The 57,464-nt window shown below is 59.3% G+C and carries 49 protein-coding genes and 2 tRNA genes (1 of these 51 running past the window's edge); 31 read left to right on the plus strand and 20 right to left on the minus strand.

Going from position 1 to position 57,464, the window contains the following annotated elements:
- Both HKK55_RS28380 and HKK55_RS28385 read left to right on the plus strand, forming a co-directional pair.
- Positions 1 to 613, plus strand: the end of a protein-coding gene (locus tag HKK55_RS28380) for an adenylosuccinate synthase (RefSeq protein ID WP_169357612.1). The gene continues 677 nt to the left of window position 1, outside the view; 613 of the gene's 1,290 nt are visible here — the last part of the coding sequence; its start codon lies off the left edge, out of view; its stop codon occupies positions 611 to 613.
- 139 nt (positions 614 to 752) lie between these two features.
- A complete protein-coding gene (locus HKK55_RS28385; RefSeq protein ID WP_169357613.1) occupies positions 753 to 2,687 on the plus strand; it encodes a methyl-accepting chemotaxis protein in 1,935 nt (644 codons plus the stop codon).
- Positions 2,688 to 2,730: 43 nt separating this feature from the next.
- Here the strand turns inward: HKK55_RS28385 and HKK55_RS28390 are convergent, their stop codons facing one another.
- The 4 genes from HKK55_RS28390 to HKK55_RS28405 all read right to left on the minus strand — a co-directional run bounded on the left by HKK55_RS28390 (position 2,731) and on the right by HKK55_RS28405 (position 5,843).
- A complete protein-coding gene (locus HKK55_RS28390) occupies positions 2,731 to 4,296 on the minus strand; it encodes an iron ABC transporter permease (protein ID WP_169357614.1) in 1,566 nt (521 codons plus the stop codon).
- Positions 4,296 to 5,321 carry an extracellular solute-binding protein gene (locus HKK55_RS28395; protein ID WP_169357615.1) on the minus strand — a complete coding sequence of 342 codons (1,026 nt, stop codon included), beginning with the start codon at positions 5,319 to 5,321 and terminating at the stop codon, positions 4,296 to 4,298. Before HKK55_RS28395 ends, HKK55_RS28390 begins: the two co-directional genes overlap by 1 nt.
- Positions 5,322 to 5,491: 170 nt before the next feature.
- Positions 5,492 to 5,578, minus strand: a tRNA-Leu gene (locus HKK55_RS28400).
- 178 nt (positions 5,579 to 5,756) lie between these two features.
- Positions 5,757 to 5,843, minus strand: a tRNA-Leu gene (locus HKK55_RS28405).
- Between the two features lie 224 nt (positions 5,844 to 6,067).
- Here HKK55_RS28405 and rnr point away from each other — a divergent pair.
- The 7 genes from rnr to dnaB all read left to right on the plus strand — a co-directional run bounded on the left by rnr (position 6,068) and on the right by dnaB (position 13,365).
- Positions 6,068 to 8,701 (plus strand): ribonuclease R, encoded by a 2,634-nt coding sequence (rnr, locus tag HKK55_RS28410; RefSeq protein WP_169357616.1) that lies wholly within the window; start codon positions 6,068 to 6,070, stop codon positions 8,699 to 8,701.
- Positions 8,698 to 9,453 carry a 23S rRNA (guanosine(2251)-2'-O)-methyltransferase RlmB gene (rlmB, locus tag HKK55_RS28415; protein WP_155582783.1) on the plus strand — a complete coding sequence of 252 codons (756 nt, stop codon included), beginning with the start codon at positions 8,698 to 8,700 and terminating at the stop codon, positions 9,451 to 9,453. The genes rnr and rlmB overlap by 4 nt, the downstream gene beginning before the upstream one ends.
- A 321-nt stretch (positions 9,454 to 9,774) precedes the next feature.
- Positions 9,775 to 10,197, plus strand: coding sequence for a 30S ribosomal protein S6 (gene rpsF, locus HKK55_RS28420; protein ID WP_003217491.1), 423 nt, complete (start codon positions 9,775 to 9,777; stop codon positions 10,195 to 10,197).
- Between the two features lie 28 nt (positions 10,198 to 10,225).
- Positions 10,226 to 10,456: a 30S ribosomal protein S18 gene (rpsR, locus tag HKK55_RS28425; protein ID WP_002551829.1), complete on the plus strand. Its 231-nt coding sequence runs from the start codon at positions 10,226 to 10,228 to the stop codon at positions 10,454 to 10,456.
- A gap of 36 nt (positions 10,457 to 10,492) precedes the next feature.
- Positions 10,493 to 11,386 carry a hypothetical protein gene (locus tag HKK55_RS28430; protein WP_169357617.1) on the plus strand — a complete coding sequence of 298 codons (894 nt, stop codon included), beginning with the start codon at positions 10,493 to 10,495 and terminating at the stop codon, positions 11,384 to 11,386.
- Between the two features lie 18 nt (positions 11,387 to 11,404).
- Positions 11,405 to 11,851 (plus strand): 50S ribosomal protein L9, encoded by a 447-nt coding sequence (gene rplI, locus HKK55_RS28435; RefSeq protein ID WP_003171376.1) that lies wholly within the window; start codon positions 11,405 to 11,407, stop codon positions 11,849 to 11,851.
- Between the two features lie 119 nt (positions 11,852 to 11,970).
- Complete coding sequence (dnaB, locus tag HKK55_RS28440; protein ID WP_154742427.1) at positions 11,971 to 13,365, plus strand: replicative DNA helicase; 1,395 nt, start codon at positions 11,971 to 11,973, stop codon at positions 13,363 to 13,365.
- A gap of 20 nt (positions 13,366 to 13,385) precedes the next feature.
- On the opposite strand, the gene HKK55_RS29385 is transcribed toward dnaB, so the two are convergent.
- Both HKK55_RS29385 and HKK55_RS28445 read right to left on the minus strand, forming a co-directional pair.
- A complete protein-coding gene (locus tag HKK55_RS29385; protein WP_237151301.1) occupies positions 13,386 to 14,432 on the minus strand; it encodes a hypothetical protein in 1,047 nt (348 codons plus the stop codon).
- Positions 14,433 to 14,466: 34 nt separating this feature from the next.
- Positions 14,467 to 17,424, minus strand: a complete 2,958-nt coding sequence (locus HKK55_RS28445) for a DUF6543 domain-containing protein (RefSeq protein ID WP_237151302.1) — start codon at positions 17,422 to 17,424, stop codon at positions 14,467 to 14,469.
- 218 nt (positions 17,425 to 17,642) lie between these two features.
- Between HKK55_RS28445 and HKK55_RS28450 the strand changes: the two genes are divergently transcribed.
- The 8 genes from HKK55_RS28450 (at position 17,643) to HKK55_RS28485 (ending at position 29,670) form a co-directional block, all read left to right on the plus strand.
- Positions 17,643 to 19,946 carry a YgiQ family radical SAM protein gene (locus HKK55_RS28450; RefSeq protein WP_169357618.1) on the plus strand — a complete coding sequence of 768 codons (2,304 nt, stop codon included), beginning with the start codon at positions 17,643 to 17,645 and terminating at the stop codon, positions 19,944 to 19,946.
- A 298-nt stretch (positions 19,947 to 20,244) separates the two neighbouring features.
- A complete protein-coding gene (locus HKK55_RS28455) occupies positions 20,245 to 20,697 on the plus strand; it encodes a hypothetical protein (protein WP_169357619.1) in 453 nt (150 codons plus the stop codon).
- 100 nt (positions 20,698 to 20,797) lie between these two features.
- Positions 20,798 to 21,715, plus strand: coding sequence for an NAD synthetase (locus tag HKK55_RS28460; RefSeq protein WP_169357620.1), 918 nt, complete (start codon positions 20,798 to 20,800; stop codon positions 21,713 to 21,715).
- The gene (locus tag HKK55_RS28465; RefSeq protein ID WP_169357621.1) at positions 21,715 to 22,161 is read left to right on the plus strand and encodes a hypothetical protein; all 447 of its coding nucleotides are present in this window, start codon (positions 21,715 to 21,717) and stop codon (positions 22,159 to 22,161) included. The genes HKK55_RS28460 and HKK55_RS28465 overlap by 1 nt, the downstream gene beginning before the upstream one ends.
- 6 nt (positions 22,162 to 22,167) lie before the next feature.
- Positions 22,168 to 22,617: a hypothetical protein gene (locus HKK55_RS28470; protein WP_169357622.1), complete on the plus strand. Its 450-nt coding sequence runs from the start codon at positions 22,168 to 22,170 to the stop codon at positions 22,615 to 22,617.
- 196 nt (positions 22,618 to 22,813) lie between these two features.
- Positions 22,814 to 26,107, plus strand: a complete 3,294-nt coding sequence (locus HKK55_RS28475) for a DUF2126 domain-containing protein (protein ID WP_169357623.1) — start codon at positions 22,814 to 22,816, stop codon at positions 26,105 to 26,107.
- A gap of 186 nt (positions 26,108 to 26,293) precedes the next feature.
- A complete protein-coding gene (locus tag HKK55_RS28480) occupies positions 26,294 to 28,780 on the plus strand; it encodes a circularly permuted type 2 ATP-grasp protein (RefSeq protein WP_169357624.1) in 2,487 nt (828 codons plus the stop codon).
- Positions 28,780 to 29,670, plus strand: coding sequence for a transglutaminase family protein (locus HKK55_RS28485; RefSeq protein ID WP_169357625.1), 891 nt, complete (start codon positions 28,780 to 28,782; stop codon positions 29,668 to 29,670). Before HKK55_RS28480 ends, HKK55_RS28485 begins: the two co-directional genes overlap by 1 nt.
- 164 nt (positions 29,671 to 29,834) lie before the next feature.
- Here the strand turns inward: HKK55_RS28485 and HKK55_RS28490 are convergent, their stop codons facing one another.
- Positions 29,835 to 30,023 carry a hypothetical protein gene (locus HKK55_RS28490; protein ID WP_169357626.1) on the minus strand — a complete coding sequence of 63 codons (189 nt, stop codon included), beginning with the start codon at positions 30,021 to 30,023 and terminating at the stop codon, positions 29,835 to 29,837.
- 68 nt (positions 30,024 to 30,091) lie between these two features.
- Entirely contained in the window at positions 30,092 to 30,679 is a 588-nt protein-coding gene (locus HKK55_RS28495; protein WP_169357627.1) for a TIGR00730 family Rossman fold protein, read from the minus strand.
- Between the two features lie 341 nt (positions 30,680 to 31,020).
- Between HKK55_RS28495 and azu the strand changes: the two genes are divergently transcribed.
- Positions 31,021 to 31,485, plus strand: a complete 465-nt coding sequence (azu, locus tag HKK55_RS28500) for an azurin (RefSeq protein ID WP_169357628.1) — start codon at positions 31,021 to 31,023, stop codon at positions 31,483 to 31,485.
- A gap of 215 nt (positions 31,486 to 31,700) precedes the next feature.
- On the opposite strand, the gene nadE is transcribed toward azu, so the two are convergent.
- The 3 genes from nadE to HKK55_RS28515 form a co-directional block, all read right to left on the minus strand.
- Positions 31,701 to 32,528, minus strand: a complete 828-nt coding sequence (nadE, locus tag HKK55_RS28505) for an ammonia-dependent NAD(+) synthetase (protein ID WP_169357629.1) — start codon at positions 32,526 to 32,528, stop codon at positions 31,701 to 31,703.
- 3 nt (positions 32,529 to 32,531) lie between these two features.
- Positions 32,532 to 33,746, minus strand: coding sequence for a nicotinate phosphoribosyltransferase (gene pncB, locus HKK55_RS28510; RefSeq protein WP_169357630.1), 1,215 nt, complete (start codon positions 33,744 to 33,746; stop codon positions 32,532 to 32,534).
- A 239-nt stretch (positions 33,747 to 33,985) separates the two neighbouring features.
- Positions 33,986 to 34,882: a LysR family transcriptional regulator gene (locus HKK55_RS28515; RefSeq protein WP_169357631.1), complete on the minus strand. Its 897-nt coding sequence runs from the start codon at positions 34,880 to 34,882 to the stop codon at positions 33,986 to 33,988.
- 154 nt (positions 34,883 to 35,036) lie between these two features.
- Here HKK55_RS28515 and HKK55_RS28520 point away from each other — a divergent pair, with 154 nt between their 5' ends.
- The 9 genes from HKK55_RS28520 (at position 35,037) to HKK55_RS28560 (ending at position 46,098) form a co-directional block, all read left to right on the plus strand.
- Complete coding sequence (locus HKK55_RS28520) at positions 35,037 to 36,527, plus strand: aldehyde dehydrogenase family protein (protein ID WP_169357632.1); 1,491 nt, start codon at positions 35,037 to 35,039, stop codon at positions 36,525 to 36,527.
- Between the two features lie 109 nt (positions 36,528 to 36,636).
- Positions 36,637 to 37,920 carry an FAD-binding oxidoreductase gene (locus tag HKK55_RS28525; RefSeq protein WP_169357633.1) on the plus strand — a complete coding sequence of 428 codons (1,284 nt, stop codon included), beginning with the start codon at positions 36,637 to 36,639 and terminating at the stop codon, positions 37,918 to 37,920.
- A gap of 376 nt (positions 37,921 to 38,296) precedes the next feature.
- Entirely contained in the window at positions 38,297 to 39,433 is a 1,137-nt protein-coding gene (locus HKK55_RS28530) for an ABC transporter substrate-binding protein (RefSeq protein WP_169357634.1), read from the plus strand.
- 202 nt (positions 39,434 to 39,635) lie between these two features.
- Entirely contained in the window at positions 39,636 to 40,550 is a 915-nt protein-coding gene (locus HKK55_RS28535) for a branched-chain amino acid ABC transporter permease (protein WP_003217447.1), read from the plus strand.
- 2 nt (positions 40,551 to 40,552) lie between these two features.
- The gene (livM, locus tag HKK55_RS28540; RefSeq protein WP_169357635.1) at positions 40,553 to 41,830 is read left to right on the plus strand and encodes a high-affinity branched-chain amino acid ABC transporter permease LivM; all 1,278 of its coding nucleotides are present in this window, start codon (positions 40,553 to 40,555) and stop codon (positions 41,828 to 41,830) included.
- Positions 41,827 to 42,702: an ABC transporter ATP-binding protein gene (locus HKK55_RS28545; RefSeq protein WP_169357636.1), complete on the plus strand. Its 876-nt coding sequence runs from the start codon at positions 41,827 to 41,829 to the stop codon at positions 42,700 to 42,702. Before livM ends, HKK55_RS28545 begins: the two co-directional genes overlap by 4 nt.
- Positions 42,699 to 43,415 (plus strand): ABC transporter ATP-binding protein, encoded by a 717-nt coding sequence (locus tag HKK55_RS28550; protein ID WP_155584933.1) that lies wholly within the window; start codon positions 42,699 to 42,701, stop codon positions 43,413 to 43,415. The genes HKK55_RS28545 and HKK55_RS28550 overlap by 4 nt, the downstream gene beginning before the upstream one ends.
- 831 nt (positions 43,416 to 44,246) lie before the next feature.
- Positions 44,247 to 45,014 carry an SDR family oxidoreductase gene (locus HKK55_RS28555; protein ID WP_155584932.1) on the plus strand — a complete coding sequence of 256 codons (768 nt, stop codon included), beginning with the start codon at positions 44,247 to 44,249 and terminating at the stop codon, positions 45,012 to 45,014.
- A 178-nt stretch (positions 45,015 to 45,192) separates the two neighbouring features.
- Positions 45,193 to 46,098, plus strand: coding sequence for a cation diffusion facilitator family transporter (locus HKK55_RS28560; RefSeq protein WP_169357637.1), 906 nt, complete (start codon positions 45,193 to 45,195; stop codon positions 46,096 to 46,098).
- Between the two features lie 146 nt (positions 46,099 to 46,244).
- On the opposite strand, the gene HKK55_RS28565 is transcribed toward HKK55_RS28560, so the two are convergent.
- From HKK55_RS28565 to ureE, 5 genes are all read right to left on the minus strand, one after another.
- Positions 46,245 to 47,366, minus strand: a complete 1,122-nt coding sequence (locus HKK55_RS28565) for an AGE family epimerase/isomerase (protein ID WP_169357638.1) — start codon at positions 47,364 to 47,366, stop codon at positions 46,245 to 46,247.
- A 183-nt stretch (positions 47,367 to 47,549) separates the two neighbouring features.
- Entirely contained in the window at positions 47,550 to 48,122 is a 573-nt protein-coding gene (locus HKK55_RS28570) for a HupE/UreJ family protein (protein ID WP_169357639.1), read from the minus strand.
- A gap of 22 nt (positions 48,123 to 48,144) precedes the next feature.
- Positions 48,145 to 48,759, minus strand: coding sequence for an urease accessory protein UreG (gene ureG / locus HKK55_RS28575; protein ID WP_003217431.1), 615 nt, complete (start codon positions 48,757 to 48,759; stop codon positions 48,145 to 48,147).
- A 24-nt stretch (positions 48,760 to 48,783) separates the two neighbouring features.
- A complete protein-coding gene (locus tag HKK55_RS28580) occupies positions 48,784 to 49,458 on the minus strand; it encodes an urease accessory protein UreF (RefSeq protein ID WP_169357640.1) in 675 nt (224 codons plus the stop codon).
- The gene (gene ureE, locus HKK55_RS28585) at positions 49,455 to 49,955 is read right to left on the minus strand and encodes an urease accessory protein UreE (RefSeq protein WP_169357641.1); all 501 of its coding nucleotides are present in this window, start codon (positions 49,953 to 49,955) and stop codon (positions 49,455 to 49,457) included. The genes HKK55_RS28580 and ureE overlap by 4 nt, the downstream gene beginning before the upstream one ends.
- 337 nt (positions 49,956 to 50,292) lie before the next feature.
- Between ureE and HKK55_RS28590 the strand changes: the two genes are divergently transcribed.
- Complete coding sequence (locus HKK55_RS28590; protein WP_169357642.1) at positions 50,293 to 50,805, plus strand: C40 family peptidase; 513 nt, start codon at positions 50,293 to 50,295, stop codon at positions 50,803 to 50,805.
- 5 nt (positions 50,806 to 50,810) lie between these two features.
- Here the strand turns inward: HKK55_RS28590 and HKK55_RS28595 are convergent, their stop codons facing one another.
- Both HKK55_RS28595 and HKK55_RS28600 read right to left on the minus strand, forming a co-directional pair.
- On the minus strand, positions 50,811 to 51,443 hold the full coding sequence (locus tag HKK55_RS28595; protein ID WP_169357643.1) for a TetR family transcriptional regulator: 633 nt from the start codon (positions 51,441 to 51,443) through the stop codon (positions 50,811 to 50,813).
- A gap of 162 nt (positions 51,444 to 51,605) precedes the next feature.
- Complete coding sequence (locus tag HKK55_RS28600) at positions 51,606 to 52,067, minus strand: hypothetical protein (RefSeq protein ID WP_169357644.1); 462 nt, start codon at positions 52,065 to 52,067, stop codon at positions 51,606 to 51,608.
- A gap of 369 nt (positions 52,068 to 52,436) precedes the next feature.
- Between HKK55_RS28600 and HKK55_RS28605 the strand changes: the two genes are divergently transcribed.
- Positions 52,437 to 54,506, plus strand: coding sequence for an AsmA family protein (locus tag HKK55_RS28605; RefSeq protein ID WP_169357645.1), 2,070 nt, complete (start codon positions 52,437 to 52,439; stop codon positions 54,504 to 54,506).
- A gap of 141 nt (positions 54,507 to 54,647) precedes the next feature.
- On the opposite strand, the gene HKK55_RS28610 is transcribed toward HKK55_RS28605, so the two are convergent.
- On the minus strand, positions 54,648 to 55,178 hold the full coding sequence (locus tag HKK55_RS28610) for a bacterioferritin (protein WP_169357646.1): 531 nt from the start codon (positions 55,176 to 55,178) through the stop codon (positions 54,648 to 54,650).
- A 97-nt stretch (positions 55,179 to 55,275) separates the two neighbouring features.
- A complete protein-coding gene (locus HKK55_RS28615; protein ID WP_169357647.1) occupies positions 55,276 to 56,187 on the minus strand; it encodes a LysR substrate-binding domain-containing protein in 912 nt (303 codons plus the stop codon).
- Positions 56,188 to 56,312: 125 nt separating this feature from the next.
- On the opposite strand from HKK55_RS28615, the gene HKK55_RS28620 reads away from it, so the two are divergent.
- On the plus strand, positions 56,313 to 56,954 hold the full coding sequence (locus HKK55_RS28620) for an FMN-dependent NADH-azoreductase (protein WP_169357648.1): 642 nt from the start codon (positions 56,313 to 56,315) through the stop codon (positions 56,952 to 56,954).
- 1 nt (position 56,955) lies between these two features.
- Positions 56,956 to 57,261 (plus strand): multidrug efflux SMR transporter, encoded by a 306-nt coding sequence (locus tag HKK55_RS28625; RefSeq protein WP_169357649.1) that lies wholly within the window; start codon positions 56,956 to 56,958, stop codon positions 57,259 to 57,261.
- The last annotated feature ends 203 nt before the right edge of the window (positions 57,262 to 57,464 follow it).

Consider the following 57,464-nt stretch of genomic DNA (forward strand, 5'->3'; position numbering starts at 1 on the left):
TTCGTTGCTGGACATCGACCACGGCACCTACCCGTACGTGACCAGTTCCAACACCACCGCTGGCGGCGTTGCTACCGGTTCGGGCGTTGGCCCTATGTTCCTGGACTACATCCTGGGCATCACCAAGGCTTACACCACGCGGGTCGGTTCGGGTCCATTCCCGACAGAACTGTTTGACGAAGTGGGTGCGCACCTGGCTAAACAAGGTCACGAGTTCGGCGCCACTACCGGCCGTGCTCGTCGTTGTGGCTGGTTCGACGCTGTTATCTTGCGTCGCGCTATCGATGTGAACAGCATCTCGGGCATCTGCCTGACCAAGCTGGACGTACTCGACGGTCTGGAAACCATCAATATCTGCGTCGGCTACAAAGATGCAGAAGGCAAGGACGTTGCCCCGACTGACGCTGACAGCTACGTGGGTCTGCAGCCTGTGTACGAAGAAGTGCCGGGCTGGACCGAGTCGACCGTGGGTGCCAAAACCCTGGAAGAACTGCCAGCTAACGCCCGTGCTTACATCAAGCGCGTTGAAGAGCTGATCGGTGCGCCGATCGACATCATTTCGACGGGCCCGGACCGCAACGAGACCATCGTTCTGCGTCATCCGTTCGCTTAATAAGCTGTTGATGTAAAAAGCAAAGGGTCCCTTCGGGGGCCCTTTGTTGTTTCTACCTTGTGTGCGGCACGACCCTTGCTATGTTTCTGTCTTTCGCGGTGCCATCAAATTAATGGCACTCTAGGTGGAGGGATTTCCAGTGTCTGCCGTTCTCTCACTGTTACAAAGCCGTCTGTTGCGGCCGGTGTTCGTTACCCTAGGTATCGCTCTTCTGGTGCAAGTGCTGGTGGCCGTCGCCCTGACGCGGAGCACAGTCACCGCCTTGGAAGCCGATTTGGGTAATCGCCTGGGTGTGGATAGCCAAAAGTTGTCGGGTGAATTGACGCAAGCTGGAAAGGAGGTCACCTCCAGCCTGGACAGCCTGTCCTCCAGTACGCGTCAGCGTCTGACGGCGGGGCTTTCCACTCGATTGCAGGAAGAGCAGAAGCAACTGCGTGCGACTCTGGAAAAAGACTTGAAGGACTCGGCCAATGACATGGCCCAGTTGCTGGCTTCAGTGGCGCCGCGTGCGATGTGGGACAGCGATGTACCGACACTCTCCGAATTTGCCCGGCGTGCCCAGCGCAATCCCAATGTGCTGTTTGTAGTGTATGACGATGCCACCGGTCAGCACCTGACCCGCTATTTGAATCGGGATAACCCGATCAATCAGGCGCTACTGGATAAGGGCAAAGGCGAGCGAGCGCTGGATAAGCTGCTGGATGCGGCTAAGAACGATCCATCGGTTTACTACCTTGAGTCCTCCATCAGCCCCAATGGTGTGGAGATCGGCAAGGTCGTTATGGGGGTTTCGACTGCCTCGGTGGACGCTGATCTGGCCGCCCTTGATAAGCGCTTTGCGGCGCTGATCGCCAGCAGCGATCAATTGGTGGGCGATAGCCTGAAAGGCGCGGCTGCAGACAGCGCAGCGGCTATGGGCGCGCGCTTGCAGTCGGCTCAAACCACCGCCACCCAGATGACCGCCAATACCAGCAGTGCCGTACAGGAAGCCGCCGGCACTTTGCGTTGGCGCATCGGTATGGGCCTGGCAGTCGTCGGTTTTGGCGTGTTGCTGCTGATTGCCGTGGTCCTTGGGCGCCGGGTGGTCAATCGCTTGAAGCTGCTGATCGCCGCCATGGATGACCTGGCGGCCGGTGAGGGTGACCTGACCAAGCGCGTGCAGATCAGCAGTCGGGATGAAATCGGTGAGATGGCTTCGGCGGTCAATCGCTTTGTGGATAAGTTGCAGCCGATCGTGCGTGAAGCGGGTGATGTGGCCCAGCGTACAGGTGTGGAAATCGGTGCCATGACCCTGCGCAACGCGGGTGCCGATGCGGCTGCCGGCTTGCAGCGCGATGAGGTCGCCGAAAGCCTGCGGGCGTTGTCGCAGATGGCCGATGAAGCTCAGGCGGAAAGCCATGCCATGCAGGCAGCGTTGCAGCAGGTGGTGGATATCCGCCAGGCCACTGATGAGAACTCGCGTACCTCCGCAGAGGTTGGCAGCCTGATCGAGGCGCTGGCCGGCCAAGTGGAGAATGGCGCCAAGGTGATCGAGCGCTTGGCCCAGCAAAGCGAGCAGATCGAAGTGGTGTTGACGGTGATCCACGGGATTGCCGAGCAGACCAACCTGTTGGCGCTCAATGCGGCCATCGAAGCGGCCCGTGCCGGTGAGACTGGGCGCGGTTTTGCGGTGGTGGCCGATGAGGTGCGGGCCCTGGCCAGCAAGACCCAAAGCTCGACGGGCGATATTCAGGCTCATATCGTTGCCTTGCAGCAGGGTGCTCGTGAGGCGGTGGCGACGATTGGCAAGGCGGGGCGTCAAGCCAGTGAAGGTTTGCTAGTGCTGCGCGACAGCGTGCGCTTGCAGCAATCGGTGCAGGCGTCGGTGGAGCAGGTGCATGCGGCGATTGGCTTGGCAACTCGGGCAGCAGAGCATCAGGCCAAAGGCGCCCATGCCGTGCGTGGGCGGGTGGAGATCATCCATGCCCAGGCTGAGCGCGCGGCCCAGGCGGTGGTGGAGACCACGGCGAGCAGCAAGGTGTTGGATGGTTTGGCGGCGCAGTTGAAGGCGAGTTTGGGGCAGTTCAGGGCTTAGTGTCGTCTGGTAGGGCCCTTTTGCGAGCAAGTCGAAGGCTATCTCAGCGGCTCAGATACATCCGCGTCGTCAGCAGATAAACCGGCAACCCCGACACCAGAATCAACAACGCCGCATAAGGCGCCGCCGCCGCAAATTCCACATTCGAGGTATGCGCCCAGACGGCCGTGGCTAGGGTATTGAGCCCGGTCGGGCTAAGCAGCAACGTCGCCGTCAGCTCCTTCATCGCATCCAGAAACACCAGTGCAAACGCCGCCCCCAACGCCGGGAATATAATCGGCAGCGTCACTCGGCAAAACGCACTGAATGAAGATGCCCCCAGCGTTCTCGCAGCCTCTTCCAGCTGCGGCGCCGCCTTGTTCAGTGCCGTACGAATCGGCGCCTGGGCCAGCGGCAAAAACAATAGCGCATAGGCGATCAGCAGCAATGCCGAGGTCTGATACAGCACCGGCACGTAATGCAGGGCGAAATACACCAGCGTCAACGCGATCACCAGGCCGGGCAGTGCATGCAACAGATACGGCAATCGCTCAGCCCACAGTGCCAACTGGCCCTTGTAGCGCACCACCAATAGGCCCACCGGCACTGCCAGTACCAAGCACAGCGCTGCACCGCCCAGGGACAGCGCCAATGATGAAAGCAGCGCCTCGCTGATCTCGGCCACCGGAAACGCCGCCGACGAGCCAACCGCCAGCCAATAACCGAGCATCCCCAATGGAATGCCGCTGCCAATGACCGCCAGCATCAAGCAATACATCTGCCCCAGTGGCGCCCATTTGCCGAGTCGAACTTGCTCGGCATGCCGCGCCGCGCCCTGGCCGGTACGCACGTGTCGGCCCTTGCCGCGTACGCGCAACTCCAGCCACAGCAAGGTCAGGCACATCACCAGCAACACCGCCGAGAGCATCGCCGCATTGGCGTTGCTGAATTCCAGTTCGAACTGCTGATAGATCGCGGTGGTAAAGGTCTGCAGGCCTATGATCGACAAGGCGCCGAACTCCACCAGCATATGCAGGGCGATCAGCAATGAGCCGGCCAACAGCGACGGCCACAACAGCGGCAAGGTAATGCGAAAGAATACGCCCCAGCGGTTCAGCCCCAGGGTGCGGGCCGATTCTTCCAGGGAAGGATCAAGGTTGCGCAGGGTGGCTGCCACCGGCAGAAACACCAGCGGATATTTGGAGAGCGTCATCACCAGAATCGCCCCGCCCAGCCCTTCAAAATTCGCGCTCAGGGAAACCCAAGTAAAGCTGCTGACAAATGCCGGGACCGCAAAGGGCAAGCACAGAATCACTCCCCAGATGCGTCGCCCCGCCAGATTGCTGCGTTCCAGCAACCAAGCCAGTGACAGCCCAATCACGCCGCAAGCTACGGTGACGCCGATCATCAGCGCCAAGGTGTTGCGCAGCAGGCCGAACACATAAGGCCGCCATAGCAAATGCACCGCTTCGTTCCAGCCGGCCTGCCAGGCCTTGAGGCCGACGTACGCCAGCGGTAGCAGGCTCAGGCCCACCAGCAGCAATACCGGTAACAGTAGCCAGATCGAAGGGCGTTTGCGTCTTGGAATAAAACCCCCGTGCGAGGCGGGGGCGGGTAGCGATGGGTTCATCAGTTCAAGCCAACGTCACGTTCCAGTTCCAGAGCTTCTTCGGCGTTACCCAAGTCGGCGGGAGTGACCTTCGGCGGCTGCAGCTCGCTGAAAGGCTTGAGGCCTCGGTTGGATTCCATGCCTTTGCGTAGCGGGTATTCAGCCGAGGTGTTGGTGATCACCCGCTGGCCTTCTTCGCTGGCCATGAAGGCCAGCAGTTGCTGGGCTTCTTTCGGATGTTTGCTGGACTTCAATGCTGCAGCGGCGGATACGGTAATCAAGCCGCCTGCATCACCGTCGGTGAAGTAGTGCAGTTGCGAATCCAGATTGGTTTTTTCTTTCTTCAGGGCGAACCAGTAGTAGTTGTTCACCAGAACGGTGGCGACTTCGCCGTTTTCCACGGCTTTCAGGGCGACCATGTTGTTGCTGTAGACCTTGCCGAATGCGCGCAGGCCGGTCAGCCATTCTTCGGCGGCTTCGCGGCCGTGCAGCTTGATGATCGCCACGGCCTGTTCCTGGAACGCGCCGCTGGTGGGTACGAAGCCCACCTTGCCTTGCCACTCGGGCCCGGCAAAATCCAGCACCGACTTGGGCAGGTCTTTCTCGGCAATCAGTTTGGGGTTGAAGGCGACGACCCGGGTGCGTGCGGTCACGCCCATCCAGGCGCCGTTGCCGGCCACGTATTCCTTGGGCAGTACGTCGAGGGTGCTGGCGTCGATGGTTGCCAGCAGGCCTTGTTCGCCGAGTTTGTTCAGTGGCGGCGACTCTTCGGTGTAGATCACGTCGGCGGGGGAGCGGTCGCCTTCTTCGACGACTTGGCTGGCCAGTTGGTTGCTGCTGCCCTTGCGTACATTGACGTGGATGCCGGTCTTGGCTTCGAAGGCCTTGGCGAGTTCATCGCCGACCTCCTTGTGTTGGCCGTTATACAAGGTCAGTGCAACCTTGTCGGCAGAATAAGCAGCGGGCGAGAGCAGGGTCAGGCCGAGCAGAGTGATGGTCAAGCCACGCAGAAGGGATGTCTTGAGACGGGTATCGCGGATCATCATTCGCAGGGTTCCTCACTTAAGTGCAACAAATCGTGAGCAGGATAAACGATAAAGTTTCTCAGGTGCGCCTTCGCAGCAGAATTGCGAGTGAGATTTTCAGCGGCCAGAAACGCAAAAACCCGCTTTCGCGGGTTTTTGTGAGACTCAAGACTTAACCTTGAGTTTGGAATTGGTGCCCAGAAGAAGACTCGAACTTCCACGACCTTGCGGTCACCAGCACCTGAAGCTGGCGTGTCTACCAATTTCACCATCTGGGCAGTATCAGCAACGTTGCCGCTGTTGATGGAGCGAACTATACGGAGCGGCTTTTGATCTGTAAACCCCTGATTTGAAATTATAAATCAAGTTTTTCGTTAAAAATCAAAGGCCTGTAATGCAAAAACCCGCTTTCGCGGGTTTTTGTGAAACTCAAGATTGAAACCTTGAGTTTGGAATTGGTGCCCAGAAGAAGACTCGAACTTCCACGACCTTGCGGTCACCAGCACCTGAAGCTGGCGTGTCTACCAATTTCACCATCTGGGCAGTATCGGCAACGTTGCCGTCGTCGATGGCGCGCACTATACGCAGCGCACTTTTGACTGTAAACCCCCGTCATCAAAAAAGCCTGGAAAATTTCGCAGGCGGTCGCGCAAGGTGCGTTCCGAGGGCTGCAAAGTGCTTTTACGGGCTTGTTGATACCTGAAATTTCCCGTTTCAATACGCGTATGCCAAACTAACCCGCATATAGACAAGGTGAAAACTCTCTAATGGCCGATTGGCAGTCCCTCGATCCCGAGGCCGCTCGTGAAGCGGAAAAATATGAAAACCCTATTCCTAGCCGCGAACTGATCCTGGCGCATCTCGCCGATCGGGGTTCGCCTGCTAGCCGCGAGCAGCTGGTCGAAGAGTTTGGTCTGACCACAGAGGACCAACTCGAAGCCCTGCGTCGCCGCCTGCGCGCCATGGAGCGCGACGCTCAATTGATCTACACCCGCCGCGGCACTTATGCTCCGGTGGACAAGCTTGACCTGATCCTGGGCCGCATCAGTGGCCACCGTGATGGTTTTGGCTTCCTGATCCCGGATGACGGCAGTGACGATCTGTTCATGAGCCCGGCGCAAATGCGCCTGGTGTTCGATGGCGACCGTGCGCTGGCCCGTGTGTCCGGCCTGGACCGTCGCGGTCGTCGCGAAGGCGTGATCGTCGAAGTGGTGTCCCGTGCCCACGAGTCCATCGTTGGCCGTTACTTCGAAGAAGGCGGCATCGGCTTTGTCGTGCCGGATAACCCGAAGGTCCAGCAGGAAGTGCTGATCACCCCAGGCCGCAATGGCGCCGCCAAGGTGGGCCAGTTCGTCGAGGTGAAAATCACCCACTGGCCAACTGCGCGCTTCCAGCCACAGGGCGATATCGTCGAAGTGGTCGGCAACTACATGGCGCCGGGCATGGAAATCGATGTTGCGCTGCGCACCTACGATATCCCTCACGTCTGGCCTGAGGCTGTGCTCAAAGAAGCCGCCAAGCTCAAGCCGGAAGTTGAAGAAAAAGACAAAGAGAAGCGCATCGACCTGCGCCATCTGCCGTTCGTCACCATTGACGGCGAAGATGCCCGCGACTTCGACGATGCGGTCTATTGCGAAGCCAAGCCCGGCAAGCTGCGCCTGTTCTCCGGCGGCTGGAAGTTGTTCGTCGCGATTGCCGACGTTTCCAGCTACGTGAAGATCGGTTCGGCTCTGGACAACGAAGCCCAGGTGCGCGGTAACTCGGTGTACTTCCCTGAGCGCGTGATCCCGATGCTGCCTGAGCAGCTATCCAACGGACTGTGCTCCTTGAACCCGAAAGTCGACCGTTTGGCCATGGTGTGCGAGATGACTATCTCGAAAACCGGCGAAATGACCGACTACCAGTTCTACGAAGCGGTGATCCACTCCCAGGCGCGTCTGACCTACAACAAGGTCAGCACCATCCTGGAGCAGCCGAAAACCAGCGAAGCCAAAGCGCTGCGTGGTGAGTACGGCCATGTCGTACCGCATCTGAAGCAGTTGTATGCGTTGTACAAGGTATTGCTGGGTGCGCGCCATGTTCGTGGCGCGATCGATTTTGAAACTCAGGAAACCCGAATTGTCTTCGGCTCCGAGCGCAAGATCGCCGCAATCACCCCGACCACGCGTAACGATGCACACAAGCTGATCGAGGAATGTATGCTGGCGGCCAACGTGGCCACTGCGGAATTCCTGAAAAAGCACGAGATTCCTGCGTTGTACCGGGTGCACGACGGCCCACCACCGGAGCGTCTGGAGAAGCTGCGCGCGTTCCTCGGTGAACTCGGCCTGTCCCTGCATAAAGGCAAGGACGGCCCGACGCCGAAGGACTACCAGGCGCTGCTGGCCAGTATCAAGGACCGTCCGGATTACCACGTGATTCAGACCGTGATGCTGCGTTCCCTGAGTCAGGCGGTGTACAGCGCTGATAACCAGGGCCACTTTGGTCTGAATTACGAGGCGTACACCCACTTCACCTCGCCGATTCGCCGTTACCCGGACTTGCTCACGCACCGCGCGATCCGCAGCGTGATCCACTCCAAGCAGAACACCCCGCACGTCCAGCGCGCCGGTGCCATGACCATTCCGAAGGCGCGGATCTATCCGTACGACGAAGCGGCCCTGGAGCAGTTGGGCGAGCAGTGCTCCATGAGCGAACGTCGTGCCGACGAAGCCACTCGTGACGTGGTGAACTGGCTCAAATGCGAGTTCATGAAAGATCGTGTGGGCGAGTCGTTCCCGGGCGTGATCACGGCCGTGACCGGTTTTGGTCTGTTTGTGGAACTGACCGACATCTACGTCGAGGGCTTGGTGCACGTCACCGCCTTGCCGGGTGACTACTACCACTTCGACCCTGTGCATCACCGCCTGGCAGGCGAGCGCACTGGTCGCAGCTTCCGTTTGGGCGATACCGTGGAAGTCCAGGTCATGCGTGTCGACCTCGACGAGCGCAAGATCGACTTCGGTATGCCTGACAAGCCTGCCGAACCGACTGGCCGTAAAAAACGTGGCAGCGAAACAGCAGCGCCGGCTGCCAAAGGCAAAGGGGCCCCTGCGAAAGCAGCGGTCGCCGAGCCTGTGCCAGCCAAGTCTGGTCGTCGTTCGTCTGCCAAGGACAAGGCCCCCGAAGCCTATCGTCCAAGCGACGCAGCAGCGAAAAACGCCGAGTTGCGCAAGAGCCGCGAGTTGAAGCAACAATTGCTCAGCGAAGCGAAAAGCGGTGGTAAAGCGGCGTCTGGGGGAAAGTCCCACGGGGCGGAAAAGCCGTCGAGCAAGCCAAGTAAACACCGTAAAGGCCCGCCCAAAGCGGGTTCGACCCCCGCGAAAAGTGGTGGGTCGCGCAAACCTAAGGCCAAACCATGAGTCTGGAAAAAATCTACGGCGTGCACGCCGTAGAAGCATTGCTGCGTCACCACCCCAAACGCGTCAAGCAGGTGTGGTTGGCGGAGGGTCGTAGTGAGCCGCGCGTACAGGCGCTGGTCGAGCTGGCCAACGAAAACCGCGTGGCGATAGGTCAAGCCGAGCGCCGGGAAATGGACGCTTGGGTTGAAGGCGTTCACCAGGGTGTAGTGGCGGATGTGAGTCCGAGCCAGGTCTGGGGCGAAGCGATGCTCGACGAGCTGCTCGACCGTACCGAGGGTGCTCCGCTGTTGCTGGTGCTGGATGGGGTGACCGATCCGCATAACCTGGGTGCCTGTCTGCGTTCGGCGGATGCTGCTGGTGCGCTGGCGGTGATTGTGCCTAAAGACAAATCGGCGACCTTGACGCCTGTGGTGCGTAAAGTCGCCTGCGGTGCTGCGGAAGTGATTCCGCTGGTGGCCGTGACCAACCTGGCGCGCACCCTGGAGAAACTCCAGCAGCGCGGCCTGTGGGTTGTGGGTACGGCGGGGGAGGCTGAGGTCAGCATTTATGACCAGGACCTCACCGGCCCGACCATCCTGATCATGGGTGCTGAGGGCAAGGGCATGCGTCGTCTGACGCGCGAGCATTGTGATTACCTGGTGAAACTGCCAATGGCCGGTAGCGTCAGCAGTCTCAATGTGTCCGTGGCGACCGGCGTTTGCCTGTTTGAAGCCCTGCGTCAGCGTGGCGCCAAGGCTAAAGCCAAGAAGTAAGGCTTAAGGGCGACGCAATATCCTGTGGGAGCTGGCTTGCCTGCGATAGCAGCACCTCGGTTTGACTGAAAAACCGAGTTGCTTGCATCGCGGGCAAGCCCGGCTCCCACACAAGCCCGCTCACACATTGGTTTTTGGTGTAGTTGAGGTTGTTCAAATAATCACCAATTGCCTTGCGCCTATCCTCCCCCTTCTCTACAATTGCGCCCCTTGCCTTCCTGGCGGGCACGCATGTGCCTCCCTTCGGCAAGATCCATAAGTGTCATTCACTCCTTGTCTGACCGTTTTTGAGCGGCAGGCTACAACCCGTAAGGAGCATTCATGCGTCATTACGAAATCATCTTTTTGGTCCACCCGGATCAAAGCGAGCAAGTCGGCGGCATGGTTGAGCGTTACACCAAGCTGATCGAAGAAGACGGCGGCAAAATCCACCGTCTGGAAGATTGGGGCCGTCGTCAACTGGCCTACGCAATCAACAATGTTCACAAGGCTCACTACGTGATGCTGAACGTTGAGTGCACTGGCAAGGCCCTGGCCGAGCTGGAAGACAACTTCCGCTACAACGATGCAGTGATCCGTAACCTGGTCATCCGTCGCGAAGAAGCCGTTACCGGCCAATCCGAGATGCTCAAGGCTGAAGAAAACCGCAGTGAGCGCCGTGAGCGTCGCGACCGTCCTGAGCACGAAGGCGCTGAAAGCGCTGATAGTGATGACAGCGACAACAGCGATAACGCTGACGAGTAATCCACGGACCTTTTAAGGAGCCTATCAAATGGCACGTTTCTTCCGTCGTCGTAAATTCTGCCGCTTCACCGCTGAAGACGTGAAGGAGATCGATTACAAAGATCTCAACACTCTGAAAGCCTACGTATCCGAGACCGGCAAAATCGTTCCAAGCCGCATCACCGGTACCAAAGCTCGTTATCAGCGTCAGCTGGCCACCGCTATCAAGCGCGCCCGCTTCCTGGCCCTGCTGGCCTACACCGACAGCCACGGCCGCTGAGACCGGGCAGTCGACAAGTAGTAAGGGATTGAATGCATGCGCGCCTTAGCTGAGTTCATCATGCGCGGTCGTGTGCAGGCCACTCTGGTAGTGGCTGGATGTGCAGCATTGCCGTTGTTGTATTGGTTGGGTGCTGCCGCAGGTTGCCTTGTGCTGCTGCGGCGCGGTTTGAAGGACGCCCTTGGTGTCCTTGCCCTGGGGTTGTTGCCGGCCTTGATCTGGTGGCTGCAATTCGACGATCCACGGGTACTTCTGGTACTGCTGGGGTCTTCGAGCCTTGCGTTGGTTTTACGCGCAAGTGAGTCCTGGAACCGTACGCTGCTGGTCAGCGTGGCATTGGGAGTGGTGTACGCAGTGGTGTTAGGCGCGGCTTTCCGCCCGCAAATCGAGGCGCTGGCGCAGGAGTTGGTAAAAATCCTGCCGCTGGCCCTCGGGGATCTCTACCAGAAGTTGTCGGTAGAGGAGCGAGCGCGCCTTGTAGCACTGATTGCACCGGTACTTACCGGCCTGATAGCGGCACTGTTGCAGATCGTCAGTGTGCTGAGCCTGATTCTTGGGCGCTACTGGCAGGCGTTGTTGTATAACCCGGGTGGTTTTGGTCGCGAGTTTCGCAGTATCAGAATCCCCGCAGGACCAGCGATGTTGCTGCTGGCGCTCATGCTTGTAGGGCCGAATTTCGGTCCACAAATGGCCATGTTGACGCCGTTGTGCAGTGTACCGCTGGTGTTTGCCGGACTAGCCCTGATGCACGGGCTGGTGGCGCGTAAGCGCCTGGCCAAGTTTTGGCTAGTGGGGATGTACGTGACGCTGTTGCTGTTTATGCAACTGATCTATCCGTTACTCGTGGTTTTGGCCATTGTCGACGGCCTGATTGATTTTCGCGGACGTTTGGCGTCGAAAGACGCTGACAATGCGAACGGTGAAGGTTAAAAGTTAGAGGATTTTCACATGCAACTGATCCTTCTGGAAAAAGTCGCCAACCTGGGCAACCTGGGCGACAAAGTGAACGTTAAGGCCGGTTACGGTCGTAACTACCTGCTGCCATACGGCAAAGCCACCGCTGCAACCGCTGCCAACCTGGCTGCGTTTGAAGAGCGTCGTGCTGAGCTGGAAAAAGCAGCAGCAGACAAAAAAGCTTCGGCCGAAACTCGCGCTGCCCAACTGGCTGAGCTGGAAGTGACTATCACTGCCACCGCCGGTGACGAAGGCAAGCTGTTCGGTTCGATCGGCACCCACGACATCGCTGATGCACTGACCGCCTCCGGCGTTGAAGTGCAGAAGAGCGAAGTTCGTCTGCCGAACGGCACCATCCGCAACGTTGGCGAATTCGATGTAGCTGTGCACCTGCACGCTGAAGTCGAAGCAACCGTACGCGTTGTTGTGGTAGCTGCTTAAGCTGCATTAACTGACTGGCACCTCGCGTGTCAGGCGGTTAACATCGGGCACGATCCTGTTTACAGGTCGTGCCTTTTGTTTTTCTGTAATCCCAGATTTTCCAACTATTCCAAGTGGCCATGAACGATATCTCCGCTCCTGAGCAATACGATCTGCAAACCGCTGCCCTGAAGGTGCCGCCGCATTCCATCGAGGCCGAACAGGCCGTGCTCGGTGGTCTGATGCTGGACAACAACGCCTGGGAACGTGTGCTGGATCAAGTCTCGGACGGTGACTTCTATCGCCATGACCACCGCCTGATCTTCCGTGCCATCGCCAAACTGGCCGATCTGAACTCCCCCATCGACGTCGTGACCCTTGCCGAGCAATTGGACAAGGAAGGTCAGACTTCGCAAGTGGGTGGTCTCGGTTACCTGGGCGAACTGGCGAAAAACACCCCATCGGTAGCCAACATCAAGGCCTATGCGCAGATCGTCCGCGCACGGGCGACCTTGCGGCAACTGATCGGTATCGCCACGGAAATCGCCGACAGTGCCTTCAACCCGGAAGGGCGCACGGCTGAAGAGATCCTCGACGAAGCTGAACGGCAGATCTTCCAGATCGCCGAAGCGCGGCCAAAAACCGGTGGCCCGGTGAGTGTCAATGACCTGTTGACCAAGGCCATCGACCGGATCGATACCTTGTTCAACACCGACAACGCCATCACTGGCCTGTCCACCGGTTACACCGACCTCGATGGCATGACCAGCGGCTTGCAGCCGTCCGACTTGATCATCGTCGCCGGCCGTCCGTCCATGGGTAAGACCACCTTTGCCATGAACCTGGTGGAGAATGCGGTGCTACGCAGCGAGAAGGCCGTACTGGTTTACTCCCTGGAGATGCCAGGTGAATCGTTGATCATGCGTATGCTCTCGTCGCTGGGCCGCATCGACCAGACCAAGGTCCGGGCGGGCCGCCTGGAAGACGACGACTGGCCGCGCCTGACCTCTGCCGTCAACCTGCTCAACGACCGCAAGCTGTTCATTGATGACACCGCCGGTATCAGCCCCTCGGAAATGCGCGCGCGCACCCGTCGTCTGGTGCGCGAGCACGGTGAAATTGGCCTGATCATGATCGACTACTTGCAACTGATGCAGATCCCCGGTTCCAGTGGTGACAGTCGGACCAACGAGATTTCCGAGATCTCCCGCTCGTTGAAAGCCCTGGCCAAGGAATTCAACTGTCCGGTGGTTGCGCTGTCGCAGCTCAACCGTTCCCTGGAGCAACGTCCGAACAAACGCCCTATCAACTCCGACTTGCGGGAATCCGGAGCGATCGAGCAGGATGCTGACGTGATCATGTTCGTTTACCGGGACGAGGTGTATCACCCGGAGACCGAGCATAAGGGCATCGCGGAAATCATTATTGGTAAACAGCGTAACGGTCCAATCGGCACCACGCGCTTGGCGTTTATCGGTAAATACACTCGTTTCGAGAACCTTGCTCCGGGCAGCTATAACTTCGACGACGAGTAAGCCGTATTACGTGTGCCTGATCATGGCGCTCCGGCGGCATTGAACAGATGCCTGATCGCCGCGGTGTCATAGCCGTAGTTCCAGCGCAGTTCGGTCCCCGCTGGAATGTCTTCACTGGCAACCAAGGTAGTCAGCCGCAGCCGCTCAGCCGGCTCATTGTCTTTGCGCGTATCAACGTCAAATTGCACCGCCTCCACGTTATACCCAGTGCGGGCTTGCCGAACCGGCTGCTGGCCCTCGTATTCGAAAACGGTGTTGATTCGCGAGAGTACGTTGTCACCTGACAGCAGCACGTCCCGTTTGATCAAGGTTGATGGGTCGTGTCCTGAGGTACTGGAGCTGGGCTGGTTCGGCGTAAAAATGCCCGCCAGATAAGGATCCTGCCGATAGGCGGCCGTGCTGGCAGGCACCAATTCTCCGCCATAGACACCCAGTACTTCATCCTTTTTCAGCCGACGCCTGGCCACCACCATGGCTTGCCCGATCAGGCTTACTTCCTGCGGGTACTTTTGATGGGCGCTGGTAAAGGGCTGCACCTCCAGCTTTTCGTCGTAGAGTCGTGCGGCCTTTTCATAGCCTTCCCACTGAATGTAAGGCAGGACCCGATTTTTGCTGAGCGTTCTGTCGGATGTCATGGACTTGCCGACGCTCTGTATGAATCTGATGCGCATGGGTTGCCCGTCCACGTCGCGCAGCGGGTATCGGCCATTGTTGGCTCGATCATAGATCCCTAGGTAGTTTCGGCTGTGCTGATAGCTGCCGTCGGATCGCATATGCCTCAGTTCCTGCGCCGTGTAAGGCACTGCCAGGTTGTCGTCATCTGCTGATAGGTAATCGTCGGAAGAGCGTGTGGACTCGGCTGATTCAAATGTCTCGGAGCTGGACTCAGTGCTCATGCGCGGTGTTATCGGAGGCGGCGGCATTCCGCCGAGCAGGGCGCCTCTGAGTTCGTCGATCTCCCAACCGCCGCCGGTTTTTTTGCGAATGTAGGGCCGGTATGCCCTGAAGCGGCTGCGGGCGTCGATCAGTTGCCATCCCAGGGCGTCGGATTTGACGTGGTAGTACAAGCCGTTGTCCATCACGTAATACGGGTAGCTCCCATCAGGAAGAGGCTCTGCGAGGTAGATGCCGTCCGCCCGTTGCGTCAGGCCCTGGATAGGTGCCGGTTCGGCGAAGAGAGGGTCTAGCGTGAGCCCGGGACCGCTCGGTAATGCCTCGCCGGAAGCGGTGGCCCGTAACGGCCAGCACGTTATTGGCCAGCAGTCGCAGGCTGGTTTTGCTTATTGCCAGCTTCAGTGTCGGGGCTGCCAAGGGGGTGAGCAGCGCATGGAGTTCGGTCGTGGAGAGCGCGTGTTCGACTGCCGTGGGCAGGTCGGTGGGCTCAAACACCGTATTGCCTTCGGCATCGCAGGCACTGAAGCGTGTGCCTTGCCGGATCAGCAGGCGACGCGTGCCGCTGTCGGCTCCGCAGCTGAGCAGCAAAGGCCCGTCGACGCTCTTGTCGTGCACCTCAAGGCGCAGGTTGGAAGGCCAGCCCGGGAGGCGTTCAAGGGTTTGGAATATCAAGGCTGCGCTTTCGGCGTTACCGGCTGCGTCCATATGAATGCCTGCACCCGCACGGCTGGCTTGGGCCTGGCTGGTGTAGCGGTTCGCTTCCCATTGTTGTAGCTCTGTCAGGCTTTTTTCCAGTAGAAGACGTTGTTCTGCCAATGGGCTGAGTACTGCGGTCATTTCTTCCAGGTGGCTTTTTGACAATTCGGGGGCGAGCCGTCGCAGCTCCTGCTCCAGGGGAGTGGTGGCCTGTTCACTGAGTCCGGTCAGCCAGGAAAAAACGCGCTCCTTGTGTTGCTGTGCTTCCTGGCTCAAGCGCATGGCCAGGTTTTCAATTTTCGAGAAGTGAAAGGTGGGTCTGGCCGGTAAAAGTGCGCCGAACTCCTTAGCAGTCATGGCGTCCTCCAGGCAGTGCAGCAGGTCCCCTTTACGCAAGCGCCATTCGGGCACCTTGATGACCTTGCTTGTGCTGCTTTCAGGCGGATGGCTGATCAGTCTACGCCCTTGGCCGTCGACAACCATGAGTGCCCGATTTTTTGGCCATTGGGGCAGCGAGCTGACCAAGTGAAACTGAATGAGGGGTGAAAGCGCCGTGATGCGCTTGCCTTCGGCGTAGTTCGCGTCGAAGTTATTGATTTCCTGCGCCAGGTTGAAGCGCTTGACCGTGTCACGCAGCAAAGGTGCGGGCCGTACGACGCTCTGATGCCCCTGGCGCAGGCTTGCAGCGTCCACACCGCTCAGGAGCAGGATGGGCTCGATGTGTTCCTGGGAAATGTTCGAGGCGTCGGGCCCCAGGCGCTTGATCAGCTTGAGGTCGTCCCAGTCCTTCGGTGACTCATGCTCCTGGCGCCAACCGCCGACACCGTTGCTTAACAGTGTTGGCGTGTAGGCCTGAGGGTCGCTGGGATGTTGCAGCTGCCACTGGCCATTCAAGGCGTCGCGCTGCACGGCGTAAACGTGATCGTCGAGCTTCACATAGTGTTGCTCTTCGTGAAGATGCAGGCCTTGGGCATCGGCTGGCAAACCGCCGGGTAACTCCGTGAGGCGACGGTAGGGCAGCAGGTCGGCTTTCCATAGGCGCCAGCCCTGGTTGCGTACATTGACTTTCAAAAGTTTGGCGGTGAAGTGGGTGCTCTTCATGACGCCGGCGCTGACGGCAGCCTCGGCGGCGCTGTCCACCGCATCCATTAGCTCGTTCAGGGCGAGATCGGTATCGCCCCGACTCCACGCGGCAAAGCCGTTATAGATTGAGTGGATGATCTCGCCGGCACTGACCACCAGCAGCACCTCGCCGACAATGGGAATGAATGAGGCGGCAAAGAACAGGAATGATTTGCCAAGGTCGGCATAACGTTGCAGGCGTTTCTGTCGGCTGATCGCGTCAGTGTCGGCGGTAGGCACAGCCAGGACCTTGGCATCACTTTTGATCTGCTCGATCCTTCTTTGAGTGATGGCCTGGAACAGATCGCCCTGGATCGGGGTCCGGGTGACGGGCTCTTCCAGGCTGGTCGGGATAATCCTGGGCGGTGAGCCGAGGGGGCGGGAGTCAACCCAGGCAGGCTTCACCGTAAACAGGCTGCCCTGATGCTGCAGAGGGGTCAGGCGGTTGAAGAACTTCAGGTATTGCGCGTCTTCCAGGCGCTCGGCAAGGCGGCCAGCAAGGTCGTCCATGGATGAGTGGCGACGAAACGGTGCGATGGGATCGTCAGGGGTGTAAAGGATCTGGTTCCTGTCGAAATTTCGATCCCGGATCACCAGGACGCTGGGTAACACCACGCCGTTGATGGTCAGGTGGTTGCACAGCATGTCGGGGTGATTGCCGTCGCGCTGCAGCGTGAGCAGTTGTTGATACAACCTGTTTTCAAAATCGCCCCTGAGGTGCGCGACGTGCAGCGCCACGTCAAACCTGTTCTGTTCGTGTTCGGCGAACAGCCTGCGTACCTGACCTGCGCTGCGGGTGGTGTCGGACGTGGTGACGGGATCCAAAATACTGTTGATGTGCCGAAGATAGTGGCTGCCAAGGTCAAGGCTGCGGCAAAAGGCGGCAAACATGAGTGGTGTGATCGGGCTCGATATACGGCCAGCCTTGGTGTTCGTGTACAGGCCTGAGCCGGTTTCCATCCCGTCTTCCTCGGTTTCAGACGCCTCGAAGTTCAGTAGGGCGGCCTCCAGCAACGAGTGTTCGGTGGTTTTGGCGTGAATTCTGACTTGCCCCAGCAGATGGTGTTTTTTCCATTCGCGCACCAGCACGGACTGCTCGGCATCCAGCAGTCCGTGAAACTTGATGCTGAGCACCTGTTGCAGCAACGGCCGGGCAAACACGTCGGGGCTTTTCAATTGGTCAAGAATCCCCTTGAGGTGGTGCCTGGATTGATTGTTGTTGATCAGGCTTTTGCGCAGGGCTTCGCGCATTCCCGGTGACGCTTGGGTCATCCAGGTAGGCAGGCGCGACTTGATGAAGGCTTCGTGGGGGTGGGGCGATGAGGTAGGGCGCGTTGGCTCGTTCACTGTTGGTTTCCATGAAGGAGGGTTGTCGATCCACGACAGGCTATCCTCGCAATGGTTGGCCAAAAGCTAACTACATAACCCCTTGCCGGCAGCCAAACAGCTTATGCATGGGGGGCAGGGAAGGGTTTGGGTAAAACCCGACCGCCGCCGTCGGAATTGGTCAAATTTTGTGCTATATTCCGCGCCCGCGATTTTTCATCTCAACACCGGTCATCGTCATGCAAACAGCCAAGCCGTTATTTGACTATCCCAAGTACTGGGCCGAATGCTTCGGTCCTGCGCCATTCCTGCCGATGAGCAGGGAGGAGATGGATCAGCTTGGCTGGGATTCATGCGACATCATCATCGTTACCGGTGATGCCTACGTCGACCATCCCTCGTTTGGCATGGCAATCATTGGCCGGCTGCTGGAGTCCCAGGGCTTTCGCGTCGGGATCATTGCCCAGCCCAACTGGCAGTCCAAAGACGACTTCATGAAGCTCGGCGAGCCGAACCTGTTTTTCGGCGTCGCGGCCGGCAACATGGACTCAATGATCAACCGCTACACCGCCGACAAGAAAATCCGTTCCGACGACGCCTACACTCCCGGTGGCATGGCGGGCAAACGCCCGGACCGTGCGAGCCTGGTCTATAGCCAGCGTCTCAAGGAAGCCTACAAGCACGTACCGATCGTGCTCGGCGGCATTGAAGCTTCCCTGCGCCGCATCGCGCACTACGACTACTGGCAGGACCGGGTGCGCAACTCGATCCTGATCGACGCCGCCGCCGATATCCTGCTGTACGGCAACGCCGAGCGGGCCATCGTCGAAGTCGCCCAGCGCCTGTCGTGGGGCCACAAGATCGAAGACATCACCGACGTGCGCGGCACCGCGTTCATTCGCCGCGACACGCCGGCAGGCTGGTACGAAGTGGACTCCACGCGTATCGACCGTCCGGGCAAGATCGACAAGATCATCAACCCGTACGTGAATACCCAGGACACCCAGGCCTGCGCCATTGAGCAGGAAAAAGGCCCGGTTGAAGATCCTGAAGAAGCCAAGGTCGTACAGATCCTCGCCAGCCCGCGCATGACCCGCGACAAGACAGTGATCCGCCTGCCGTCCGTGGAAAAAGTCCGTGGCGACTCGGTCCTGTACGCCCACGCCAACCGCGTGTTGCACCTGGAAACCAACCCAGGTAACGCCCGCGCCCTGGTGCAGAAGCACGGTGAAGTGGACGTGTGGTTCAACCCACCGCCCATTCCGATGACTACCGAAGAAATGGACTACGTGTTCGGCATGCCATACGCACGTGTCCCGCACCCGGCGTACGGCAAGGAAAAGATCCCGGCCTACGACATGATTCGCTTCTCGGTGAACATCATGCGTGGCTGCTTCGGCGGCTGCACCTTCTGCTCGATCACCGAGCACGAAGGCCGGATCATCCAGAACCGTTCCGAAGAGTCGATCATTCGCGAGATCGAAGAGATCCGCGACAAGGTTCCAGGCTTTACCGGTGTCATCTCCGACCTCGGCGGCCCGACTGCGAACATGTACCGCATCGCCTGCAAGAGCCCGGAAATCGAATCCGCGTGCCGCAAGCCATCCTGCGTGTTCCCTGGCATCTGCCCGAACCTGAACACCGACCACTCCGCCTTGATCCAGCTGTACCGCAGCGCCCGTGCGTTGCCGGGTGTGAAGAAGATCCTGATCGCTTCCGGTCTGCGCTACGACCTGGCCGTCGAGTCGCCGGAATACGTGAAAGAGTTGGTGACCCACCACGTGGGTGGCTACCTGAAGATCGCCCCGGAGCACACCGAGGAAGGTCCGCTCAACCAGATGATGAAACCGGGCATCGGCAGCTATGACAAGTTCAAGCGCATGTTCGAGAAGTACACCAAGGAAGCGGGCAAGGAGCAGTACCTGATTCCTTACTTCATCGCCGCCCACCCGGGCACCACCGACGAAGACATGATGAACCTGGCCCTGTGGCTCAAGGGCAACGGCTTCCGCGCCGACCAGGTGCAGGCGTTCTACCCGTCGCCGATGGCCACCGCCACCGCGATGTACCACTCGGGCAAGAACCCGCTGCGCAAGGTCACCTACAAGAGCGACTCGGTGACCATCGTCAAGAGCGAAGAGCAGCGCCGTCTGCACAAGGCGTTCCTGCGCTACCACGATCCGAAAGGCTGGCCGATGCTGCGTGAAGCACTGACCCGCATGGGGCGCGCTGACCTGATCGGGCCGGGCAAGGAGCAACTGATTCCGTTGTACCAGCCTGCCACCGACAGCTACCAGAGCGCCCGTCGCAAGAACTCGACGCCGGCCGGCAGCCACAAGGTCGCCAAGGAAACCACCACCAAGATCCTCACCCAGCACACCGGCTTGCCGCCGCGTGGCAGTGATGGCAGCAACCCTTGGGACAAACGCGAACAGGCCAAGGCCGCCGCCATGGTCCGTAATAAGCAGGCCGCCAAGGAGCGCACTGACGCGGCCAAGGGCAAAGGCAAGAAACCAGCCCGTAAGCCGGTTGTGCCGCGTTGATCGCAGCCTGAACCACAAAACGCCAGCCTCGTGCTGGCGTTTTGCTTTCTAGCGGGTGGGTAGCCTGTTTGTTAAGGTGGCGCCCATTCAATCGCCATCGCAGGCAAGCCAGCTCCCACACTAGACAGCGTTGATTCAAACGACACCGGTCAAATGTGGGAGCTGGGCTTGCCCGCGATAAGGCCAGCGCTATTACTCAGACTAAATACTCCATAGGTGCAACGGCCTGGCTTGTGGGGAGCGCTTATGCGGGCAACGTAAAAACCATTGCAGTGGGTTTGTATGAGGAAATAGGCAAATGAGTGATCGTTTGACGCTTCGTGGTTTTTTCAGGAATTACTTTCTTACTTTTATCGCGGGTATATTTGCTGCCTATTTTTCATTAGCCCTCGCCACAGCGCTTTCCTTTGCGACGTATTTTCGTGACGTTCCTCTTGCTGGAGGTTTGGGTTTTTCGATTGTGCTCGCAGGGGCGTTTCTGATCCTGTTAACGGTCCATAGCAACTTCATGATTTTGCGGGGCCGGCCGTCTTGGGTGTGGGTAATGGTCAGTATTTACCTCGTCTGCTTTCTGTTTGTGCTTCCAATGATTCAGTGCAGCCCTCATATGATTCTTTATGGATTGGCGTTGGTTTTTCCGCTACTCGGATTATTCATACTCAACAGCATCGTTCAGCGAAAGATGCGTATAAAGCTCGTTGAGATCCGGCACTTTCGACAGGCATTCAAAACCAAGCACAAAAAGCGGTAGGTAGCACTCCTGTCTGAGGTTTTGCTTTCTAGCGGCTGCAGGGGCTGTTTGTTAAGGTGGCGCCCACTCGATTGTTATGTAGTTTCAAGGAAGAGCATCTGTGACCAACCCGCTTCTCGGCATCGGTATGGACTCCAACCGTTCCCAGTTCATGGCTCGCCAGCGTATTGAGAGCCAAATCAACCTGCCGCGCTTATTTGCCTCCATTGATGCCGATCCCGCCATCGTTGGTGCGGGCGTGGTGTATATCGATGCGGACTTCAATGTAGTGACGCTGCGTGAGTTCAAGCCGATTTGCAGCATCAAGCCCAAGCGCATTATTTTGCGCGAGGCGCAGAAGTACATCACACCCGCGCAGTTTGCCGATCAAGTGACCAACAACCCACGCGAGTCCCGTTTGGTGGGGGAGGCGGTCAATACGACATTGTCCTGTGCCGGTGCGATTCTGGGTTGGATCGTGGTATTTAGTGGCACAGTCGCAGTGCCTTTTACCGCTGGGGCGAGCCTAGTGGTGACTGGGATCGGTGCGACGGCGGCAGCGGCGAGTACAGCGCAGTGTGTGGTTGGGGGGGTGAGGACGTTCAACGAACTGAATGACCCGACGGCCAACGACGACATGGACAGCGAGGACTGGTATCGCTACGCAATGCCGGTGCTGGATGCGGCCTCACTGTTGGGGGCCGGAGCGTCTGCTCTGACCACCCTGCGATTGTTGCAGGCCAGAAAGATTGCCACGGGCCGAAGTTGGTACGAGCTTTCCAAGGGGCTGACCCGTCAGCAGCGAAAGGCGCTCACCAAGGAGTTGTTAAGCCTGAAGGATCCAAGCCTGAGTAATAAGTTGCTGAAGCTACGCCAGCGTTCCGGCGGGCTGGTCAAACGTTACTCGGCGACTGAGATCAATCACGCCACGGTGACGCAGATCCGGGACTCTTTGGGGGCGGCTATCGGCCTTACTGGGAGTTCCTTATCGGGAAACATACGCACACTTGCCGTTGGCTTGTATGAGGAGCTGGAGTGATGGCGCGCCAAGACTCGTTGAAAGCTTTTCTAGCTCAGTACTTTCCGACGTTCATCTGTGCTTTCTTTCTCGCCTGCTTTGCCCTTTCCGCCGCTATTTCATTGGCCGCCAGCACTTATTTTCGTGGTGATCCCGACCGCGCGCGTTATTCATTCCTGGCGGCTGTGATTTTAGGACTGCTCCTTGCTCTGAGCCATTTCGTCATGATCCGAGGGCGTGCGTGGGGTGTGTGGGCTATCGCCGTTTTTTACTTGGTGTGTTTTCTGATGGTCCTCCCTACTTATGGCTACCGGCCGCATATGGCAGCGTATGTGATGGGGCTGCTATTTCCTTTACTGGGGTTGTTGTTGCTCAATAGCCAGCGTCACCGTGAAATGCGTGGTCAGCTATTGGTGCTGCGTCAAATGCGTCAAGCCGCCAAAGCCTGCCGCAGGCCTCCCCGGTAATTGGGCATGAAAGACTTTCCTCTGACGAACAGCTTCCTCGCCCGCTATTTCCTCGTTTTTATAGGCGCAATATTCGCGTCGGTATTTTCTCTGGTCTTTGCTGTCCCATTGTTTTTCGACAGCTATTTTCGAGACCTTTCTCTGGCCGACAACGCCAAGTACTCCTTCCTAGGTGGCATCGCACTGACTCTTGTCATCGTGCACTGCAATTTCATGATCGCTCGCGGGCGTCCGCAATGGGTGTGGCCTCTGGTCGCACTATTAGGGCTTTGTTTTCTCGGGGTGTTGCCCACGATTGAGTATCGACCGCACACATTCATTTATGGCATGAGCGTGCTTTTGCCCTTGCTGGCGCTGCTATTGCTCAACAGCAAACGCCACCGTGAAATGCGCCAGAAATTGCTTGAGGTCCGCCTGCTGCGCCAAGCTGTAATAGCCAAACACAAAAAGCGCTAGTCCGTCGACATTGGGTAGATTCACCACCCACCCTCGCACTCTCGCCACAAATATGTGCAACCCTCGCACCACGAGGGCCGCCGTCGCGCTGTTTTGGTGCTGTACTGCACCGGGTCCATTGATAAAGCGTAATAGCTCCCGCACTGGCATAAGTCTTGCGCGCTTTGTTTCATGCTCTGGCTTGCAGGAGGCCGCCGTGTCGATTCATGTCGCGTTGCACCATGTCACGCACTACCGCTACGACCGCTCGGTCGAGCTCGGCCCGCAGATTGTGCGCCTACGTCCGGCAGCCCATAGCCGCACGCGGATTTTGTCATATGCGTTGAAGGTTCTGCCCGAGCAGCACTTCATCAACTGGCAGCAAGACCCTCAGGGCAATTACCTGGCGAGGTTGGTGTTTCCGGAAAAGACCGATGAGTTGCGCATCGAAGTCGACCTGGTCGCCGAGATGGCGGTGTTCAACCCCTTCGACTTTTTCCTTGAGCCCTACGCCGAGAAAATCCCTTTCAGCTACGCCGCGGATGAACAGCGGGAGCTGGCGCCGTACCTGGAAACCCTGCCGCTGACACCGAAATTTGCAGCCTACCTGGCCGGTATCGACCGCACACCGTTGCCGGCCGTGGACTTCCTTGTAGGGCTCAACCAACGCTTGGCTGCCGACATTGGCTACCTGATCCGCATGGAGCCCGGTGTGCAAACGCCGGAGTTCACCCTGGAAAACGCTTCCGGCTCCTGCCGCGACTCGGCTTGGTTGCTGGTGCAATTGCTGCGCAACCTGGGCCTTGCTGCACGGTTTGTGTCCGGTTACCTGATTCAGTTGACCGCCGACGTCAAAGCCCTCGATGGTCCGTCCGGTACGGAAGTGGACTTCACCGACTTGCACGCCTGGTGCGAGGTGTATTTGCCCGGTGCCGGTTGGATCGGTCTTGATGCCACCTCCGGCTTGTTCGCCGGCGAAGGGCATATCCCGTTGGCTTGTAGTCCTGATCCTTCTTCAGCAGCACCCATCAGTGGTCTGGTGGAACCTTGCGAGTGCGAATTTACCCACGAGATGTCGGTGGAGCGGATCTGGGAAGCCCCACGGGTTACCAAGCCCTACACCGAAGAACAATGGCTGGCGATCCAGGCTTTGGGGCGGCAGATTGACGGTGATCTGCTCAAGGACGATGTGCGCCTGACCATGGGCGGTGAGCCGACCTTCGTTTCCATCGACGATCCCGACGGCGCCGAGTGGAACACCGCAGCCCTGGGGCCGGACAAGCGCCGGTTGTCCGCCGAGCTGTTCCAGCGCATGCGCAAGCATTACGCGCCCAAAGGCCTGGTGCATTTCGGTCAGGGCAAGTGGTACCCCGGTGAGCAACTGCCGCGCTGGTCCCTCAACTGCTATTGGCGCCGGGACGGCATACCGATCTGGCACAACAGCGCGCTGATTGCCGATGAGCAGCAAAGCTACGGCGCCGACGGCGTGATGGCCGGGCGTTTTCTGGCGAGTATCGCCGAGCGCCTGAAACTGCCTACGCATTTTGTGTTCCCGGCTTACGAAGACAATTTCTATTACCTGTGGCGCGAAGGAGCCTTGCCGCAAAATGTCACCGCTGAAGACCCACGCCTGGACGATAACCTTGAGCGCGAACGCCTGCGCAAAGTCTTCAGCCAGGGCCTGGATAAAGTCATCGGGCAGGTGCTGCCGCTGGCGCGTACGGCGGCCAATGACCGCTGGCAGAGCGGGCGCTGGTACCTGCGGGACAACCATTGCCGCCTGGTGCCGGGTGATTCGCCACTGGGTTATCGCCTGCCACTGGCTTCGCAGCCGTGGGTGACGGCGGCGGACTATCCGTTCGTGCATCCCGTCGATCCCAACCAGGATTTGGCTGAGCTGCCGACCACCTCACAGTTGCAAAGCCACGGTGAGGCGGCCACGAGCAAAGACCGTGTCCCGAAGATCGACGAATCCGCCGACTGGCTGACCCGTACCGCCCTGTGCGCCGAAGCGCGGGAAGGCCGGCTCTACCTGTTCATGCCGCCGCTGGAGCGGGTCGAGGATTACCTGGAGTTGGTGGTGGCGATCGAGGCCACCGCCGAAGAGCTGCATTGCCCTGTGCTACTGGAAGGTTACGAACCGCCAAGCGATCCGCGCTTGAGCAATTTTCGGGTAACCCCGGATCCGGGAGTGATCGAGGTTAATGTGCAGCCGTCCGCCACCTGGGACGAGTTGGTAGAACGCACTGAATTCCTCTACGAAGAAGCCCGGCAAACCCGTTTGACCACCGAGAAGTTCATGATCGACGGCCGCCACACCGGCACCGGCGGTGGTAACCACTTCGTTCTTGGCGGCGCCACACCGAAGGACTCGCCGTTCCTGCGTCGTCCCGACCTGCTGCGCAGCCTGATCAGCTACTGGCATAACCACCCGTCATTGTCCTACCTGTTTTCCGGACTGTTTATCGGCCCGACGTCCCAGGCGCCACGGGTCGATGAGGCCCGTAACGATGCGCTGTATGAGCTGGAAATCGCCTTCGCACAAATGCCTGCACCCGGTGAAGAGTGCCCGCCATGGTTGGTGGACCGTTTGTTGCGCAACCTGCTGATCGACGTCACCGGCAACACCCACCGCGCCGAATTCTGCATCGACAAGCTCTACTCGCCGGACGGCGCTACCGGCCGGCTGGGCCTGCTGGAATTGCGCGCGTTTGAAATGCCGCCCCACGCGCGGATGAGCCTGACTCAACAATTGTTGCTACGGGCGCTGGTTGCGCGGTTCTGGCGTGAACCCTATGCGCCGCCGAAGCTGGCGCGCTGGGGGACTGAACTGCACGACCGTTTCCTGCTGCCGCACTTTATCGAACAGGATTTTGCCGACGTCATCGTCGAGTTGAACGCCGCCGGTTATCCGCTACGGGCCGAATGGTTTGCAGCGCACCTGGAGTTCCGTTTTCCCAAGGTTGGCGATTACGCCGTCAGCGGTATTGAGCTGGAACTGCGCCAGGCCCTCGAACCCTGGCATGTATTGGGGGAAGAGGGCGCTGTGGGCGGTACGGTGCGCTATGTCGATTCGTCCCTGGAGCGATTGCAGGTCAAGTTGAGCGGCTTGCCGCCGCAACGCTACCTGCTGACTTGCAACGGCATTCCGGTACCACTGCAACCCACCGGGCGGGTCGGTGAGTTTGTTGCCGGCGTGCGTTACCGCGCCTGGCAACCGGCCAACTGTCTGCAGCCGACAATCCCGGTGCATGCGCCGTTGGTGTTCGATTTGCTGGATACCTGGATGCAACGCTCGCTGGGGGGCTGCCAGTACCATGTCGCCCATCCGGGTGGGCGCAATTACGACAGCTTGCCGGTGAATGCCAACGAAGCGGAGAGCCGGCGAATGGCGCGGTTTTTCCGTCTGGGGCATAGTCCCGGTAAATTGCCGGTGCCGGCGGTGGTGATCAATGATGAATTGCCGATGACGTTGGATTTACGCCGCTTCCCAACAAAAATAGAGGATTGAATGTACATAATCCCCAAAACGACAAATTTCTAATGTGGGAGCTGGCTTGTGTGGGAGCTGGCTTGCCTGCGATAGAATCACCTCGGTGTAACAGATACACCGAAGTGCCTGCATCGCGGGCAAGCCCGGCTCCCATATAAGCTAGGCGCCCCCATACTGACTTCCCTTGCCTCTGCCGAGCGTTCCATGTCCGACTTGCTCGACCGTTACCCGCTGACCGCGGGCACCTATCACGAACTGCTGGACGACAGCGGCGCGGTCCGTGCCCATTGGCAGCGCTTGCTCGACCACCTGCAACGCAGCACACCGGCTCAATTGGCCCAGCGCCAGGCTTTGCTGACCCGTCAGATCCAGGAAAACGGCGTGACCTACAATGTCTACGCCGACCCCAAGGGCGCCGATCGGCCGTGGGAACTGGACCTGTTGCCCCATGTGCTGGCGGCGGATGAGTGGAAGCACTTGTCGGCCGGCATCGCCCAACGGGCGCGGCTGCTCAATGCGGTGCTGGCGGATCTCTACGGCCCGCAACGGTTGATCGCCGAAGGTTTGCTGCCGGCAGAGCTGGTGTTTGGCCATAACAATTTCTTGTGGCCATGCCAGGGCATCCAACCGCCCGACGGGGCGTATTTGCACCTGTACGCAGTGGACTTGGCGCGCACGCCCGATGGTCGTTGGTGGGTCACGGCTGACCGCACCCAAGCGCCGTCCGGCGCCGGTTATGCCCTGGAAAACCGCACCATCGTGTCCCGTGCGTTCCCGGACCTGTACCGCGACTTGCAGGTCCAGCACCTCACCGGCTTCTTCCGCACCTTGCAGGAAACCCTGGCCCGCCAGGCGCCCGGCGACGACCAGCCACCGCTGATCGTGCTGCTGACCCCGGGCCGTTTCAATGAAAGTTATTTTGAGCATCTGTACCTGGCCCGCCAGCTCGGCTACCCGTTGGTGGAAGGCGGCGACCTCACCGTGCGCGACGCCACGGTTTACCTGAAAACCCTCAGCGGCCTGCGCCGGGTTAACGCCATCATGCGCCGGCTGGACGATGACTTCTGCGACCCGCTGGAGCTGCGCACCGACTCGGCCCTTGGCGTGCCCGGCCTGCTCGATGCGGTGCGTCAGGGCAACGTGCTGGTGGCCAATGCCCTGGGCAGCGGTGTGCTGGAGTCTCCCGGCTTGCTGGGTTTTCTGCCGAAGATCAATCAATACCTGTTTGGCGAAGAACTGATCCTGCCGTCCATCGCCACCTGGTGGTGCGGCGAAGCGCCGGTACTGGCCGAAGCCCTGGAAAAACTACCGGAGCTGCTGATCAAACCCGCATTCCCGTCGCAGAGCTTCGCCCCGGTATTCGGCCGCGACTTGAACCACGAACAACGCCAGGCCCTGGCCGAACGTATGCAGGCGCGGCCTTACGCTTACGTCGCCCAGGAACTGGCGCAATTGTCCCAGGCGCCGGTCTGGCACACCGTCGATGATCATCTGCAACACCGTGCCATTGGCATGCGTGTTTACGCAGTGGCCAGCGATGACGGTTACCGGGTATTACCCGGTGGCCTGACCCGTGTAGCCGCTGAAGCCGATGCCGAAGTGGTGTCAATGCAGCGCGGCGGCGCGAGCAAGGACACCTGGGTGTTGGGGGAACGAGCGCCCGGCGGCGAACAATGGCGGGCGCAACGGTCGATTGGCGCCCATGACCTGGTGCGGCGTGATCCGTATTTGCCGTCGCGGGTGGTGGAAAACCTATTCTGGTTCGGCCGCTATTGCGAGCGTTGCGACGACAGCGCGCGCTGGCTGCGTGTCGTCCTGGCGCGTTATGTCGACGGAGACGACCCGCTGGCGCTGCAGGCGGCGGTAGAGCTTGGCGAAAGCCTGCGACTGTTGCCGGAAGAGGGCACGTTGCCTGAGCGGCTGCAGGCGGCGTTGCTCGGTGATGACTGGCCGTCGAGCCTGCGGGCCAATCTGCAGCGCTTGCAGTGGGCGGCGTCCCAGGTGCGCGGCAAGTTGTCCCGGGAGAACTGGCAGGCATTGGTGGAGTTGCAGCGCGAAGCCATGGAGCTGGAAAGTGAAGCGCCGGACTTTGGCGAGCTACTGGATTTCCTCAACCGTCTGGTGATGTCGCTGGCGGCGCTGTCCGGTTTTGCCCTCGATGACATGACCCGCGACGAAGGCTGGCGCTTTTTGATGATGGGCCGGCGTATCGAGCGTCTGCAGTTCCTCAGCAGCAGCCTGGCGGCGTTTTTGCGCGGTGTGGCGGTGTTCGATCAGGCGGGGCTGGAGTGGTTGCTGGAGCTGGGCAACAGCAGCATCACCTACCGTTCTCGCTACCTGGCGGTGCCGCAACTGATCCCGGTGCTGGACCTGTTGCTGCTGGATGAACAGAACCCTCATGCCGTGTTGTTCCAACTTAAGCTGGTGAGCCGCACCCTGCGTCGCCTGAATGATGACTTCGGCGTGCCTCGGGAGACCGGGCTGACGCCATTGGTGGAGCGCCTGGCCCGGTTTGACCTGGGCTGCCTGGAGAACCCGTTGTTCGGCGAAGCCAGTGTGCGCGCTGCCCTTGATGGCCTGGCTGACCTGCTGCAAGCGGTCGCCGATGAAAGTGGGCAAGTCTCTGATCGCCTGGCCTTGCGCCATTTTGCCCATGTGGATGATGTCAGCCAGCAAACGGTGTCTGTGTGATGAGTGCCCGCTACCAGATCTTCCACGATACCCATTACCACTACGACAGCCCGGTGTCGCTGGCCCAGCAGCTTGCTCACTTATGGCCACGGCCGTGTGCCTGGCAACGCTGCACATGGCAACAATTGGACATCAGCCCCGAGCCGACGTCGCGTCGGGATGAGCTGGACGTGTTTGGCAACCCGATCACCCGCCTGGCGTTTGAGCGGCCCCATGATGAATTGCTGGTCAACGCCGGGCTGACGGTGGAGGTCCAGGCGCGACCGCGGCTGGATTTCAGCCTGTCACTGCCCTGGGATCAGGCTCGTGAGGGCTTGACCTACAGCAGTCAGCCGCTGTCGGCCGAAGTGATCGAGGCGTGCCGGTACCGCTTTGAATCGCCCTACGTGCATTTGAAGAAAAGCTTCGTCGAGTTTTCCGAAAGCTGCTTTCCGCTGGGCCGCCCGCTGCTGCTGGGGACTCAGGCGCTGATGGAAAAGATTTTCAGCGAATTCACCTTCGATGCCGAAGCCACTCAAGTGGCTACGCCGCTGGTGGAAGTGCTGGAACGCCGGCGCGGCGTGTGCCAGGACTTTGCCCATCTGATGCTCGCCTGCTTGCGTTCCCGAGGCCTGGCAGCGCGTTATATCAGCGGCTACCTGCTGACTCAGCCACCGCCCGGCCAGCCACGGCTGATCGGTGCTGATGCGTCCCATGCATGGGTCTCGGTGTTTTGTCCGGTATTGGGGTGGGTGGATTTTGATCCGACCAACAATGTGCAGCCGGCACTGGAGCACATCACCCTGGCCTGGGGCCGGGATTTTTCCGATGTTTCGCCGTTGCGGGGAGTGATTCTGGGGGGCGGGAGCCATGACCCGGAAGTACGGGTGACGGTGATGCCGCTGGAATAACGCGGTTGTTGTGGCGAGCGGGCTTGCCCGCGTTGGGCTGCGAAGCAGCCCCAGTAAGCTCACCGCGATCTCTCAGACAGATCTCGGCGGCAGATTTTGGGGCCGCTGCGCAGCCCGACACGGACAAGCCCGCTCGCCACAGGGGATTTGTTACACCGTATGCCTCAGGCGTCAGGCGCCTGATCTTTCGGTGCTTCGGTCTCGTCAGTTACAACTTCACCTTCTGCATCCGGGTTCAGTGCACCGGCTTCTTCATCGGCTGCAATTTTCTTGCGTTGCAGCTTTTCCTCTTTCTTCTGTTCCTTGGCCAAGTCTCTCTGACGTTTGGCGAAGGAGTAATTAGGTTTTGCCATGGGCGATCCTCTGGGGTCGAAGGTGAGGTTGAGCGGCGCGTATTCTGCCTTTAATCGCGTCCCAAGGGTTAATCGGGTTTTTTGTCCACCCATTTGGGCAGCGCCAGCGGTTTCCAGGCATCGAGCGCGTCAAGCAACTGCACGGGCGATTCGTCGACTTGCAGCATGGCACGATGCGGCGCTCGGACGAAGCCTTCGCCGACGATATGATCGAGAAATGCTGTGAGTTTGCTGTAGAAACCGTTCACTTCCAGTAAACCCAGTGGTTTGCCGTGGTAGCCGAGTTGGCCCCAGGTCCAGACTTCAAACAGTTCTTCCAGGGTGCCCAGACCGCCCGGCAGCGCGATAAACGCGTCGCTCAGCTCGGCCATGCGTGCCTTGCGGGCATGCATGCCGTCGACCACTTCCAAGCGGGTCAAGCCCTTGTGGCCGATTTCCAGGTTTTGCAGGCTTTCGGGAATAATTCCGACCACCTCGCCGCCCGCTGCCAGAGCCGCGTCGGCCACGATACCCATCAGGCCGACCGCACCGCCGCCGTACACCAGGGTCAGCTTGCGCGCAGCCAACGCTTGCCCGAGGGCAATGGCCGCTTCGCGGTAGGCTGGGTTAGTACCACTGCTGGCACCGCAAAATACACATACAGACTTCAAGGACATACCTGACTCCGCGCTCAGTAAGGGCTAAAGAGTAAAGGTTGGCCGGCGTCTCTTAAAGGATTAAACCTCGCGCTGAGGCGTTTCGCAGGTGCCGCTGGCACCGCAGGCGTAAGCGGCAAGCAGGCTGCGCAGCAGGCTATTGAGATTCATGGCTCGGACTCCGTAAGGGATGACGAGCCGATCATAGGCGGGCAATCAACGCTACGCTGTTTGATTGTCTCGATCAGTCTGATAGCCTAAAGTTGTATACAATTTGTTGATACAGATCATGAGAAGTTTGGTCTGTATCAGGCAACCTTCCTGTTATTCGGATTTTGTTTAACCCTGCCTTGGAGATTCACATGTTTGCCAAACTCGTTGCGGTATCCCTGCTGACATTGGCCAGCAGCCAATTGATGGCTGCCGAAAAATGCTCGATCGACGTCGACTCCACCGACCAGATGTCGTTCCAGGTCGACAAGAAGCCAGTAACGGAAATCGCCATCGACAAGAGCTGCAAGACCTTCACCGTGAACTTGGGTCACTCTGGCAGCCTGCCAAAGAACGTCATGGGCCACAACTGGGTGCTGAGCACTAAAGCCGATATGGCCGGCATCGCTGGCGACGGTATGGCCGCAGGCATCGACAAGAACTACCTGAAAGACGGCGACACTCGCATCATTGCCCACACCAAAATCATTGGGTCGGGCGAAAAAGACTCGGTGACCTTTGATGTGTCGAAGCTGGCGGCGGGTACTGAATACGAGTTCTTCTGCTCGTTCCCAGGCCACAACTCGATGATGAAAGGCGCTGTTGTCCTGAAGTAATCAGGCTCCCAGCCATAAAAAAAGCGCCTTTTCAGGCGCTTTTTTGTGGCTGGTGAGGACCTGTGGCGAGCGGGCAAGCCCGCGTTGGGTTGCGCAGCAGCCCCAAAGCCAGCCACCCCGATCTTTCTGAAAAAACACAGTGATCTTATTGGGGCTGCTTCGCAACCCAACGCGGGCAAGCCCGCTCGCCACAAAAGTCGTCGCCAGGTCATGCTTCACGGCGCAAACGGCATCACTCGCTTGTGATGTGTCTTGCGATAGGTCTCGCAAATGATCCGGAACGCTTCATCGCGCACCGGTTCACCGTGCAGGAACGCATCGATCTCGGTGTAGGTCACACCGTGGGAGGCTTCATCCGGCTTGCCTGGAGAGAGGTCTTCCAGGTCAGCAGTCGGGATTTTTTCCACCAGCGACTCCGGCGCACCAAAGTGCCGCGCAATCGCCCGCACCTGGTTTTTCACCAACCCGCTCAACGGCGCCAGGTCGCAGGCGCCATCACCGAACTTGGTGAAAAAGCCCATCACCGCTTCCGCCGCATGGTCGGTACCGATCACCAAACCACTGGCCGCACCGGCGATGGTGTACTGCGCCACCATGCGTATCCGCGCCTTGGTGTTGCCGAGCACAAAATCCCGGGCAACGGCGTGTTTGCCTTCAAATGCCGCCACTTCATTAGCCAGGGATTTGACCGCCGGGCCGATGTTCACCGTGTGGCGCTCGTCGGGGGCGATAAAGTCCACCGAGGCCTGGGCGTCGTGTTCGTCGAACTGGGTTTCGTAGGGCAGGCGCACCGCGATAAAACGGTAGGCGTCGTCGCCCTTGCTTGCGCGCAGCTCTTTCATCGCGCGCTGGGCCAGGAGGCCGGCAGTCAGGGAGTCGACGCCGCCGCTGATGCCCAGCACTAACGTCTTGAGCCCAGAATTGAGCAGGCATTCCTGGATAAAGGTAATCCGTCGCGCAACCTCCGCCTCCAGGGCGGCCTGGTCTTTGAACGGCGGTTGGACCTTGAGCTGTTCAGCAATCTCGCGCTGTACGGCTTGCATGATTCACTCCTTGCTGGGTAGGGCAGGTACTTTGAAAACGTGGCGCAAATAGGCGACGAAATTTGGGTCGGTGCAATGGGTCTTGCCCGCTTCATCGGAGATCTTCGCGACGGGCTGGCCATTGCAGGCGGTCATTTTAAGCACGATGCTCATCGGTTCCACACCTGGAATATCACAGGTCAGGTTGGTACCGATGCCGAAGCTGACATTGATCCGACCGCGCAGCGCCCGGAAAATCTCCAGGGCCTTGGGCAGTGTCAGGCTGTCGGAGAACACCAGGGTCTTGCTCATCGGCTCAATCCCTAGCTTGTGGTAATGGGCGATGGCTTTTTCCGCCCACAGCACCGGGTCACCGGAGTCGTGGCGCAGGCCATCGAACAGCTTGGCGAAGTACAGATCGAAGTCGCCGAGGAAGGCATCGGTAGTGATGCAGTCGGTCAGGGCGATCCCCAACAGGCCACGGTATTCGCGTACCCAGCAATCGAGGGCGGCAGCCTGGCTGTCGATCAGCCTTGGGCCCAGTTGCTGGTGGGCCATGATCCACTCGTGGGCCATGGTGCCCAAGGGTTTCATGTCCAGTTCACGGGCCAGGTGCACGTTACTGGTGCCGACAAAGCGTCCGGGGAAATCGTGCTTGAGCACGTTGACCACTTCTTCCTGGACCCGATAGGAAAAGCGTCGGCGGGTGCCGAAGTCAGCCACCTGCAACTCCGACAATTCGTCGCTGCTGGCGTTGGCGGTCAGCCAGTCGAACTTGCGGTACAGCTGTTCGCGGGCCTGTTCGAGGATCACAGTCTGGTAGCGATAGCGGTTACGCACTTCGCTGACGATCGCGAGCATCGGCACTTCAAACAGAATCACATGCAGCCACGGCCCGCGCAGGCGGATAAACAACTCGCCGTTTTCGATGCCGGTCTGTACGTAGCGCAGGTTGAAGCGAAACAGGCCGAGGAAGCGCAAAAAGTCCGGCTTCATAAAGCTGATGCGTTCCAGGAAGCCCAGTTGATCAGGGCTCAGGCTCAGCTCAGCCAGGCGCTCGATCTGATAGCGAATCTCCGCCAGGTACGGGCGCAGGTCTTCACTGTTGCGGCAACGAAACTCCCATTCAACTTCCACATTGGGATAGTTGTGCAGCACCGCCTGCATCATGGTCAGCTTGTAGAAGTCGGTGTCGAGCAAGTTCTGCACGATGCGATCGGCAAACACACTCTCGCTCATAACGGGAATCTCCAGACGGGTCGGCGATGGGCACCGACCTTTACGCACAATTAAGGAATAGTGCTAGTGGCGCATAGACGTGGGTTGGTTTGCCAGTGATTTTTAACTTGGTATTTTTGTCGGGCTGACACCGCCCTCGCGAGCAAGCCCGCTCCCACACGTGAAATGCATTCCAAATGTGGGAGCGGCGGTGCGACGATTCGACTTGCTCGCGAAGGCGGATTTGCAGGCGAAGACCATCATGAAGACTCAACCTGCGCCATCATCCACTTCACAAAATCCCGCACCTTGGGCACTTCCGCCGAATGTTCGGGATACGCCAGGTAATACGCATCCTGGCTCGGCATTGCGTACTGCCAGGGAATGACCAGCTTGCCCTCGGCCAATTCCTCTTCCACCAGGAACCGTGGCAACAGCGCCACGCCGCAGCCCACTTGCGCGGCGCGAATGCACATATAGAAAGTTTCGAAGCGCGGGCCGTGGTAGCTGTGTTCAGTGTGATAACCCTGGGCGGCGAACCAGTCGTGCCAGCCCTGGGGGCGGGACGCGTTTTGCAGCAGTACCAGGTCGCTCAGTTGCGTGGGGTCGGTAAACGGCTGCGCCGGCAGCGTGTCCGGTGCACACACCGGTACCAGCTCTTCGCTGAACAGCTTCAGGCTTTCAGTACCGGGGCGCGAGCCCTGGCCGAAGTAGAACGCCAGGTCAGCCTTGCCTTGCAGCAGCTCGTCGGGGTCCTGTTCGTTGCACAGGTCCAGGTGGATCTGCGGATGACGCAGGCGCCAACCCTTGAGGCGCGGCACCAGCCAGCGGGCGCCGAAGGTGTAGGGCGTGGACACCCGCAACACTTCGGTTTCGCCGCCGTAGGAGCGCAGGTAATGGGTCGACATCTCCACCTGGGTGAGGATCTTGCGCACTTCCACCAGGTACAGATCGCCCGCCGGGGTCATCTGCAAGCGGCGGCGCACCCGGCGGAACAGCAGGTGTTGCAACAGTTCTTCCAACTGCGCCACCTGTTTGCTGACGGCACTCTGGGTGAGGTTCAGCTCTTCGGCGGCGCGGGTGAAGCTCAGGTGACGGGTGACGGCCTCGAAGCACTGCAAGGCGGTGATCGAGGGCAAATGTCTTTTATTCAGCATGGCCTGTCTCTTTTTCTTTTTTTGCATGAATAAACGGAATGATATCTCGCCTAATCGTCGTTTGTTGGCAAGTCTTGGGCCAGCTACAAATAAGGTCTGGATCGTCCCCTGACGGGCGGCGCATATTTTCGTTTGTAGATGGAAGGAGAAACCCATGGTTGCCGCATTGCTTGATCGTCTCGGGGTAAACCCGGCGCTGTACCAATCGGGTCAACACCCGGTGCATTCGCCCATTGATGGCAGCCAGATCGCCAGTGTGCACTGGGAAGGGGCTGCTGAGGTCGAGCAGCAGGTCAGTCGCGCCGAGCATGCATTCGAGGCCTGGCGCAAGGTACCGGCGCCACGTCGCGGAGAGCTGGTGCGTCAGCTAGGTGACGTGTTGCGTGAATATAAAGCTGATCTGGGCGAGTTGGTGTCCTGGGAAGCCGGCAAGATCACCCAGGAAGGCTTGGGTGAGGTGCAGGAAATGATCGATATCTGCGACTTCGCCGTTGGTTTGTCGCGTCAGCTGTACGGCTTGACCATCGCCTCCGAGCGCCCAGGCCACCACATGCGTGAAACCTGGCACCCGCTGGGCGTGGTGGGCGTGATCAGCGCCTTCAACTTCCCGGTGGCCGTGTGGGCGTGGAACACCACCCTGGCGCTGGTGTGCGGCAACGCCGTGATCTGGAAACCGTCGGAAAAGACCCCGCTCACAGCACTGGCCTGCCAGGCGCTGTTCGAGCGCGTATTGAAGAAGTTCAGCGATGCGCCCGAGTACCTGAGCCAAGTGATCATCGGCGGTCGCGATGCTGGTGCTGCACTGGTGGACGACCCGCGTGTCGCGCTGATCAGCGCCACCGGCAGCACCCGCATGGGCCGCGAAGTCGCGCCGAAAGTCGCCGCACGTTTTGCCCGCAGCATTCTGGAATTGGGCGGCAACAACGCGATGATCCTCGGCCCAAGCGCCGACCTGGACATGGCCGTGCGCGCCATTCTGTTCAGCGCCGTGGGTACTGCTGGCCAGCGCTGTACCAGCCTGCGCCGACTGATCGCCCATGAATCGGTAAAAGCAGAAATCGTCACCCGACTGAAGGCAGCTTATTCCAAAGTGCGCATTGGTCATCCACTGGAAGGCAATCTGGTGGGCCCGCTGATCGACAAGCACAGCTTTGAAAACATGCAGGATGCCCTGGAGCAGGCGCTGAGCGAAGGTGGCCGGGTGTTTGGTGGCAAGCGGCAGTTGGAAGACAAATTCCCCAATGCCTACTACGTGTCGCCGGCGATTGTGGAAATGCCGGAGCAGAGCGATGTGGTGTGTACCGAGACCTTTGCGCCGATTCTTTACGTGGTCGGCTACACCGATTTCGCTGAAGCCCTGCGCCTGAACAACGCCGTGCCTCAGGGCCTGTCCTCGTGCATTTTCACCACTGACGTGCGCGAAGCCGAGCAGTTCATGTCGGCGGTGGGCAGTGACTGCGGTATCGCCAACGTCAACATCGGGCCAAGCGGCGCGGAAATTGGCGGGGCGTTTGGTGGTGAGAAAGAGACCGGTGGTGGCCGTGAGTCAGGCTCGGATGCGTGGCGCGGGTATATGCGTCGCCAGACCAATACCGTGAACTACTCGCTGGAGTTGCCACTGGCGCAGGGCATCACCTTCGACTGATATCTAGAGTCGGAGTGAGCTCAATGTGGGAGCAGGCAAGCCAGCTCCCACATTTGACCGCATTTACAGTTCGGAAAAGCTGTTTGTCAGGTCTCATCGGAGTCAGGCAATGCCTTTACGCGAAGCATGTTTGTGGGAACAACTCACGCCTGACCGGCCGGACCGCGTCGCGCTCAAGGGTGAGGTAAAGGTGGATGTGTGCGTGATCGGCGCCGGTATCACCGGTTTGTCAGCCGCCATTCACTTGCTGGAACAAGGTAAAAGCGTCGCCGTACTGGAAGCCCATCGCACCGGTCATGGCGGTTCGGGGCGTAACGTGGGGTTGGTCAATGCCGGGATGTGGATTCCCCCGGACGAGATCGAAGCCGGTTTTGGCGAGGCCGTGGGCAGCCAGCTCAACCGTATGCTCGGTGCGGCACCGTCCCTGGTGTTCAGCCTGATCGACAAATACAACATCGACTGCCAACTGCGCCGCGAAGGCACTCTGCACATGGCGCACAACGCCCGTGGCGAAGCGGATTTGCGCAGCCGTGAAGAACAATGGAAACGTCGTGGTGCTCCGGTTGAGCTGTTGACCGGCGCCGCATGCGAACAGGCCACCGGTACCCAAAAAATCGCTGCCGCCTTGCTGGATCGGCGTGCCGGTACTTTGAACCCGATGGCCTACACCAGTGGTTTGGCCAATGCCGCCACAGGTCTTGGCGGGCAACTGTTTGACCACTCTCCTGTCACTCAACTGGAACGCCAGGGCCAGCACTGGTCCGTGCAAACCGCCCAGGGTGCCGTGCACGCCGAACAAGTGGTGATTGCCTCCAACGCCTACACCGAAGGCGAGTGGACCGAGTTGCGGCGCAATTTTTTCCCTGGCTACTACTACCAGGTGGCCTCGGCGCCATTGACCGAAGCCGCCGCGCAACAAATCCTGCCGGGCGGCCAGGGTTCCTGGGATACGCGACAAGTCCTCAGCAGCATTCGCCGTGATGCCGATGGCCGGCTGTTGCTGGGAAGCCTGGGTAATGGCAATCAGAAGCCCGCCTGGTTCCTCAAAGCGTGGGCTGATCGCGTGCAGCAACACTACTTTCCGTACCTCAAGTCAGTGCAGTGGGAATGTACCTGGACGGGCTGTATCGCTTTCACGCCGGACCACCTGATGCGCCTGTTCGAACCGGCGCCGGGCCTAGTGGCCGTCACCGGTTACAACGGCCGGGGCGTGACCACCGGCAGTGTGGTGGGCAAGGCCTTTGCCGATTACCTGTGTCACCAGAATCCACAGGCATTGCCGATTCCATTCGCGCCAATGCAGCCGCTGGCCGGAGTGGGCCTGCGTAGCTGTTTATATGAGGCAGGATTCTCGCTGTATCACGCGGGGCAATGCCTGCGAATTGTCATCTGATCAGCGAAATAGCTGTAAGAAGGCTGCATCTTCTTAGCAGGCTACTAATCTGTATTGGTGCGAGTCGTAGCAGTAACGCACTGTAAATGTGCAGTTCCGTTACGCACGTTGTTACAGGTTCGGAGGCTGTCGTTTAAGGGACGGGTTGCAGTGGTTGCAATGACGGGTTGCACTTTTTGAGTCCAATGGTGACACCTGCGCGAGCTAAAGGGTTGCACGTCCAATTGAAAGGAGTCGAAACGCCTGTAATAACAATGACACGGTGTCTTTTTGAATAATAAAAACGTAATGGCACGAGGCTTGCTCTGAGCTTTCTGGTGAAAGTTTGAAGTGAAGTTGCAGTGCCAATTCAACAAAAACCTCGGAGCACCACCTCATGTCCCAGACGTTTTACAAGAAAGGTTTTCTCGCCCTCGCAGTGGCTACTGCGTTGGGTGTTTCTGCGTTTGCTCAAGCTGATGTGAAGATTGGCGTAGCGGGACCGATGACCGGCGCCAACGCGGCGTTCGGTGAGCAGTACATGGTGGGCGCCAAGGCCGCCGCAGAGGTGATCAACAAAGCGGGCGGGATCAACGGCGAGAAGATCGTGCTGGTGGCGGGTGACGATGCCTGCGAGCCCAAGCAAGCCGTGGCCGTGGCCAACCGTCTGGTTGACCAGGACAAGGTGATCGGCGTGGTCGGGCACTTCTGCTCGTCGAACACCATTCCCGCCTCCGAGGTTTATAGCGACGCGGGCGTGATCGCGATCACCCCAGGTTCCACCAACCCGCAGGTGACCGAGCGTGGCCTGACGGCAATGTTCCGTATGTGTGGCCGTGACGACCAGCAAGGCATCGTAGCCGGTGACTACATCGTCGATGTGCTCAAGGGCAAGAAAGTCGCCGTTATCAACGACAAAGACACCTACGGCAAAGGCCTGGCCGACGCCACTGCAGCGCAGTTGACCAAGCGTGGCGTGAAACCGGTGATCGAAGAAGGCCTGACGCGCGGCGAGAAAGATTTCAGCGCCCTGGTGACCAAGATCCGTGCAGCCGGTGCCGACGTAGTGTACTTCGGTGGCTTGCACCCGGAAGCCGGTCCTCTGGTGCGTCAGCTGCGTGAAGCGGGCCTGAAAGACGTCAAGTTCATGTCCGATGACGGCGTGGTGACCGACGAACTGGTGGCTACCGCCGGTGGTGCCCAGTACGTGAATGGCGTCTACATGACCTTTGGCGCCGACCCGCGCCTGCTGCCGGAAAGCAAGGCGGTGGTGGAAGAGTTCCGCAAGGCCGGTAAAGAGCCTGAAGGCTACACCCTGTATGCCTACGCCTCGATCCAGGCCCTGGCCGCCGGTTTCAATGGCGCCAAATCCAACAAAGGCGAAGACGCCGCCAAATGGCTGAAAGCCAACACGGTGAAGACGGTGATGGGCGACAAGGCCTGGGACGCCAAGGGCGACCTGAAAGTCTCCGACTACGTGGTTTACCAGTGGGACAAGGACGGCAAGTATCACCAGTTGGAAAAGCAGAAATAAAGCTAAACACCACCGTTCCAATGTGGGAGGGGGCTTGCTCCCGATAGCGCAGTGTCAGCCAACACATGTATGACTGACCCACCGCAATCGGGAGCAAGCCCCCTCCTACACGGGGACTGGGTTGTTATCGAGATCTGTCTTTTCCTCCTAGAAGGGCCGCACACCCACAGGTGTGCAGGCTCTCACTGCGTGAGATTGCGTTATGGATGGTATTTTCCTGCAGCAACTGGTCAACGGCCTGACCCTCGGGTCGGTCTATGGCCTGATCGCCATCGGCTACACAATGGTCTATGGCATCATTGGCATGATCAACTTCGCCCACGGCGAGGTTTACATGATTTCCGCTTACCTGGCGGCAATCAGTCTGGCTCTGCTGGCCTATTTTGGTATCGAATCCTTCCCGCTGCTCATTCTTGGCACCTTGATCTTCACCGTGGTCGTCACTGGCGTTTACGGTTGGGTCATCGAACGTGTCGCCTATAAACCGCTGCGTAACTCCACCCGACTGGCACCGCTGATCAGCGCCATCGGTATCTCGCTGATCCTGCAGAACTACGCACAGATCGCCCAAGGCGCCAAACAACAAGGCATTCCAACGCTGCTGGCCGGTGCCTGGCGAGTCGACATCGGCACCGGGTTCGTGCAGTTAACCTATACCAAGGTGTTCATCCTGGTGGCCGCGTTTGTCGGCATGGGGTTGCTGACCTACATCATCAAGTACACCAAGCTCGGCCGCATGTGCCGCGCCACCCAGCAAGACCGCAAGATGGCCTCGATCCTCGGCATCAATACGGACCGGGTGATCTCCTACGTATTTGTTATTGGTGCAGCCATGGCGGCCCTGGCCGGTGTGCTGATCACCTTGAACTACGGCACGTTCGACTTCTATGCCGGCTTCATCATCGGCATCAAGGCGTTTACCGCAGCGGTACTCGGCGGCATCGGTTCCCTGCCTGGGGCGATGCTGGGCGGGATCATCCTCGGTATCTCCGAGTCGCTGTTCTCGGGGTTGATCAACTCTGACTACAAAGACGTGTTCAGTTTCTCCCTGTTGGTGGTGATCCTGATTTTCCGTCCCCAGGGCCTGCTCGGTCGCCCACTCGTGGCGAAGGTATAAATATGTCTGCTGCCAATTCAATCGATATCAAGAAAAGTCTGGTCGATACGGTCCTCGCCGGGCTGATTTCGCTGATCGTGTTCGGCCCGATTGTCGGCGTGGTCCTCGACGGCTACAGTTTCAATCTGCAACCGGCCCGCGTCGGCATCCTGGTGGCCATTGTGATGGTCGGCCGGTTTGCCATGAGCCTGTTCCTGCAAACCCCCAAGGGCTTGAGGATTCTCCAGGGTTTCGAGAGCACCGGCTCCGGCGTGCATGTGCTGAAACCGGACTACAAATCGCAGTTGCGTTGGGTGATTCCGGCGCTGATCGTGATTGCTATCGTGTTCCCGTTCTTCGCCAATAAGTACCTGCTGACGGTGGTGATTCTCGGGCTGATCTACGTGTTGCTGGGCCTGGGCCTGAACATCGTGGTGGGCCTGGCCGGGCTGCTCGACTTGGGTTACGTGGCGTTCTACGCTATCGGCGCCTACGGTCTGGCGTTGGGGTATCAATACCTCGGCCTGGGCTTCTGGACGGTGCTGCCATTGGCGGCCATTTGTGCAGCGTTGGCGGGGTGCATACTCGGTTTCCCGGTGTTGCGAATGCATGGAGATTACTTGGCCATCGTGACCCTGGGCTTCGGTGAAATCATCCGTCTGGTGTTGAACAACTGGCTGTCGTTTACCGGCGGCCCGAACGGTATGCCGGTGCCATCGCCGACGTTTTTCGGGCTTGAGTTTGTGCGCAAGGCGAAGGATGGCGGGGTGCCGTTTCACGAGTTCTTTGGTATCGACTACAACCCCAACGTCAAATTCCTGTTTATCTATATCGTGCTGTTCCTGGTGGTGTTGCTGGTGCTGTACATCAAGCACCGCCTGACCCGGATGCCGGTGGGCCGCGCCTGGGAAGCCTTACGCGAAGATGAAATCGCCTGCCGCTCCATGGGCCTGAACCACGTGCTGGTGAAGCTTTCTGCGTTCACCATCGGTGCATCCACCGCCGGTTTGGCTGGGGTGTTTTTCGCCAGCTACCAAGGCTTCGTCAACCCATCGTCGTTCACCTTCTTCGAGTCGGCGCTGATTCTCGCCATTGTGGTATTGGGCGGCATGGGCTCGACCGTCGGTGTGGTGATTGCCGCATTCGTATTGACGGTGGCACCGGAACTGCTGCGCAGCTTCTCTGAATACCGCGTGCTGCTGTTTGGCGTGTTGATGGTGGTGATGATGATCTGGAAGCCGCGCGGCCTGATTCGCATCAGCCGTACCGGTGTAGTCCCACGTAAAGGAGTGGCGCCATGAGCAAGGAAGTCGTCCTTTCAGTGGAAAAACTGATGATGCACTTCGGTGGCATCAAGGCCTTGAGCGACGTGAGCCTCAAGGTCAAGCGCAACTCGATCTTCGCCCTGATCGGCCCTAACGGTGCAGGCAAGACCACGGTGTTCAACTGTCTGACCGGTTTCTACAAGGCTACCGGTGGCAAGATCGAACTCAATGTGCGCGGCAAGCAGACCAACGTTATCCAGTTGCTCGGCGAGTCGTTCAAGGCCAAGGATTTTGTATCGCCCAAAAGCTTCGTCACCCGGGTGTTCTACAAGATGTTCGGCGGCACCCACCTAGTGAACCGTGCAGGTCTTGCGCGCACCTTCCAGAACATTCGCCTGTTCAAGGAAATGTCGGTGGTGGAGAACCTGCTGGTGGCCCAGCATATGTGGGTCAACCGCAACATGATCGCGGGCATCCTCAACACCAAGGGCTACCGCAAGGCCGAAAGCGACGCCCTCGACCATGCCTTTTACTGGCTGGAAGTGGTGGACCTGGTGGACTGCGCCAACCGCCTGGCCGGTGAGTTGTCCTACGGCCAACAACGCCGCCTGGAAATCGCCCGCGCCATGTGCACCCGGCCGCAGATTATCTGCCTGGATGAACCGGCCGCGGGCCTCAACCCCCAGGAAACCGAAGCGCTGAGCACGATGATTCGTCTGCTGCGCGACGAACATGACCTGACGGTGGTGCTGATCGAACACGACATGGGCATGGTGATGAGTATTTCCGACCACATCGTGGTACTTGACCACGGCAATGTCATCGCTGAAGGCGGCCCGGAGGCGATCCGCAACGATCCAAAAGTAATCGCGGCATACCTGGGCGCTGATGAAGAGGAGCTGGTATGAGCGAGCCAATCCTCGAACTGAAAGACCTGGACGTGTTCTACGGGCCGATCCAGGCGCTGAAGAAAGTCTCGATGCACATCAACGAAGGGGAAACCGTCAGCCTGATCGGCTCCAACGGCGCGGGCAAGTCCACGCTGTTGATGTCGATCTTCGGCCAGCCACGGGCCGAGTCCGGGCAGATTCTCTATCGCGGCGTGGACATTACGCACAAGTCGACCCACTACATTGCCTCCAACGGCATTGCGCAATCGCCGGAAGGGCGACGGGTGTTCCCCGACATGACCGTCGAGGAAAACCTGTTGATGGGCACCATCCCGATTGGCGATAAGTTCGCCGCTGAGGACATGCAGCGCATGTTCGACTTGTTTCCCCGACTCAAGGAACGACGCAATCAGCGAGCGATGACCATGTCCGGCGGCGAGCAACAAATGCTCGCCATCGCCCGGGCGTTGATGAGCCGGCCCAAGCTGTTGCTGCTGGACGAGCCGAGCCTGGGGCTGGCGCCGATTGTGGTGAAGCAGATTTTCGCCACCCTGCGCGAGCTGGCCTCCACCGGGATGACCATCTTCCTGGTGGAGCAGAATGCTAACCACGCGTTGCGCCTGTCTGATCGGGCGTACGTGATGGTTAACGGCGAGATTCGCCTCACAGGGACTGGCAAGGAGCTGCTGGTCAATGAGGAGGTGCGTAACGCCTACCTCGGCGGGCATTGATTTAAAGCCTGCTGCAAGACCCCTGTGGGAGCCCGCTTTCTGTGGGAGACGGGCTTGCCCGCGATTGCATCACCTCGGTTTGACTGAAATACCGAGGTGCTTGTATCACAGGCAAGCCCGCTCCCACAGAAAGCAGCTCCCACCTATTTTTGTGCAGTCCACAAGCCCCGAACCAAATTGTGGAAAACAAATCTGAGCACCTCCCAAAGCGCGACATATAGCCGCCGCAAATCCCTGTTTTGTCACAGTTTTGACTTGTCCCCACGGACTGTGGAACCGGCTGTGGGTAACGTGGGAGTAGCTGGCTGGAGGCCTTTGATTACGTGGCTTTCAGGATGGTGGTTGTTTTTTGATCAGGGACTTTTTCAGGACCTGTCCAAGGTTTTGTCAACCTGTTTAAAGACACAGGTATATGACAAAAACATGTCACTCCAGCCTGTGGATAAGTCTGTGGTTAAACTCTGGAAAGACTCCCGCAGGGGCCGGAATTACTGGCCTGGCGCCATCCCCTTGATTGCTTCGATTGCATTGGGCCTACATAGGCCTGCCCGAAGGTCAAGCAAAAAACTTATCAAATCGCGCTGAAAGCCTTGTGCACAGCGGCTTGGCGGGCTTTGTACTTGCCCCCAAAGACTGTGGACGGGGCTGTGGATAACGTGCGCGCATATGGCTGCATGCCACGGTTTATATAGCTTTGCGATAATTGATTAAATTTCGTACAGAATCACCGTTGCGACGGGTGTATCGGTTGCCGCGAGGGCGGCGTGCGGGCATTCTGCTCGCTGGTTTTTTTATCTCACCGGCTGCGCGAAGCCTTGCAAGGAGAACATCATGTCCAACACGCTATTTATTACCGGTGCGACGTCCGGTTTTGGCGAAGCCTGTGCTCGACGTTTTGCCGAGGCGGGCTGGTCGCTGGTGCTCACCGGTCGCCGCGAGGAGCGCTTGAACGCCCTGTGCGCCGAGCTTTCCAAGCAGACCGAAGTCCATGGCCTGGTGGTGGACGTGCGTGACCGCAAGGCCATGGAAGAGGCGATCGCCAATCTGCCGCCGTCCTTCAGCAAGCTGCGCGGGCTGATCAACAACGCAGGTCTTGCCGTGGGCACGGATCCGGCGCCCAAGTGCAGTCTCGACGATTGGGAAACCATGGTCGACACCAACATCAAGGGCCTGTTGACTACCACCAACCTGCTGTTGCCGCGCCTGATCGCCCACGGTCGTGGTGCCGGGATCATCAACCTGGGCTCCATCGCCGGCAACTACCCGTATCCGGGCAGCCATGTGTATGGCGGCACCAAGGCCTTCGTCAAACAGTTCTCCCTGAACCTGCGTTGCGACCTGCAGGGCACTGGCGTTCGCGTGACCAACATCGAGCCGGGCCTGTGTGAAAGCGAGTTCTCGTTGGTGCGCTTTGCCGGTGACCAAGCGCGTTATGACGCAACCTACGCGGGCGCTGAGCCGATCCAGCCACAAGACATCGCCGATACGATCTTCTGGGTGATGAATACCCCGGCACACGTGAACATCAACCGTCTGGAACTGATGCCGGTGAGCCAGACTTGGGCCGGGTTTGCCATTGAGCGTGGTGCCAAGGGCTAAATAGCCAGCTTATTGTGGCGAGCGGGCTTGCCCGCGTTGGGCTGCGAAGCGGCCCCGTATGACTCGGTTTTAGGGCTGCTTCGCAGCCCAACGGGGGCAAGCCCCCTCGCTACAGGTACACTCCACCCCTGAAAACCCCGCCGCACTCTGCGGTTTCAAGGTTTTGACAGGAGGATATGTGAGTAACCGAGGTGAGCAGTCGCTGCTCAAACAATCGACCATCCTGATGTTCGCCGTGGCGATCGCCGGGATTGTCACGGGTGTGGTCTCAGGATCCCAATCCATTTTATTCGACGGCTTTTTCTCGCTGATTGCCACCTTTATCAAGGTGCTGATGCTGATCACGGCCAAGCTGATCGCGAAGAAAAGCAACGATCGCTTCCAGTTCGGCTACTGGCACCTGGAACCGATGGTGCTGCTGATCGAAGGCAGTTTCCTGTTTCTGATTGCCATCTATGCGTTTCTTAACGGCGTGTTCGGCGTTATCAATGGCGGGCGCGAGATCGAGTTGGGTCTGGTGATCATCTATGCGGCGGTGTTTACCGTCGTCGAGTTCGGCTATTTCTTCTACGTGCGCTACCGCAATCGCACGCTCAAGTCGTCGCTGATCCAGTTCGACAACATCAGTTGGCTGGTGGACGCGATGCTCTCGGTGGGCCTGTTGATAAGCTTCCTGACGGCGTTGCTTCTCAAGTCCCAGGGCTATGGCGAATGGGCGGTATATGTCGACCCGTTGATCCTGATCCTGCTGGCCCTGAGCATGCTGGCGCCGGCGTTCAAGATCCTGCGCCCGGCTTTGCGTGATGTGCTGGGGATTGCACCGGATCAACTGGATGACAAGGTGCGCGAAGTGATGGACGCGGCCCAGGCCAAGCATGGTTTCGACGATTATGTGTCTTACGTGCAGAAGCACGGGCGGGCGCGGTTTATCGAGATTCATGTAGTGTTGCCGGCGGATTACCCGATGGATAGCGTCGCGACCCTCGACGGGCTGCGCGAAGAGATATCCACAGGGTTGGGCAAACCGGACGCGGCCCGTTGGCTGACCATCAGCTTTACCGGGGATCGTAAGTGGGTCGCATAAGGGGTTGATCTGTAGCCGCTGACGAGGAACGAGGCTGCGATGCGTGTCCGCAGGACCGCCCTCGGGGGTCGCTTCGCAACCCATCGCAGCCTCGTTCCTCGACAGCGGCTACAGGGCTACAGAGGTATAGGATTACAGGGCCACCGTCAGCCGAGAGCGTCGGTCAAACCCCGATAGCAGGTGGCCAAATGGTAGGGCGTGGTCGATGGCATATCCCATCGACTCACGGCCCCACTGGCATCCAGGCATTCATTCCAGCCTTTGTGATGCAGAAACCGTTGCTGCAACGCCTGTAATTGGCGTTGCAACACGGTTTCGCTACCCGGCCGCAAGGTCAGTGCCCGCAGGTATTCGGCCTGGGCCCAGATGCGCTGGGTGCCGTCACGTACGGTGCCATCCAGCGCGAGCATGCCGCTGACAGCCCCGGTCAACTTATCCACACCCTTTTGCTCGGCATAGGCAAACGCCCGGGCCAGTGAGGCGTGCAGGGGCGTATTTTTCAGCACGTCCGAAGACGCCAGCAAAAAGAACCATTCGAACTGGTGCCCTGGCTCAAACCAGTTATCCACAGCGCCCAACGGTTTTTCCATCATCACCCCGTGCTGGCGGTCGATGAAACGCTGTTGCATGGCTGCCGCGAGCGCCAGCAAGGCACTTTGTACGGCGGCGTCTTCACGCACCGCGAGGGTGGCGAGGAAGCCTTCGGCGAGGTGCATCAGTGGGTTTTGCAGCGGGCCGGACTTGAGGGGCGACCAATTGCGCTCCAGCACCGCCTCATACAAGCCGTCGCCGGTGGCGAACCGTTCGGCGACCACTTCCAGGGCGGCATTGAGCACCGACTCCACCAACGGCTCACGCACTTTGGCCCAGTAGTGGGCGCAGGCGAAGATGATGAAGGCGTGGGTGTAGAGGTCTTTGCGCTTGTCCAGCGGTTTGCCGTGGGGGTCGATGCTGTAGAACCAGCCGCCGTGTTCGGCGTCATGGAAGTGCCGCTGCAGCGAACGAAACAATGCCGCCGCGCGCTCTTCGGCATAGTCTGCACCGGGCTCACCGATCAGGCTGGCAAACAGGTACAACTGCCGGGCACAGGCCATGGCGCGGTAGCGTTGCGGGGGCAGGGGACGGTGATTGGCGTCCAGAGCCTCATAAGGCAGCGCCAGGTCGGCATTCCAGCCCGGGCCCTGCCAGAGCGGCACGATCAGGTCGTGGAAGTGCGTGAGCACAGCGTTCAATTGAGGCTTGAGGGCGGAGCTTGGAGCGATGGGCATCGGCTGGCGTCGTCACGGCAGGGGTGTTTGCGCGACATGGTAGCAGGCTTGGGATCGGTGTTGTCTTTGCTGCCGCCTTCGCGAGCAAGCCCGCACACATTCGCCTGCATTCCAACTGTGGAAACGCGGTCGAATGTGGGAGCTGGCTTGCCTGCGATGAGGCCTTTACCAACAACGCAAAACTCAGCCCGCGAGCAACCAAACCCCAGTCGCCGCCGACGCTGCTCCAGCAATCCGCACCAACGGCGCCGCCGCAGCCGGCAGGAAACGCACCACGGCATAACCTGCGGCATGCAGCGCCGCCGTTGCACCTACAAACCCTGCGGCATAGGCCCAAGGGCTGGACATATCCGGCAGTTCCAGGCCGTGGGCCACGCCATGGAACAGGGCAAACAGCGCCGTTACCGCCACCGCAACGGCTACGGGTGGACGAATCGCGAGGGCCACCGCCAAGCCAAGCGCCAGCACCGAAGCGGCAATCCCGCTTTCCAGGCCCGGCAGTTCCAGGCCTTCAAAACCCAGCAGGCCACCGATCAGCATGGTGCCCACAAACGTGCAGGGCAGCGCCCAGCGAGCCGCGCCTTTTTGCTGCGCGGCCCACAAACCGACCGCCACCATCGCCAGCAGATGGTCGATACCGCTTAACGGGTGACTGATACCAGCCACCAGGCCGTTGTCGCCATGGCCCGGGTGAGCAAAAGCGAGGGCAGGGGTGAGCAGCAGGGCGACGGCGCCAAACAGTTTCTTGAGGCTCATGGACAGGTTCCTTGGTGGTTGATCAGGCTGCGGTCAGCAAGCCTTGGCGTTCGATAAAGGCGACGATTTCTTCCAGGCCGACGCCGGTTTTCTGATTGCTGAAGACAAAGGGTTTGCCGCCGCGCATGCGCTGGGTATCGCTGTTCATCAGTTCCAGGGACGCGCCTACCAGCGGCGCCAGGTCGATCTTGTTGATCACCAGCAAGTCGGACTTGCAGATCCCGGGGCCGCCTTTGCGCGGCAGCTTGTCGCCGGCCGAAACATCGATCACGTAGATGGTCAGGTCCGACAGTTCGGGGCTGAAGGTCGCCGAGAGGTTGTCGCCCCCGGATTCCACCAGGATCAGGTCCAGGCCCGGAAAGCGCCGGTTCAGTTGATCCACCGCTTCCAGGTTGATGGACGCGTCTTCACGAATCGCCGTGTGGGGGCAGCCGCCGGTTTCCACGCCGATGATCCGCTCTGGCGCGAGGGCTTGGTTGCGCACCAGGAAATCGGCGTCTTCGCGGGTATAGATGTCGTTGGTGACCACGGCCAGGTTGTAGCGATCGCGCAGGGCCAGGCACAGGGCCAGGGTCAGGGCGGTCTTGCCGGAGCCGACCGGGCCACCGATGCCAACGCGCAGGGGTTGTGTGTTCATGTGCTTCTCCAAAATAAAAGGCGCCTAGGAACGGAACAGGCGGCTGTACTGGCGCTCGTGGGCCATGCACGCCAGGGACAGGCCAAAGGCGGCGCTGCCGTAATGATCGGGATCGCGTTGGCTGGCGTCCTGCTGGGCCTGTTGCAGCAGTGGCAGCAACTCACTGGTCAGGCGTTGCGCGGCTTGCTGGCCCAGGGGCAGGGTTTTCATCAGCACGGCGAGCTGGTTTTCCAGCCAGCTCCAGAGCCAGGCGGCCAGGGCATCTTGTGCACTGATTTGCCAGGCACGGGCGGCCAGGGCCCAACCCAGGGCCAGGTGCGGTTCGGGGCGTTGTTCGAGGAACTGTCGGGCGGGCTCGTCCAGTTCCGGCAAGCCATTCAAGAGTTGTTGCAGGGAGTAGCCCATTTGCCGGCTTTCCTGGTACAGCTCGCGGGTTTCGCGGCTGGCGCGGTGTTCTTCACACAACTGGGCCAGGCCCGGCCAGTCCTGCGCGGCGGCGGTTTGGCAGTGGGCGAGTAGCAGCGGCGCTTCAAAGCGTGCCAGGTTGAGCAGCAATTGGTCACTGATCCAGCGGCGGGCGCTGATGGAGTCGTTCACCCGGCCGTTTTCCACGGCCATTTCCAGGCCCTGGGAATAGCTGTAGCCACCAATCGGCAGCTGCGGACTGGCCAGACGCAGCAGCGCCCAGGCTGGGTTCATAGACGCACGCCGAACTGATGCAGCTTGGGTGGGTAGTTGAAGTCTTCGTCACCGTGACGCGAATGATGATGACCACCGCCATAGGCGCCGTGTTCCGGTTGGAACGGCGCCTCGATGGTTTCAGTGCGCGCGCCCAGTTGTTCGAGCATGGCTTTGAGTACGTAATCGTCCAGCAGGCGCAGCCAGCCATCGCCGACTTGCAGGGCGACATGGCGATTCCCCAGATGATAGGCGGCGCGGGTCAGTTCGAAGGCATTGCTGCAGGTGACGTGTAGTAGGTGTTCAGGGCGGGCGCATACACGTACGACACGTCCGTCTTCAGCCTGTAGGAATTCGCCGTCGTGCAGCGGTGGTTGCCCACGCTCCAGAAACAGGCCGACGTCTTCGCCGTCGGCACTGAAACAGCGCAAGCGGCTTTTACTGCGAGCTTCGAAATTCAGCAGCAGTTCCGCGGCCCAGAGGGCTTGGGGGGCGATTCGGCGGTGGATCACCAGCATCAGAAGGCTTCCAGCTATGAGCGATAAGCAAGCTAGAGCAAGGGCCTTGCCAATCACGCGGGGAGTAGGAATTCCCTGTAGGTAGGCGCTTCTGTGCCACCCGATAGGGCGTTAAGACATTTCAGAATGTTTCATTTTGGTGCGTTAGTGGATTTATAGCACCGGAATCGGGCGATTCGTCGCGATGAGCAGACGGTTTCGCATGAAACTTCCTTCATCCTTTTCCTGTTGCACGATTAAAGGATTTGTCCTACGTGACTTCGGGATTTCCCGTTCATTTTGTTACGCACTCTTTGATTAGGATGCCGCTCGTGTTTAACCAGTGCGGCATCTGTCCATGTTCAAATCATCCTTATGTTTACTTTTCCTGTGTCTGATCAGTGTTTCGTCTTTCGCGAATATTCAGCCGCGTGCCTCCTCCTTGAACGGGTTGGGGGTTGTGCTGACAGGCGTACCGCAGCCCTCTATCGACAATGTGATCGACCGCGCCCACGGGTTGCTGGGCACACCCTATAAGCTGGGTGGCGCATCGGTGGGCCAGGGCTTCGATTGCAGCGGCTTATTGGTCTATCTGTTCAAGACCGAGGCTAATATTCAACTGCCCCGCACCACGGCGGCGATGCACCGTTCAACGGCAGCCACGGTCAAGCGCGACGCGCTGAAGCCAGGCGATGCGGTGTTTTTCAGGGGTAATGGACGTGGCCAGATCAGCCATGTCGGTCTTTATATAGGCGGCGGCAAGTTCATTCATTCGCCCCGCACCGGCAAGAACATCCGTATCGACTCTTTAGCCAACAGCTACTGGAAGAAGAACTACACCACCGCCAAGCGTTTTCACGTGGTGCGCTGACCGGGTTACTCAGTGCTGCCCAGCCCTTGCCAGTGCTTGAGACCGATAAAGATAAAACGCAGTTGCTGGGTGATCTTGGCCTGGGGCGTAAGGTGCGCCGGCAGGGCTTCGGCGGGTAGGTCGATGATGTCGGGGAGGGTGGCGAACACGCTTTTGACGATCAGGTCGGCCATGACGTGCAAACCTTCGGCGTCCAGGTGCTGGAGCTTGGGCATCAGGGTCAGGTCGGCTGCAAGGTCTGAGGTAATGTCTTCACGCAAGGCGCCGATGGCTTGGCGAACCGCCAGGCAACCACCGTATTGTTCGCGCGCCAGGAACAGGAACTGCGAGCGATTGGCGGCCACCACGTCGAGAAAGATCCGCACCGAGGCATCGATAATGCCGCCCATGACGAATTCATTGTGGCGCACCAGGCGAATGGTGGCGCGGAAGGTCTGGCCCACTTCGCTGACCAATACCAGGCCCAATTGATCCATATCGTCAAAGTGACGGTAGAAACCGGTGGGCACGATGCCGGCGGTTTTTGCGACTTCCCGCAGGCTCAAGCTGCCAAACCCTCGGCCACACTCCATCAGATGGCGGGCTGCGTCCATCAAGGCAAGGCGGGTCTGTTGCTTCTGTTCAGCGCGGGGCAGCATGGGCGGGTGGGCTTTGTGGACCAGGACAGCGACGCACTCTAGCAAAACAACTTTACTGGCGTCGAACTTGAGGCGGGACAAGCGCGTTGCGGTTTACCTGTTTACATAAAGTCAAAAGCCCGATTCGGTAGAATCGGGCTTTTTTTCAGGGCCAGCACAGGCTTAGCTCGCTGCTTGATGCAGTTCTTGCAGACGATCAGCACCGCCTTCAGCAACAGCACCGGCGTAGGCACGTGCATTGGCACGATCAGAACCGTTTTCAACCAGACCTTTCTGTTCCAGGCGATCACGGCCGCCTTCAGCCAAACCGTCGGTGTAGGCACGTTTGTTGGCTTGTTCAGCACCGCCTTCAACCAGGCCTTTCTGTTCCAGACGATCACGCCCGCCTTCAGCTACGCCTTCGGTGTAAGCGCGTTTGTTGGCTTGTTCCGAACCGTTTTCAGCAACGCCTCCTTTAGCGTAGTCGCGGTCGCTCTCATCTTGCGAACCGCTGCGAGCCAAGGTTTGGCTGAAATGTGCAGCGTCAGCTTTGACTTGTGGGGTGGCTTGTTCAGACGCTGGCAGGGCAAATGCGCTGGTGGCCAGGACCGATAGTACAAAGCTTGCGAGTAATTGGCGTTTCATGATGGGTTGCTCCTTGGGAGGGCGATAAATTGGGTACAGAGCTAATGCTACTCTTGATAAGTCGATATAAAAGTTCATAAACACAATGGTAATAATCAACAGAATTGATTGTTCCCTGCGGAGGCTCTATCTCGCGCGTCTCAAGCACGCGGTTTTGCACCGTGCTGGGTATTTTCGACACGAACGTGGGTAACAACAGTGCGTCGTTGATGATGGAAGTTGTCTGGGTGGTCAAAAAAGCAGCTTTTTTCCGTCTAATTGGCCATTGGGGTTAAACCCCTACACCGTTTGTCAGTCGTAGCCATATAAGCTGTAGTCCTAACGTGCGTCGTAACTCGCACGCTCAGTCGTAATCAGGAGTCCTGTGCAATGACGCGCACTCGTAAAATTCTCACCTGGAGCTGCGCCAGCTTCGTTCTACTAATCGCCGTCGTGGTGTTGGTCCTGGTGTTTTTTGACTGGAACCGAATCAAACCGCCCCTCAATGCCAAAGTCTCCGAAGAGCTGCATCGCCCCTTTGCCATCAATGGCAATCTGGCGGTGATCTGGCAGCGCGAGCCCGACGAAGGCGGTTGGCGTGCCTGGATTCCCTGGCCCCACGTGGTGGCCGAAGACCTGACCCTGGGCAATCCCGAATGGTCGAAAAAGCCGCAGATGGTCACCCTCAAGCGCGTAGAACTACGCGTTTCGCCCTTGCCGCTGCTGGCTCAACGCGTGGTCATCCCGCGTATCGACCTTACTGAGCCGAGTGCCGAGCTGCAGCGCCTGGCCGACGGCCGCGCCAACTGGACCTTCAAGTTCGACCCCAAAGACCCCAACGCCGAACCCTCCAATTGGGTGGTGGACATTGGCGCCATCGGTTTCGACAAGGGCCATGTGACCCTTGATGATCAAACCCTCAAGACTCAGCTTGATGTGGTGATCGAGTTACTAGGCAAGCCGATCCCGTTCAACGAGATTGTGGGTGACGCCGATGCCAAAAAGGCCTTGGAAAAGGGCTCGGCCCCCCAGGACTATGCCTTCGGCCTCAAGGTCAAGGGTCAGTATCACGGCCAGAAACTCGCCGGCACCGGCAAGATTGGCGGCCTGCTGGCCTTGCAGGACGCCGCCAAGCCATTCCCGTTGCAAGCCCAAGTGAAGATCGCCGACACCAGTGTTGCCTTGGCTGGCACCCTGACGGATCCGTTGAACCTCGGTGCTCTGGACCTGCGCCTGAAACTTTCCGGCAGCAGCCTGGGCAACCTCTACCCGCTGACCGGCGTCACCCTGCCGGACTCGCCGGCCTATGCCACAGACGGCCACCTGATCGCCAAGCTGCATGAGGTGGGCGGCGCATCGTTCCGCTATGAGAACTTCAACGGCAAGATCGGCAACAGCGATATTCACGGCGACCTCGCTTACGTCGCGAGTCAGCCCCGCCCCAAGTTGAGCGGAACGTTGGTGTCCAATCAACTGTTGATGGCTGACCTTGCGCCCTTGATCGGCGCCGACTCCAACGCCAAGCAAAAAGCCCGTGGCGGCGAGAGCAAACAGCCGGCGACCAAGGTGTTGCCAGTGGAGGAGTTCCGTACCGAGCGGTGGCGCGATATGGATGCCGATGTGGAATTCACCGGCAAGCGCATCGTCCATAGTACTGAATTGCCGTTTACTGATCTCTACACACATTTGGTGTTGAACGATGGCGAGCTGAGCCTGGAACCCCTGCGCTTTGGCGTGGCCGGTGGCAAGCTTGATGCGCAGATTCGCTTGAATGGCCGGATCACCCCGCTGGAAGGTCGTGCGCGGCTGACCGCGCGTAATTTCAAGCTCAAGCAGTTGTTCCCGACCTTTGAACCGATGAAAACCAGCTTCGGTGAGCTCAACGGTGATGCGGATATTTCTGGTCGCGGCAATTCGGTGGCGGCGTTGCTGGGCACTTCCAACGGCGATCTGAAGATGCTGATCAACGACGGTGCTATCAGCCGCGGGCTGATGGAAATCGCCGGGCTGAACGTCGGTAACTACGTGGTCGGCAAAATGTTTGGCGACAAGGAAGTGAAGATCAACTGCGCAGCGGCGGACTTCGGTATCAAGACCGGCTTGGCCACCACCCGGCTGTTTGTGTTTGATACCGAGAACGCAATCATTTACATCGATGGCACGGCGAACATGGCCAGCGAGCAGTTGGATCTGACGATTACGCCTGAATCCAAGGGCTTCCGCCTGTTTTCCCTGCGTTCACCGTTGTACGTCAGCGGGCCGTTTATCAAGCCGAATGCCGGGGTGAAGGCTGTACCGTTGATGCTGCGCGGTGCGGGGATGGTGGCGCTGGGGTTGATTGCCGGGCCGGCTGCGGGTCTGTTGGCACTGGTTGCGCCGAGCGGCGATGTGCCGAACCAATGCGCGCCGTTGCTGCAGCAGATGAAGGAAGGCAAGGCCCCGAAGACCGTGAAAGGCTAACGCCCGAAACCGGAAACAAATGTGTGCGGGCTTGTGTGGGAGCCGGCTTGCCCGCGATAGCGTCACCTCGGTGTATCTGTTACACCGAGGCGTCTGCATCGCAGGCAAGCCAGCTCCCACAAGGGTTTACGGTGGTGTGAGTTACAGATCCTGCAGAATATCCGCCATGTCATCGGCGTGTTCTTCTTCCTGGGCCAGGATGTCTTCGAAGATCCGGCGGGTGGTCGGGTCTTTGTCGCCGATGTACTGGATGATCTCGCGATAGCTGTCCACGGCAATCCGCTCGGCAACCAGGTCTTCGTAAACCATTTCCTTCAGGTTTTTGCCCGCGACGTATTGCGCGTGGGAGTTCTTGGACAGCAGGTCCGGATTGAATTCCGGCTCGCCGCCCAGTTGCACGATACGTTCGGCTAGCTTGTCGGCATGTTCGGACTCCTGGTTGGCGTGCTCCAGGAACTCTTCGGCGGCGACATGGGCTTTAACGCCGTTGGCCATGAAGTAGTGACGTTTGTAGCGCAGTACACAGACCAACTCAGTGGCCAGCGACTCGTTGAGCAAACGCAGGATTTCCTGGCGGTCAGCGTCGTAGCCTTCGGTCACGGCGCCGTTTTCGACGTTCTTGCGGGCGCGTTCACGCAGGGTGCTTACGTCGGACAAATGCATGTCAGTCATCTCATTCTCCTCAGGGCGATATACGGTTTCGCCACGCTCTATTGGCGTGATCGCTCCAAGTTGTGAGTTCTGCACGGTGCAAAAAGTTTTATCGGATTTACAGCGCGTGTCCTGACAGCCGCGCCTCCTCCTGTAACCACTGGAAAAACGCCCTGACCGGCGGATGTCGCTCGCGACCGGGCACGCACAGCGCGCTGTAGCCGGCGCCGTCGACGCTGACCTGCGCTCGATAAGGCACCAGCAAACCGCTGGTGACGCTTTCCGAAACCAGGATATTGCTGGCCAGTACCAGGCCCTGACCGGCAATCGCCGCTTGCAGGGCGTAGTGCTCTTCATCGTATTCGCGCATCGGCGAGGCATGTTGCAACCAATCTTCGCCGGCTTTTTCGCACCAGGCCCGCCAACCCAGGGCGTAGAGTTTGGAGTTGTGCCAGCGCACGCTGATCAAAGTCGGTGGCCGTTCACTCGCCAGCGCGACCTGTTCGGGTGAGCCATAGACCGCAAAACACTCATCGAACAGGCACAGGCCGTACAGGTTCAGGTAGTCGTCGAGGCTGTAGCGAATCACCAGGTCGATGCTGGCGTCCTGCTGCAAATCCACCACGTCGCAGTTCGTGTCCAGACGCAGGCTGATCCCTGGATGGGCTGCGTAGAAACGCCCCAATCGTGGCACCAGCCACAGGGCGGCGAACGCCGGCGTGGTGGACAGGGTGAGGTTGCCGGCGCTGCGCTGCGGACGCAGGGTATCGACACTTTGCGCCACTTCCAGCAAGGCGCCGTGCAAACTGTGGAACAGCCGCTCGCCACCTTCGGTAAGGCGCACCTGGCGCGGCAGGCGTTCGAACAATGGCACGCCGAGCCAGGTTTCCAACGTGCGAATCTGATGGGAAACCGCCGTCGGCGACACCGACAACTCGTGGGCGGCAGCTTTGAAGCTCAACAGGCGTGAGGCCGACTCAAAGGCGCGCAGGGCGGTCAGGGGCAGTGAGGCGAACATGTGAGGCTCCATAGATGAATTAAAATCATCTGGATTAACTTTTTCTCATTTGTCGAGTGAGGCGCTCGACTCTAGCTTTGTGCGCAAGAGAGGCGGCCAATCAGGTTGCCTGAGTCTAGCGCGTGAAGGCCATACAGATGAAAAAAATGCTTGCGATCCATGCCAGTCCCCGTGGCGAACGTTCCCACTCCCGGCGCTTGGCCGAAGTTTTTCTCGACGTCTGGCAAACCGCCAATCCCGAGGCGCAACTGACGCGTCGTGAAGTTGGGCGGGCCTCCATTCCCCATGTCAGCGAAGCCTTTGTCGCGGCGAATTTTTACCCAGAACCCCAAGCCCGTCCCCTGGCCATGCAGGCCGATTTGCAGTTGAGCGATGAATTGGTGGGGGAGTTGATCGAGCACGAGTTGCTGGTGATTTCCGTGCCGATGTACAACTTCGGCATCCCCAGCGGCCTCAAGGCTTGGGTCGACCAGATCGTGCGTATGGGCCTGACCTTTGATGTCGACCAAGACAGCCAGGGCATCGCCCAGTATCAGCGTTTGCTGGTGGGCAAGAAGGCGTTGATCATCACCAGCCGTGGCGGCAACGGGTTTGGTCCGGGAGGCGAGAACGAGGCGATGAACCACGCTGATCCGCACTTGCGCACGGTGTTGGGTTTTATCGGTATCGACGACATTACGGTGATTGCCGCCGAGGGTGAAGAGTCTGTCGCCGAGGCTTTCCGTCGCTCCAGCGATGAGGCCGAGCGCCAGTTACGCGACCTCGCGCGGAGCTTCTGAGGTGTCCTGGGTCTTCCTGCTGATCGCCGCCGGCTTCGAGGTGACCTTCGCCATGGGCATGAAGTACGCCGAAGGCTTCACCCGGCTCTGGCCGTCGGTGCTCACGGTGCTCGCGGCGGTGGGCGGGATTTATTTCCTGACCTTGGCCATGCGCGAGCTGCCGGTGAGCATCGCCTACCCGATCTGGACCGCTATCGGTTCCCTGGGCACGGTGTTTCTCGGGTTTGCCTTGCTCGGGGAAAGCCTGACGCTGATCAAATTGGTGTCGGTGGGGCTGATCGTGGCGGGTGTTGTGGGCCTTAAATAGCGTCATGGCTTGGTCATGGTGGCTGGTCTAGGATGGGCACCAGTTAAGGATGGGCGCTGTACTTGTGGCGAGCGGGCTTGCCCGCGTTGGACTGCGTAGCAGTCCCTTTTTTGGGCCGCTTCGCGACCCAACGTGGGCAAGCCCGCTCGCCACAGGTTACTTGCATGTTCTATATCTGGATTGACCGGTTTTTGCCCCATCTG

Source organism: Pseudomonas sp. ADAK18 (assembly GCF_012935695.1).
Taxonomy (GTDB): Bacteria; Pseudomonadota; Gammaproteobacteria; order Pseudomonadales; family Pseudomonadaceae; genus Aquipseudomonas.

What these genes read in the sequence shown, in the direction of transcription:
- HKK55_RS28390 (WP_169357614.1), bottom strand. Translation starts at nt 4,296, where the DNA reads ATGAACCCATCGCTACCCGCCCCCGCCTCGCACGGGGGTTTTATTCCA.
- HKK55_RS28395 (WP_169357615.1), bottom strand. Translation starts at nt 5,321, where the DNA reads ATGATGATCCGCGATACCCGTCTCAAGACATCCCTTCTGCGTGGCTTG.
- rnr (WP_169357616.1), top strand. Translation starts at nt 6,068, where the DNA reads ATGGCCGATTGGCAGTCCCTCGATCCCGAGGCCGCTCGTGAAGCGGAA.
- rlmB (WP_155582783.1), top strand. Translation starts at nt 8,698, where the DNA reads ATGAGTCTGGAAAAAATCTACGGCGTGCACGCCGTAGAAGCATTGCTG.
- rpsF (WP_003217491.1), top strand. Translation starts at nt 9,775, where the DNA reads ATGCGTCATTACGAAATCATCTTTTTGGTCCACCCGGATCAAAGCGAG.
- rpsR (WP_002551829.1), top strand. Translation starts at nt 10,226, where the DNA reads ATGGCACGTTTCTTCCGTCGTCGTAAATTCTGCCGCTTCACCGCTGAA.
- HKK55_RS28430 (WP_169357617.1), top strand. Translation starts at nt 10,493, where the DNA reads ATGCGCGCCTTAGCTGAGTTCATCATGCGCGGTCGTGTGCAGGCCACT.
- rplI (WP_003171376.1), top strand. Translation starts at nt 11,405, where the DNA reads ATGCAACTGATCCTTCTGGAAAAAGTCGCCAACCTGGGCAACCTGGGC.
- dnaB (WP_154742427.1), top strand. Translation starts at nt 11,971, where the DNA reads ATGAACGATATCTCCGCTCCTGAGCAATACGATCTGCAAACCGCTGCC.
- HKK55_RS28450 (WP_169357618.1), top strand. Translation starts at nt 17,643, where the DNA reads ATGCAAACAGCCAAGCCGTTATTTGACTATCCCAAGTACTGGGCCGAA.
- HKK55_RS28455 (WP_169357619.1), top strand. Translation starts at nt 20,245, where the DNA reads ATGAGTGATCGTTTGACGCTTCGTGGTTTTTTCAGGAATTACTTTCTT.
- HKK55_RS28465 (WP_169357621.1), top strand. Translation starts at nt 21,715, where the DNA reads ATGGCGCGCCAAGACTCGTTGAAAGCTTTTCTAGCTCAGTACTTTCCG.
- HKK55_RS28470 (WP_169357622.1), top strand. Translation starts at nt 22,168, where the DNA reads ATGAAAGACTTTCCTCTGACGAACAGCTTCCTCGCCCGCTATTTCCTC.
- HKK55_RS28480 (WP_169357624.1), top strand. Translation starts at nt 26,294, where the DNA reads ATGTCCGACTTGCTCGACCGTTACCCGCTGACCGCGGGCACCTATCAC.
- HKK55_RS28485 (WP_169357625.1), top strand. Translation starts at nt 28,780, where the DNA reads ATGAGTGCCCGCTACCAGATCTTCCACGATACCCATTACCACTACGAC.
- HKK55_RS28490 (WP_169357626.1), bottom strand. Translation starts at nt 30,023, where the DNA reads ATGGCAAAACCTAATTACTCCTTCGCCAAACGTCAGAGAGACTTGGCC.
- HKK55_RS28495 (WP_169357627.1), bottom strand. Translation starts at nt 30,679, where the DNA reads ATGTCCTTGAAGTCTGTATGTGTATTTTGCGGTGCCAGCAGTGGTACT.
- azu (WP_169357628.1), top strand. Translation starts at nt 31,021, where the DNA reads ATGTTTGCCAAACTCGTTGCGGTATCCCTGCTGACATTGGCCAGCAGC.
- nadE (WP_169357629.1), bottom strand. Translation starts at nt 32,528, where the DNA reads ATGCAAGCCGTACAGCGCGAGATTGCTGAACAGCTCAAGGTCCAACCG.
- pncB (WP_169357630.1), bottom strand. Translation starts at nt 33,746, where the DNA reads ATGAGCGAGAGTGTGTTTGCCGATCGCATCGTGCAGAACTTGCTCGAC.
- HKK55_RS28515 (WP_169357631.1), bottom strand. Translation starts at nt 34,882, where the DNA reads ATGCTGAATAAAAGACATTTGCCCTCGATCACCGCCTTGCAGTGCTTC.
- HKK55_RS28520 (WP_169357632.1), top strand. Translation starts at nt 35,037, where the DNA reads ATGGTTGCCGCATTGCTTGATCGTCTCGGGGTAAACCCGGCGCTGTAC.
- HKK55_RS28525 (WP_169357633.1), top strand. Translation starts at nt 36,637, where the DNA reads ATGCCTTTACGCGAAGCATGTTTGTGGGAACAACTCACGCCTGACCGG.
- HKK55_RS28530 (WP_169357634.1), top strand. Translation starts at nt 38,297, where the DNA reads ATGTCCCAGACGTTTTACAAGAAAGGTTTTCTCGCCCTCGCAGTGGCT.
- HKK55_RS28535 (WP_003217447.1), top strand. Translation starts at nt 39,636, where the DNA reads ATGGATGGTATTTTCCTGCAGCAACTGGTCAACGGCCTGACCCTCGGG.
- livM (WP_169357635.1), top strand. Translation starts at nt 40,553, where the DNA reads ATGTCTGCTGCCAATTCAATCGATATCAAGAAAAGTCTGGTCGATACG.
- HKK55_RS28545 (WP_169357636.1), top strand. Translation starts at nt 41,827, where the DNA reads ATGAGCAAGGAAGTCGTCCTTTCAGTGGAAAAACTGATGATGCACTTC.
- HKK55_RS28550 (WP_155584933.1), top strand. Translation starts at nt 42,699, where the DNA reads ATGAGCGAGCCAATCCTCGAACTGAAAGACCTGGACGTGTTCTACGGG.
- HKK55_RS28555 (WP_155584932.1), top strand. Translation starts at nt 44,247, where the DNA reads ATGTCCAACACGCTATTTATTACCGGTGCGACGTCCGGTTTTGGCGAA.
- HKK55_RS28565 (WP_169357638.1), bottom strand. Translation starts at nt 47,366, where the DNA reads ATGCCCATCGCTCCAAGCTCCGCCCTCAAGCCTCAATTGAACGCTGTG.
- HKK55_RS28570 (WP_169357639.1), bottom strand. Translation starts at nt 48,122, where the DNA reads ATGAGCCTCAAGAAACTGTTTGGCGCCGTCGCCCTGCTGCTCACCCCT.
- ureG (WP_003217431.1), bottom strand. Translation starts at nt 48,759, where the DNA reads ATGAACACACAACCCCTGCGCGTTGGCATCGGTGGCCCGGTCGGCTCC.
- HKK55_RS28580 (WP_169357640.1), bottom strand. Translation starts at nt 49,458, where the DNA reads ATGAACCCAGCCTGGGCGCTGCTGCGTCTGGCCAGTCCGCAGCTGCCG.
- ureE (WP_169357641.1), bottom strand. Translation starts at nt 49,955, where the DNA reads ATGCTGGTGATCCACCGCCGAATCGCCCCCCAAGCCCTCTGGGCCGCG.
- HKK55_RS28590 (WP_169357642.1), top strand. Translation starts at nt 50,293, where the DNA reads ATGTTCAAATCATCCTTATGTTTACTTTTCCTGTGTCTGATCAGTGTT.
- HKK55_RS28595 (WP_169357643.1), bottom strand. Translation starts at nt 51,443, where the DNA reads ATGCTGCCCCGCGCTGAACAGAAGCAACAGACCCGCCTTGCCTTGATG.
- HKK55_RS28600 (WP_169357644.1), bottom strand. Translation starts at nt 52,067, where the DNA reads ATGAAACGCCAATTACTCGCAAGCTTTGTACTATCGGTCCTGGCCACC.
- HKK55_RS28605 (WP_169357645.1), top strand. Translation starts at nt 52,437, where the DNA reads ATGACGCGCACTCGTAAAATTCTCACCTGGAGCTGCGCCAGCTTCGTT.
- HKK55_RS28610 (WP_169357646.1), bottom strand. Translation starts at nt 55,178, where the DNA reads ATGACTGACATGCATTTGTCCGACGTAAGCACCCTGCGTGAACGCGCC.
- HKK55_RS28615 (WP_169357647.1), bottom strand. Translation starts at nt 56,187, where the DNA reads ATGGAGCCTCACATGTTCGCCTCACTGCCCCTGACCGCCCTGCGCGCC.
- HKK55_RS28620 (WP_169357648.1), top strand. Translation starts at nt 56,313, where the DNA reads ATGAAAAAAATGCTTGCGATCCATGCCAGTCCCCGTGGCGAACGTTCC.